The sequence below is a fragment of the Xanthomonas sp. NCPPB 1132 genome (assembly GCF_056629235.1).
The window spans coordinates 642,657-696,172 of sequence record NZ_CM152819.1 but is presented as its reverse complement, the minus strand read 5'-3'; the positions used below and the strand labels follow the sequence as shown (position 1 = coordinate 696,172).

The window sequence follows — 53,516 nt, the reverse complement described above, 5'->3', positions numbered from 1 at the left end:
GCGACTCGATGTAGCGCGTCATCACATGTTCGAGCACGCTCGCGGCATCGGGTTCGTACAGGTAGTCCCAGTCGTGGTGCGCGACCTGGCTCTCGGCCGCCGGCAGCGGCAGCAACTGGTCGAAGCTGGCCTTCTGCGTCATCGTGTTGACGAAGCGGTTGTAGACCAGATACACGCGATCCAGCTTGCCTTCGGTGAACGCGTCCAGCATCACCTTGATCACGCCGATCAACTGCTCCAGCTGCGGCAGGTCGCCGAGGTGGCTGACGCTGCCGACCATGTCCACCTTGATCCGGCGGAAGAACACCGAGGCCTTCTGGCCGATGGTGACCACGTCCACGCCCGCGCCCTGGTCCTGCCACTGGCGCACTTCGCCCAGCATCTTGCGGAACAGGTTGTTGTTCAGGCCGCCGGCCAGGCCGCGATCGGAGGAGATCACGATGTAGCCGACGCGCTTGACGTTCTCGCGCTGCACCAGGAACGGATGCGTGTAGTCGGTGCTGGCCTGCGCCAGATGCCCGATCACCTGCTTCATCGCCTGCGCGTACGGACGCGAGGTCTTCATCCGATCCTGCGCCTTGCGGATCTTGGAAGCCGAGACCATCTCGAGCGCGCGCGTCACCTTGCGGGTGTTCTGCACGCTCTTGATCTTGGATTTGATTTCGCGTCCGCCTGCCATGCTCTCGCTCGCTTTGCTCGCTTCGTGGGAATGGGGAATGGAGAATCGGGAATGGGCAAGCCCGGATCCCGCTCCTACGATTCCCTATTCTCTATTCCCGATTCCCGGCAACTGATTTACCAGCTACCCGTGGTCTTGAACTCGCCGATGCCCTTCTTGAACGCGGCTTCGATGTCGCCGTTCCAGTCGCCGGTGTCGTTGACCTTGGCCACCAGGTCGCCCTGGGTGTTGGCGAAGTGGGCGTGCAGGCCCTCTTCGAACGCCAGCAGCTTGTTGACCGGCACGTCGTCGAGGTAGCCCTCGTTGACCGCGTAGATCGACAGCGCCTGGTTGGCGATGGACATCGGCAGGTACTGCTTCTGCTTCATCAGCTCGGTGACGCGCTGGCCGCGCTCGAGCTGCTTGCGGGTGGATTCGTCCAGGTCCGAGGCGAACTGCGCGAACGCCGCCAGCTCACGGTACTGCGCCAGCGAGATACGGATGCCGCCGGAGAGCTTCTTGATGATCTTGGTCTGCGCGGCGCCGCCGACGCGCGAGACCGAGATGCCGGCGTTCACCGCCGGGCGGATGCCGGCGTTGAACAGGTCGGTTTCCAGGAAGATCTGGCCGTCGGTGATCGAGATGACGTTGGTCGGCACGAACGCGGAGACGTCGCCGGCCTGGGTCTCGATGATCGGCAGCGCGGTCAGCGAACCGGTCTTGCCCTTGACCTCGCCATTGGTGAACTGCTCAACGTATTCCTCGGACACGCGCGCGGCGCGCTCCAGCAGGCGGCTGTGCAGGTAGAACACGTCGCCCGGGTAGGCTTCGCGGCCCGGCGGGCGCTTCAGCAGCAGCGAGATCTGGCGGTAGGCAACGGCCTGCTTGGACAGATCGTCGTACACGATCAGCGCGTCTTCGCCGCGGTCCATGAAGTACTCGCCCATGGTGCAGCCGGCGTAGGCGCTGATGTACTGCATCGCCGCCGATTCGGAGGCGGTCGCGGCGACCACGATGGTGTGCGCCAGCGCGCCGTTCTCTTCCAGCTTGCGCACGATGTTGGCGACGGTCGAGGCCTTCTGCCCGATCGCCACGTACACGCACTTGATGCCGGTGCTCTTCTGGTTGATGACCGCGTCGATGGCCATGGCGGTCTTGCCGGTCTGGCGGTCGCCGATGATCAGTTCGCGCTGGCCGCGACCGATCGGAATCATCGCGTCGACCGACTTGTAGCCGGTCTGCACAGGCTGGTCGACCGACTTGCGCCACAGCACACCCGGCGCCACGCGCTCCACCGGCGCGGTCTGGCTGGTGCCCAGCGGGCCCTTGCCGTCGATCGGCTCGCCCAGCGCGTTGACCACGCGACCCAGCAGTTCCTTGCCGACCGGCACTTCGAGGATGCGGCCGGTGGTCTTGGCCACGTCGCCTTCGCGCAGGTTCTCGTAGTCGCCGAGCACCACGGCGCCGACCGAGTCGCGCTCCAGGTTCAGCGCCAGGGCGTAGGTGTCGTTCGGCAGTTCGATCATTTCGCCCTGCATCACGTCGGCCAGGCCGAAGATGCGCACGATGCCGTCGGACACGCTGGTGACCGTACCTTCGTTGCGCGACTCCGCGGCCAGCTTGACCTGCTCGATGCGGTTCTTGATCAGTTCGCTGATTTCGGAGGGGTTGAGCGTGGTTGCCATCTTGGTTTCCTTCGGATCGTCCATCGCGCAGCGGCGGATGGCGACGTGTGGTTAGCTTCTTTGAGAATCGGGAATGGGGAATCGGGAATCGCGGGTGGCGTCGCCGCCGGGCCGGGTTCTCTCCTCTCTATTCGCCATTCCCGTTTCTTAGTGGGCCAGTGCGGATTGCAGACGCGACAGCTTGCCTTTCAACGAACCGTCGATGACCACGTCGCCGGCGTCGATCACCGCGCCGCCGATCAGCGAAGCGTCCACCGCCGTTGTGATCTCGACCTCGCGGCCGAAGCGCTGCTTCAGCGCCACCTTCAGCGAGGCCACCTCGGCATCGCTCAGCGCCGTCGCGGAGGTCACGTTGGCCTGCACCACGCGCTCGGCCTCGGCGCGCAGCTGGTCGTACAGCCCGGCGATCTCCGGCAGCAGCGGCAGCCGCTGGCCTTCGGCCAGCAGGCTCAGGAAGCGCTGGTACTGCTCGTCGGCCGCGTCCGGCGCCAGCAGCGACACCGCCTGCTCCCGCTGCAGCAGCGGGTTGTGCAGCAGCGCGGCCACGCGCGGGTCGGCCGCGACCTGGGCGGAGAACGCCAGCGCCTGCGACCAGGGCGCGAGCTTGCCGGCGTCGCTGGCCGCGGCGAACGCGGCGCGAGCGTAGGGACGCGCCAGTGTGAGGGCCTGGCTCATCTCAGATCTCCGCCGCCAGCTCGTCGAGCAGCGCCTTGTGGGCGTTGGCGTCGATTTCGCGCTTGAGCAGCTTCTCGGCGCCGCTCACCGCCAGCAGCGACACCTGGCGACGCAGGTCTTCGCGCGCGCGGTTGGCCGCGGCGTCGATCTCGGCCTGGGCCAGTTCCTTCTGCCGGGTAGCTTCGACGATCGCCTCGTGCTTGGCCGCCTCGACGATCTGGTTGGCGCGCGCATGCGCCTGATCGATGATCTCGTTGGCCTTGATGCGGGCGTCCTTCAACGCTTCGTTGACCTTTTCCTGCGCCTGCGCCAGATCCTTCTGGCTGCGATCGGCGGCGGCCAGGCCTTCGGCGATCTTCTGTTGGCGCTCTTCGATGGCCTGCATCAGCGGCGGCCAGATCTTGGTCGCGACGATCCAGATCAGACCGGCGAACGCCAGCGCCTGGGCAAAGAGGGTGAGACCGATATTCATGGGGTACGCTCAGCCAATGGTGACGGGGTGGACGCGCCGCCAGCACGGCGACGCGTCCGAACCTTCATCCGTAGCGGCGGCCGCCGGTGGCGACCGCACGCCGGTACGACGGGATCAACCGCCCTGCGGCAGACGCGCGACGAACTCGCCGATCATCGGGTTGGCGAACGCGAACAGCAGGCCGACCGCGACGCTGATGATGAACGCGGCGTCGATCAGGCCGGCGGTGATGAACATGCGGACCTGCAGCACCGGGATCAGTTCCGGCTGGCGCGCGGCCGATTCCAGGAACTTGCCGGCCATGATGGCCAGACCGAGGCCGGCGCCCAGCGCGGCCAGGCCGATCATGATGCCGACGGCGAGGACGGTGGAGCTCTGGACTTGGGCGAGGTTGGTCAGGACGGCGAAGTACATGGTTTTCTCCAGGAACAAAGTTGCTTGAGGATGGTGAATCGAACGAAGGGTTGCTTAGAACGCGTGAAACAGAAACGTCAGTGGCTGTCTTCCGCCAGGCTCAGGTACACGATGGACAGCATCATGAAAATGAACGCCTGCAGCGGAATCACCAGCAGGTGGAACAGCATCCAGCCGAAGCCGAATGCGCCGCCGGCCAGCGCACCGAGGATGCCGGCACCGCCCAGCACCCAGATCAGCAGGAACACGATCTCGCCGCCGAACATGTTGCCGAACAGTCGCATCGCCAGCGACACCGGCTTGCTCAGCCATTCGACGATATTGAGGATCAGGTTGAACGGCAGCATCCACTTGCCGAACGGCGCGGTGAGGAATTCCTTGGTCATGCCGCCCACGCCCTTGGAGCGCAGCGAGAAGAACAGCATCAGGAAGAACACGCTGATCGACATGCCCAGGGTGGCATTGACGTCGGCGGTCGGCACCGGCTTCCAGTAGTGCACGCCGAGCCAGCCCAGCGGGATCGCGAGGAAGTCCGCCGGGATCATCTTGATGAGGTTCATCAACAGGATCCAGAAGAACAGGGTGATCGCGATCGGGGTCACCAGCTTGCTGGTGCCGTGGTAGGTGTCCTTGGCCTGGCGATCGACGAACTCCAGCATGATTTCCACGAACGCCTGCCACTTGCCGGGCACGCCGGCGGTGGCCTTGCGCGTGGCCAGCCAGAAGCCGAACACCATCAGCAGGCCCATCAGCAGCGACATCACCAGGGTGTCGACGTGCAATTGCCAGAACCCGCCTTCCTGCACCTGGAAGGTGAGGTTGTGCAGATGGTGCTGGATGTAGGAGGTAGGGGTTTCTGCCTCGCCCGCCATGAGTCCTGAGCCTTTTCTTGATTCGATCAACGCCTGGCCAGAGCCAGAACCTGGAACATCAGCCCGACGGCGATACCCGCCAACAGGGCCAGAGGAGGCAACCGCCACCAGGCAAAGCCCAGCGCCAGCACCGCGAACACCAACACCCACTTCAGCACCATGGCCACGATCAACCGCGCCAGCGCCGAGCCTGCCGCCTGCACGCCGCCATTGAGCGCGGTGCGTGCGGCCAGCCATCCCCCTGCCACGGTCGCCAGCCCGGTTGCGGCGGCGCCCATCGCATATTTCGGTCCCAGCAGCAGGAACAGCAGGGACACCACGGCCACCGCCACCAGCGGGTAAATCGCTGCGCGCAGCATCAGCCGCCGACCCGCATCAACGGAGTTCAGCACAGAAAATCCTGCAATTGGTGGTGGATTGAGGACGTCTTCGCGTCCGTCGAGCCGCGGAATTATAGCAATGGGACAATTTGCGAGACAACCGCCGGGAGTCCTGACAGCGTCCGGGCTCCGTCCGCCCGTAGACGATAGCACGGCGGCCGTCCGCCACCGGCGTCGAATGCGGCATTGCAGCACGTGTTTGCGGGGGAACTTTCTGTCCGCCGCGCTGTCCGATCGGACAGGGACTGCGCCCATCCTCGTCGGCCCACAGCGCAGCCCCACCGAGCCCCGGTCCTTCCGGGGCTTTTTTCATGGCGCGTTTTGGGACAGCCGTGGCGGCCCGGGCCACCATACTTTCACGAATGGTGGACGCAAATTTAAGGATAGTGACGGCACGCGCTGGCACTGCCATCGACGCCTCATCCGAAAAAAATCCCAAGACGACGGAGTTTGTCCCCCATGAAACACCTGCTTGCCCTGGCGCTGCCCTGCGCGCTCGCCGCCGCTTACGCCCTGCCCGCCCACGCCGAGGACGGCGACGACCGCTTCACCCTGCGCGTCGGCGCGATGAACGTCGACAACGACAACACCTTGCGCGGCAATGCCGTGATCAACGGCAATGCCATTTCCGGCTCGCAGGACTTCAACTTCGGCGGCAAGGAATGGGAGCCGCGCGTGGACGGCGTGTTCCGCCTCAGCACCCGCCAGCGCCTGATCTTCGACTACTTCAAGTTCGACAAGGATCGCCGCGAGGAACTGGGTCAGGACGTCAGCCTGGGCGGCGTGACCGTGCCGTCGGGCAGCTTCGTCAAGGGCGAACTGAAGTACCAGGTCGCCAGCCTGGTGTACGACTACTCGGTGATCGACAACCCGCAGTTCAGCATGGGCCTGCAGATCGGTGCCGAGTGGGCGAAGGTGCAGTCCAATGCCTACGCCGACCTGGGCCCGGTCTACACCGGCACCTTCCTGGACGAGAGCGAGGACGGCGCCGCGCCGGTGGTCGGCCTGCGCTTCACCGCGCACCCGACCGAGCACTGGCTGTTCAACATCCAGGGCCAGTACCTCAATACCAAGTGGGGCGATTTCGGCGACTACGACGGCGACCTGAGCCGCGCCAACGCCATCGTCGAGTACCGCTTCACCCGCAACTTCGGCATCTTCGCCGGCTACGACTGGTTCAAGCTGGACGTGGACCGCAAGCGCGACAACGCCAGCATCGGCCTGAAGCAGGAGTTCAAGGGCCCGGTCGCGGGCGTGACCTTCGCGTTCTGATCGACGCCCCACGCGCGCCGCAAGCGCGCGTTGCAACGAAAGGCCCGCCATGTGCGGGCCTTTTGCGTTCCTGCAGGCATGCAATGTCGCCGATCCTGCGGATTCAGGGCGGCTTGGTTGCCCCGGCCACCAGCAGGTGCCGGTGCGTGGTGCAGTAGCACTCGTCGTGCCAGCCGTAATGCGGGTCGGTGCAGATCGCGTGCTGCACCGATGCCGGCAGGGAGGCCACGTCGCTGCGCAAGTCGCGCTTCAGCGAGACGAACACGGAGCCTGGATGCGGCCAGTCGGTCCGCCGCGGCGGCTCGGCGATGCGGTTGCCGCCAGCCAGCTCGCGCTGCAGCAGCGCCTGCAGTTCGGGACACAGGGTGCCCTGCCCCACGTCGACCTCCATGCGTCGGCTCACCCCGGCGGCGACCGCACCGCACCTGGCGGCACGGTCGCATGCAGGGACGTCACTTCTTCTTCGGGATGTACAGGTCGGTGATGGTGCCGTCGTAGACCTCGGCGCTCATGCCGACCGACTCGCTCAGGGTCGGATGCGCGTGGATGGTGTGGCCGATGTCCTCGGCCTCGGCGCCCATCTCGATCGCCAGGCCGATCTCGGCCAGCAGGTCGCCGGCGTGCACGCCGACGATGGCGCCGCCGATGATGCGGTGCGTCTCCTCGTCGAAGATCAGCTTGGTGAAGCCCTCGGTGCGGCCGATGCCGATGGCGCGGCCGCTGGCCGCCCACGGGAACTTGGCCACGCCTACCTTCAGCCCCTTGGCCTTGGCCTCGGTCTCGGTGACGCCGACCCAGGCGATTTCCGGGTTGGTGTAGGCCACCGACGGAATCACCCGCGCCACCCACTCCTTCTTCTCGCCGGCGGCCACTTCCGCGGCCAGCTTGCCCTCGTGGGTGGCCTTGTGCGCCAGCATCGGGTTACCGACGATGTCGCCGATGGCGAAGATGTGCGGCACGTTGGTGCGCATCTGCCGGTCGACCGGAATGAAGCCGCGCTCGGTGACGTTGATGCCGGCCTTGTCGGCGCCGATCTTCTTGCCGTTGGGCGCGCGGCCCACCGCGACCAGCACGCGGTCGTAGGTGGTGGCGGCCAGCGCCGGGCTCTCGCCCGCGGTGGCGGCCTCGAAGGACACGGTGATGCCCTTCTTGTCGGCCTTGACCTCAGCCGCCTTGGTCTTGAGATGGACCTCCACGCCCTGCTTCTTCAAGCGGTCGGCCAGCGGCTTGACCAGGTCCTTGTCGGCGCCCGGCATCAGCTGGTCCATGAACTCGACCACGGTGACCTTGCTGCCCAGCGCGCTGTACACGGTGGCCATTTCCAGGCCGATGATGCCGCCACCGACCACCAGCAGGGTCTTGGGGATCTCCTGCAGTTCCAGCGCGTCGGTGGAGTCCATCACCCGCTTGTCGTCCCACGGGAAGTTCGGCAGCTTCACCGCCTGCGAGCCGGCGGCGACGATGCAGTGCTCGAAGCGCAGCAGTTGGGTCTTGCCGTCGGCGCCGACGATTTCCAGCTCGTTCGGCGACACGAACGACGCCACGCCGGTGACGGTGCGCACCTTGCGCTGCTTGGCCATGCTGGCCAGGCCGCCGGTGAGCTTGCCGACCACCTTCTCCTTGTACTCGCGCAGCTTGTCCAGGGTGATCTTGGGCTTGCCGAAGTCCACGCCGAAGTCGCCGGCATGGGCGACCTCGTCGATCACCGCGGCCGCGTGCAGCAGCGCCTTGGAGGGAATGCAGCCGACGTTGAGGCAGACGCCGCCGAGGCTGGCGTAGCGCTCGATCAGCACCGTATCCAGGCCCAGGTCGGCGGCACGGAACGCGGCGGTGTAGCCACCGGGGCCGGCGCCGAGCACCACCATCTTGCATTCGATGTCGGCGGGCTTGCCGCTGGCCAGCGCCGGCTTTGGTGCCGGCGGCTCGGCCGGTGCGCGGTGCGACGGCGCCACCGGCGGCTTGCTGGCCGGCACTTCGGCCGGGGCCGCGGCGGGCGCGCCGGCGGCGGCACCATCGGCGGTCTCCAGCAGCGCGATCACCGCGCCCTCGGACAGGGTGTCGCCGAGCTTGACCTTGAGCTCCTTGATCACGCCGGCGGCCGCGGACGGCACTTCCAGCGTGGCCTTGTCCGACTCCAGCGTCACCAGGCCCTGATCCTTCTTCACCGTATCGCCGACGGCGACCAGCACCTCGATGACCGGAACGTCGCTGTAGTCGCCGATATCCGGGACCTTGACCTCAATGACCGCCATGCAGCTTCTCCTGTGGCCCTTCGCCGCGGCGAGGGGCGTTTGCAGTTCGTCGGCGCGACCGCGCAAACACGCGGCGCGCGCAGGTGGGGGAAAACCGGCGCCGCGACGGACGCGGCGCCGTGACGACAGGGCTTACAGCAGCACGCGGCGCATGTCCGCCAGCACCTGGCTCAGGTAGGTGGTGAAGCGCGCGGCGGCGGCGCCGTCGATGACCCGGTGGTCGTAGCTCAACGACAGCGGCAGCATCAGCTTCGGCGCGAATTCCTTGCCGTTCCAGACCGGCTGGATCGACGACTTGGACACGCCCAGGATCGCCACTTCCGGCGCATTGACGATCGGGGTGAAGGCGGTGCCGCCGATGCCGCCGAGCGAACTGATCGAGAAGCAGCCGCCGCTCATGTCGGCCGGGCCGAGCTTGCCGTCGCGCGCCTTCTTGGCCAGCTCGCCGCTCTCGCGCGCCAGCTCGACCACGCCCTTCTTGTCCACGTCGCGGATCACCGGCACCACCAGCCCGTTCGGGGTGTCGGCGGCGAAGCCGATGTGGAAGTACTTCTTCAGGGTCAGGTTCTCGCCGCTGGCATCGAGCGAGGCGTTGAACTCGGGGAACTGCTTCAGCGCCGCGGCGCTGGCCTTGAGCAGGAAGGCGAGCATGGTCAGCTTGATGCCGGCCTTCTCGTTTTCCTTGTTCAGCGCCACGCGCAGGGCTTCCAGGTCGGTGATGTCGGCCTGCTCGAACTGGGTGACGTGCGGGATCATCGCCCAGTTGCGCGCCAGGTTGGCGCCGGAGATCTTCTTGATCCGCGACAGCGGCTTGACCTCGACCTCGCCGAACTTGGCGAAGTCCACCTTCGGCCACGGCAGCAGGTTCAGGCCATTGCCGCCGGCGGCCGGCGCAGCACCAGCGGCCACCGGCGCGGCGCCGGACAGCGCCGCCTTGACGTAGCGCTGCACGTCGTCCTTGGTGATGCGACCGCCCTGCTCCGAGCCGCTGACCTGGAACAGGTCCACGCCGAGTTCGCGGGCGAACACGCGCACCGCCGGGCTGGCGTAGGGCACCTTCTGCGGCAGCACGCTGTCGGCGTCGAACGCCACCGGCGGGCTGCTCTGGGTGGCGGACGGCGCGGCGGCCTTGGCCGGCGCCGTCGCCTGGACCTGGGCGATCTCGCGCTGGGCCAACTTGTCCGGCGCGGACGAGGTCGGCACCGGCTCCACGCCGCCGCCGGTCTCGGCGCTGGGCTGGACCGCGGACGCGGCCGGCGCGTCGGCATCGCTGCCGGCCACCTCGATCAGCGCCACCACCTTGCCTTCGGACAGGCTGTCGCCGACCTTGACCTTGAGTTCCTTGACCACGCCGGCCACCGACGAGGGCACTTCCATCGTCGCCTTGTCCGACTCCAGGGTGACCAGGCCCTGGTCCTTCTTGACCGTGTCGCCGACCGCGACCAGCACTTCGATCACCGGCACGTCGCTGTAGTCGCCGATGTCCGGCACCCGCGCCTCGACCACGCCGGCGGGTGCGGCCGCGGCCGGGGCCGGCTTGACCGCGTTCTGTGCGGGTGCGGCGGCCGGGGCGGCGGCCTGCTGGGCCGGCGCGGGCGTGGCCTTGGCGGCCGCAGGCGCGGCGGCTGCGGCACTGGCGCCACCCTCGGCCACTTCGATCAGCGCCACTACCTTGCCCTCGGACAGGCTGTCGCCGACCTTGACCTTGATCTCCTTGACCACGCCGGCGAACGGCGACGGCACTTCCATCGTCGCCTTGTCCGACTCCAGGGTGACCAGGCTCTGGTCCTTCTTCACCGTGTCGCCGACGGCCACCAGCACTTCGATTACCGGGACGTCGCTGTAGTCACCGATATCGGGGACAAGTGCTTCCTTGATTTCGGCCATGCGGGGAACTCCGGCAACTGATGAGGGGGAAACCCCTATTGTGGCGGCCCGCAGCCGCAGCGCCAACCTTTGCCGGGCAAAAACCCCGATCGCCGACGCGCGCGGGCGCTGCCGGCGGACAGTACGCCGGCGCATGTTGCGCACCCGCGGCGCCCGCCGCCGGTGCGCCGCCTTCACGGCGCCGCGGCTAGGCTCGCCGCAGATTTCCGGAGGGCGGGCATGCGGATCCTGGTGCTGTTGATGGCGTTGGCGATGCCGCTGGTCGCCTGGTTCGGGCAACGTGGCGCGTTCGGCCCCACAAATGGCGCCATTTCCGACCGCTACCCCACCCTGATCGTCGCCGCCGGCTATGCCTTCGCGATCTGGGGCGTGATCTTCCTGCTCGACCTGGCCTTCGGCCTGTGGCAATGCAGCGCGCGGCGCCGCCGCGGCAGCGCGCTGGCGCAGGTGCGGGCACCGGCGGCGCTGGGCTTCGCGCTGACCGCGGCGTGGATGCCGGTGTTCTCGCAACAGCACTTCCTGCTGGCGCTGGCAGTGATCTGGACCGCGCTGGCGGCGATGCTGCTGGCCGCGCTGCGGCTGTCGCGCGATCCGTCAGCCGAGCCCGGCCAGACCCTGTGGGCGTGGCTGCCGCTGTCGCTGCATGCCGGCTGGCTGTCGCTGGCGGCGTTCCTGAACACCGCGCAGGTGATCGTGGCCTATCGCTGGCTTTCGACCGAGCGGATGCTGCCGTGGAGCCTGGTGCTGTTCGCGCTGGCGGCGGCGCTGCTGCTGGGCATGAACCGGGCGATGCGCGGCAACCTTGCCTATGCGGCGGCGGCGCTGTGGGCGCTGGCGGCGGTCTATGTCAAACAGGCCGAGAGCACGCTGGCCGGTGCGCAGACCGCGGCGTGGGTAGCGCTGTCGCTGGCCGTCGTGCTGGCGCTGCAGACCCTGTGGCTGCGCAAGCGCACGCGGCGCTGATTGATCGGCGCAACGTCGACCTGTTGTCGCCTTATCGCCACGCAACGCGCTCTCGTAGGAGCGGCTTCAGCCGCGACAAAGTTATCGGGAGAGCCTCGTCGCGGCTGAAGCCGCTCCTACGCGTATGTGCCGCCTGCCGGATTAAAGGGCCTTTCAATCGCCGGCCGTTGGCGCGCGCAGCCATTGCTGCAGCGGAGCCCACGCCTGCAGCAGGCGTGGCCAGGCGAAGGCGGCATTGGCCGGACTGCTGGACGGCAACGACAACAGTACCAGCGGCGGATCGCGCGGCGGCAACTGCGGCTGCACGAAGCGCGCGAACGCCTGCGCCGCTGCCGCGCCATTGCAGGCGATGACGCGCAGTTGCGGCAACTGCGCGATGCGCTCGGGCAAGGCATTGGGCACTTCGCTGCCGCGCACGATCGCCGCATCCAGACTGCCGCGGCGGCGGCACTGGCCGATGACATCCCACAGGCCGACGCCGGCTTCGTGCAATGCCTGCATGCGCGCTTCGGCGTCCAGCGCCGCATCGAAGCCGCACAGCGCCGCCATCAGCGGCCAGAACCGGTTGCGCGGATGCGCGTAGTAGCGCGCCTGCTGCAACGATGCCGCACCGGGCATGGAGCCGAGCAGCAGCACCCGGCAATCGTCGCGTATCTGCGCGGGCAGACCCTGCAGCAACGGCTGCGTCGTCACGTCGTGCGCATCTGGATGAACAGCCAAAAGTCTTAAAACCTCGTTATTTCAAGCGCAGAGCGCATGTGGCTGAACGTCGTCTGCATTGGTCCGGCGAGGGTCGGCAACGATTCATCTTCTCATCGATACGGTGTGCGCGCCCACTCCCGTGGCCCCACAAGAACAAGATGAGGAGATATCCCATGCGGTCCATTCAGATCCTGAGCCTGGCTGTCGTGTCCGCCCTTGCGTTTGCGCCCGCCGCATTCGCACAGGATGCCGATACCGCGTCCGGCAAGCACTTCTCCGTCGTCGGCAGCGCGACCCTGCTCGACCCGCACTCCAAGCCGGCGGCCGGCCTCGACGTCGATGGCGGCCCGGCGCCGACCATCAGCGCCAGCTGGCTGATCGACGACAACTGGGCGGTTGAACTGTGGGGCGCTGCCGACAAGTTTAACCACCGCGTCAAGGCCGACGGCATCGGCAAGGTCGGCACCGTCGAGCAGCAGCCGATCGCGCTGAGCGGCCAGTACCACTTCGGCCAAGCGGACAACGTGTTCCGTCCGTTCGTCGGCGTCGGTTACTACGAGTCCAACTTCAGCAACGAGAAGCTCGCCGGCCTCAACGCCGACCAGCACGTCAGCCTGGACACCGCCAAGGGCGCCATCGGCACCGTCGGCGTGGACATGAACATCAACTCCACCTGGTTCGCCCGTGCCGATGCGCGCTACATGCGCTCGCGTCCGGAGCTGAAGGTCGCCGGCGAAGGCACCGGCGAAGACCTGAAGCTGGATCCGTGGCTGTTCAGCTTCGGCGTCGGCGCGCGCTTCTAAGCGTTCCTTCTCCAGCGCTTCATGCAAACGGGCCCGAAAGGGCCCGTTTGTTTTTGCGCGTGCGCTGGACTGGGAGCGCGACCAGCGCAGACAGCATTGCGCGTGCGCGCAGGCGCGGCGGCCTTCAGCGCGGCGAGCGGTCGAAACCGCGGTAGCGGTCGAAACGACGCAGGCGCCGCCGCAACAACCAGGCGTAGGCGCAGGCATAACCGAGCAGCAATGCGGCGGCGGCCAGCAGGCTGGCGTGGCTCATCCAGCCCTGGGTCGGCCAGGCCGCGCCATCGACGAGGCTGCGCCAGCCCTGCCACAGCCCGGCGCCGATGCGCACCGCCACCAACGCGGTCAGGCCCAGCACCAACCACAGGTTCGGCGTGTAGTGCAGGCCGTGCGGCAGCGGCTCGAAGCGGGTGACGCCGATGCCGAGCGCACCCAACAGCACGCCGCAGCCCCAGCCCGCCAGTGCGTACATGGCGGCGTCCGGCCACCAGTGCCCGGCGATCACGGCAAAGACGAGCAGCACGCCGCTGGACAGCAGCGCCGACCATAGCTGCACCGCGACCAGCCAGCCACGCGCCTGACGCCGCGCAGTACCGACACGAAAGCGCTGCAGCAGCGACAGCGGCAACAGCACCGCCGTCACCGCCAGCGCGATCACGATCGCCAGCGGAATGGCCAGCAGCAGCGGCATGCGTGCAGGTCGATCAGAACGCCGGCAGTACGGCGCCCTGGTACTTGCGCTGGATGAAGGCCTTCACTTCCGGGCTGGTCAGCGCCTTGGCCAGCTTCTGCACGCGCGGATCGTCCTTGTTGTCGGGACGTGCGACCAGGAAGTTCACGTACGGCGAATCCTTGCTCTCGATCGCCAGCGCGTCGCGGGTCGGATTGAGGCCGGCGTCGAGCGCGTAGTTGGTGTTGATCAGCGCCAGGTCGACCTGGTCCAGCACCCGCGGCAGCATCGCCGAATCCAGCTCGCGGAACTTCAGCTGTTTTGGATTGGCGACGATGTCGCGCTGGGTGGAGAGCGCATTGCTCGGATCCTTGAGCTTGATGACCCCGGCCTTGTCCAGCAGGATCAGCGCGCGGCTGTTGTTGCTGGGATCGTTGGGGATGACCACGTCGGCGCCCTGCGGCAGTGCGTCCAGCGACTTGTAGCGGCGCGAGTAGGCGCCGAACGGCTCGATGTGCACGCCGACCACGGTGACCAGGTTGCTCTTGCGGTCGCGGTTGTAGGCCTGCAGGTAGGGCTCGGTCTGGAAGTAGTTCACGTCGATCTGCTTCTGCACCACCTGGTCGTTGGGCTGCACGTAGTCGTTGAACACGCGCACGTCCAGGGTCAGCCCCTGCTGCTCCAGCATCGGCTTGACCACCTCCAGGATCTCGGCGTGCGGCACGGCGGTGGCGGCGACGCTGAGGTGGTCGCCGGCGGCGCCGGCATCGGGCTTGCCGCAGCCGCCGAGCACGAGCACGGCGCTGGCGAGCAGGAGGCGGAACGAGAATCGGGTCATGGCAGGTATCCGGGGAAACGGGGGGAGTGGAGGAGCGCGACCCGCGGCCGCGATGCGTGCACGCTAGCAGACGGCCGTGCAGGCGGGGCGATCCATGCGCGCAGGAGCGGCTTCAGCCGCGACCGCTCCACCGGTCGGGGGCGCGGCTGAAGCCGCTGCTACCGCGGTACGCAGGACATCAGCGCCGGCTGTAGTGCGCGACCAGGCGGTCGCCGAGCATCTGCAACGCCTGCACCAGCAGCAACAGGATCACCACCGTCACCAGGGCCACGTCGGCGTGCGAGCGCTGGTAGCCGTCGCGGTAGGCCAGGTCGCCGAGGCCGCCGGAGCCGATCGCGCCGCCCATCGCGGTGAAGCCGATCAGGGCGATGGTGGTCACCGTGGCGCCGGCGATCAGGCCCGGCCGCGCTTCCGGCAGCAGCACCCGCGTCACCAGTTGCCAGGTGGTCGCACCCATCGCCAGGCTGGCCTCGACCACGCCGCGGTCCACTTCGCGCAGCGCGGTCTCCACCAGCCGCGCGTAGAACGGCGCCGCGCCCACCACCAGCGGCAGAATCGCGCCGCGCACGCCCAGCGAGGTGCCCATCGCCCACAGCGTCAGCGGGATCATCGCGATCATCAGGATGATGAAGGGGACCGAACGCAGCACGTTGATGACCAGCGCCAGGCCGCCGTACAGCAGCGGCTTCTGGTGGGTCTGGCGCGGGCCGGTGAGGAACAGCAGCACGCCCAGCGGCAGGCCGATCAGCAGGGTCAGCGGCAGCGAGCCGCCGAGCATCAGCAGCGTATCGACGGTAGCGCGGCCGATCTCGCTCCATTTGCCGGCATCGAGATTGCGGAAGAAGCCGGTGGCGGCGGTGGCGAACGGACTCATCGGCGCAGTTCCTGCACATGCACGCCGGCCGCGACGAATTCGGCCTGCGCCGCATCCATGTCGCCGCCGACCAGGGCCACGGTCAGCTGGCCGTAGGGGGTGTCCTTGATCCGGTCGATGCGCCCGGACAGGATGTTGTAGTCCACCGCGGTGGCGCGGGCGATGCGCCCGAGCAGCGGCGCGTAGGTGTCGGCGCCGAGGAAGGTCAGCCGCAGGATGCGCCCGTCCACCGCGGCGAGGTCGCGGTACAACTCGCCCTCGTCGACGTGCTCGGCTTCGGAGACGAAGCGCTTGGTGGTCGGATGCTGCGGATGCAGGAACACCTCGGTGACCGGCCCGCTTTCGACCAGGTGCCCGGCATCGAGCACCGCCACGCGATCGCAGACGCGGCGGATCACTTCCATCTCGTGGGTGATCAGCACGATGGTCAGGCCCAGCTCGCGGTTGATCTGTGCCAGCAGCGCCAGCACCGAGGCGGTGGTCTGCGGGTCCAGCGCACTGGTAGCCTCGTCGCACAGCAGGATCCGCGGGCGCGTGGCCAGGGCGCGGGCGATGCCGACGCGCTGCTTCTGCCCGCCCGACAGCTGCGCCGGGTACTTGTCCGCATGCGCGGCCAGCCCGACCCGCTCCAACAGTTCGGCCACGCGCGCGTCGATCTCGGCGCGCGGCGTGCCGGCCAGTTCCAGCGGGAACGCGACGTTGCCGGCGACCGTGCGCGAGGACAGCAGGTTGAAGTGCTGGAAGATCATGCCCACGCGCTGGCGCAGCGTGCGCAGCCCGGCACGGTCCAGCGCGGTGACGTCCTCGCCGTCGATGATCAGGCGACCGCCGCTGGGTTCCTCGAGCCGGTTGATCAGCCGGATCAGGGTCGACTTGCCGGCGCCGGAATGGCCGATGATGCCGAACACCTCGCCGGCCTCGATGCGCAGGTCGAGCGGATGCAGCGCCACGACCGGCTGGCCGACGACGGAATAGGACTTGTGCAGGCGCTCGAACTGGATCAACGCGCGGGACCGGCAGCGACAGGGGGCGCAAAGCCTAGCAGGCCGAGATGGCGTGCGTTATTCCATTCGATTCTAACGTACGCGCACATCGCGGGGCCTAGGGCCGCGCCTGCGGCGGCGGATGCGCCACCGCGCGGACCCGCTCGCGATGCAGCAGGTACAGGCCGCTGGCGACGATGATCGCCCCGCCCACCCAGGTCCAGGCATCGGGCAGCTTGCGCCACAGCAGCCAGTCCCACGGAATCACCCACAGCAGGCCGCTGTACTCCAGCGGCGCGACCAGCGAGGCATCGCCACGGCGGAACGCCTGGGTCAGCGCCACCTGGCCCAGCGCCCCGGCCAGGCCCATGCCGGCGATCCAGCCGGTGTCGGCCGGGCGCAGCGGGGTCCACTCCGGCAACGCCAGCGCACCGGCGCCCAGCGCCATGATCAGCAGGAACCACACCACCAGCGACTGCGAGGTGTCGGTGCGCGCCAGCAGGCTGACCAGCACCGAGGCCACCGCATAGGCGATGGCCGCCAGCAGCACCATCAGCCCCGGCAGCGAGACGAACCCGTCCATGCCCGGGCGCAGCACCACCAGCACGCCGACCAGGCCGACGCCGATCGCCGCCCAGCGCCGCGGGCCCACGTATTCGCCGAGCAGCGGCACCGACAGCGCCGCCACCAGCAGCGGCGCGACGAAGTAGATGGTGTAGGCGGTGGACAGCGGCAGGCTGCGCAAGGCCCAGGCGAAGCAGCCGATCATGGCGATGCCGAGCACGCCGCGCAGCAGGTGCAAGCCCCAGCGCACCGGCCAGATCGCGCGCGGCCCGGCGCTGGCCAGCACCCACACCAGCACGAACGGCAGCGAGGCGCCGCCGCGCAGCGCTGCGACCTGCAGCGCCGGATAATGCGTGCTCAGCTGCTTCATCGACGCATCCATCAGCGAAAAGAACGCGACCGCGGCGATCATCCACGCAGCGGCGGCGGCATTGGAACGGGAGTTGGGCATCGGCGCATTATCGCCGCGATCGGCGACGTGCGTGGTGCGGGGGACATCGCGTCGGGACTGAAGTCCCTCCCACAATGGCTCCAGCCGGCGCACCGGCCGATGCCGCTTCTTGTGGGAGCGACTTCAGTCGCGACGCGCGGCGCCCACCAACGCACGACATTGCGCAACGCGCCGGAACCAACATCCATCCCACGCTGCACCTGCCAGCCCCTGCGACACCTGCGCTGCCACTTCCCACCTGCCGCGCCCCACTCCTCGCCCGCACGTCTTACGATAGGCATCTTTGCCGAGGACTTGCCCATGCCTTCCTTCGATATCGTGTCCGAAGTCGACAAGCACGAACTGACCAATGCCGTCGACCAGGCCAATCGCGAGCTGTCGACGCGCTTCGACTTCAAGGGCGTGGACGCCAAGTTCGCGCTCGACGACCAGGTCATCACGCAATCGGCGCCCAGCGATTTCCAGGTCAAGCAGATGACCGACATCCTGCGCGCGCGCCTGCTGGCGCGCGGCATCGACGTGCGCTGCCTGGAATTCGGCGACCTGGAGACCAACCTGGGCGGCGCGCGGCAGAAGATCACCGTCAAGCAGGGCATCGAGCAGAAGCTGGGCAAGAAGATCGTCGCCACGCTCAAGGAGGCCAAGCTCAAGGTGGAAGCGCAGATCAACGGCGACAAGCTACGGGTCAGCGGCAAGAAGCGCGACGACCTGCAGGACGCGATCGCGCTGCTGAAGAAGAGCGATTTCGAGCTGCCGCTGCAGTTCGACAATTTCCGCGACTGAGGCCGCCGCGCAAACGCCTCGCGCGCCCTCGCCTCGCCGGTGCGAGGGTGCAGGACGACCATCGCATGGCGATGGATCGCCTGCACTCGATCGCACGATGCCGTCGCCGTGGTGCGTGGCTGCACGTGGGCGCTCGAAGCCTAGCACCGCAGTTGCGGGCTAGGCGCCCTCGGTGACGCCCGCGGCCAGCATCCGCCGCCCTTGCGCCACGTCGGCCTCCAGGTCGTGCTCCCAGATCCAGTCGAAGCGCTGCGCCAGCGTCTGCGCCAGCCGCGTATCGTCGGCACCGGCCTGCGGATCGCGCAGCTCGTACAGCTCGCCGGCCTCGCGCGAGGTGCGCTGCACGCGGCAGGCGCGCGGCAGGCGCAGGCGCTCGTAGACCTGCAGCAGGGCCGGCAGATCGCCGCGCGTCAGGCCAGGCGTGGCCAACAACTGCGCCAGCAGATAGGCGTCCTCCAGCCCCTGCCCGGCGCCGGCGCCCTGGTGCGGCAGCATCGCGTGCGCGGCATCGCCGATCAGCGCCAGCCGCCCGTGCACGTAGCCAGGCAGCTCGGCCAGATCGTGCAGCGCCCAGTGCGTGGGCGTGTCGATGCACTCCAGCAGCGTACGCGCGGCCTCGCCCCAGTGCGCGAATGCCTCCAGCATCTCGCGGCGGCTGGCCTCGCGCACCCAGGCCTGGCCGGCACGCCATTGCGGCGCCGGCTCGCTGCGGTCGGAGACGAAGGCGACCACGTTGATCAGCCTGCCCTGCTTCACCGGGAAGGTGAGGATGTGCGCGTCCAGGCCCAGCAACATCTGCGGCACGTCGACCAGGTGCGCGTCCACGCCGCGGGCGGCGAAGGCGGCGCGCAGCCGCGCGGCGTCGATCAGGCCGCGATAGGCGCAGGTGCCGGTGAAACGCGGTTCCGCCGGCGCGTGGCCGAGCGCGCGCAGCACCTCGCCGCGCAAGGCGGACTTGATGCCGTCGGCGGCGATCAGCACATCGCCCTCGTACTGGCTGCCGTCGGCGAAGCGCACGCGCGCCACGTCGGCGTCCTGCTCCACGGCGACCGCGCGTTTGCCGAACCTGGCCAGCCCGAACGGCAGGCGGGTGGCCAACGCGTCGAGGAAGTCGGCGCGGTGCACCGACGACTGGCCGACGCCGGACGCCAGGGTCTGCCCCAGCAGCCGCGCGTCCTCGCCGCGGCGCCATTCGAACCAGACGTCCTGCCATGGAGCGGGGGTGCGGTCGGCGAGTTCGGCATAGGGCTCGCCCATGCCAAGGCCGGCCAGCGCGCGTACCGCGTTGGGGCCGAACGAGACGCCGGCGCCGATTTCACCGAAGGCCGGCGCCGATTCGAACAGTTGCACGTCGAGATGGCGGTGCCGGCACAGGCCCAGGGCCAGACCGACGCCGGCGATGCCGCCGCCGACGATGCCGATGCGCAGGGGGGATGCAGGATTCATCTGGAGTCTCCGGTGGGGAAGGTCAGTCGCGGCCGGCCAGCAGGATTTTCTCGGCCAGCAGCGCAGGCGCGCTGAAGCACACTTCGTGGCTGCCCGGCAGGCTGACCAGACGGTAGGCGCCCAGGCGCGCGCTCAGCCGCGGATGCCAGCCGTACTCGCCCGGCGGCAGTGCCACATCGTCGGTGGCATAGAGCCAGCTGCGCGGGATCTGCAGCTCCTGGAAGCGCTTGAGCGGTACCGCGTCGAAATGGCTGCGCGCCGGGGTCGGGCTCAACTGCGCGTACGCCTGCTGCGCCTGCGCCAGGTCGGCGTCGCCGATGAAGCCGTCGCGCCAGATCGGAAACGGCAGCATGATGCCGCCGTCGGCATCGACCGCGTTCTTCCACAGCGCCTGGTAGTGCGGCGGCAACAGGTCGAACAGCGCCTCGCCGTCGCGCAGCACGAAGGCGTTGTGGAAGATCAGCCGCTTGCAGCGCTCCGGCTCCTCCTCGGCCAGGCGTTGCACGATGCTGCCGCCCCAGCTGTGGCCGAGCACGACCAGGTCGCGCAGGTCGTGGCGGCGCACGTAGTCCACCACCGAGGCCAAGCAATCGGCGTGCGAGACGCGCTTGTCGGCGCCCACGCCATGTCCGGCGATGGTCGGGGCGTGCACCTGCACGCCGTGCGCGCGCAGATGCGCCGCGACGCCGTCCCAGGCGTGGCCGTCGTGCCAGGAACCGTGCAGCAAAAGATAGGTTTGCATGGGGTCGTCTCCGTGTGGCTCAGCGGAAGGTCCAGCCGAGGCCGAAAGTGAGATAGGTGAGGTCGCGGGTCCCGGCCTGCACGCCGCCGCTGGCGACCGAACCGCCCGGTGCGTGGGTGACGCTGCCGGTCAGCGACAGCTGCGGCGACAGCCGCCAGGTCGCGCCAAGCGCGTAGTGGCGGTACTGCGCCAACGGCGCCAGCACCGCGAGTTGCGCCTGGCTGTCGGGGATCAGCTGGCTGGCGCGCGAGTAACCAAGCCGCAGCGACCAAGCATCGTTGAGGCGGTAATCGGCGCCGAACCGGAACACGCGCTGGCTGTGCCAGCCGAAGCCGGGGCCGTCCGCGTCGCCGAGTGCGCCGCCCTGGTCGATGCGGTTGCCGTAGGCACGCTCGCCGGACCAGTCGATCCACAGCCAGTCGGCGGCCAGGGTCAGCCCCGCGTTGGGCTGCCAGGCCAGGCCGGCACCGGCCTGCTGCGGCAGATCCAGGCGGCCATCCGGCAGCAGTCCGCGGTAGCGCTGCAGGCGGCCGAAGCGGATGCGGCTGGACCAAGTGACGCCTGCATTCAACCCAGGCGCCAACTGGCCGTACCAGCCCAGCGCCACGCCATAGCCGTACGCGGCGTCGGCACCGGCCGACTGGAAGCCGATCCCCTCCAGACCGGCGATGTGCAGGCGCTGGTAGGCCAGCCTTGGAGAGACGCCCAGGTACTGGCGCTCGCCCACGCGCCACGCCAGGGTCGGCGCCAGCACCAACTGCTGCAGCTTGGACAGCGTGTCGTGGCTGCCGTACACCGGTGCACCGTAGTCGAGCGCCACGCCATGGCCGAACACCGACACGCCCAGGCTCAGGTCGTCGTTGAGTTGGCGGTTGTAGCCGGCGGTCGGCACCGGGATCAGCGCATCGTCCTTGTAGCGCGCCGTGCCGACCTGGCTGCGCACCGGCGCAGAGATCAGGGTGAGGTCGGCATCGACGCGGTCGCCGACCGCGCCCATGCCGGCCGGGTTGTTGGCCGACGCCGCCGCGTCCAGCGGCAGGGCGATCGACGTGCCGGCCAGCCCCTGGGTCTGCGCGCCGTAGCCGGGCAAGGCGACGCCATTGTTGGCGGCGGCACCGCCGGAAACCGCCGCCAAGGTCCACAGCAGCGTGGTCCAGCGTGGCGCGCCCTGTCGTTGCGCCCTGCGGCGCGTTGGATGTGCGAACTGCTGCATGATCGGGCCCTCCCTCCGAGCCGATGCGTGGATGCGGCCGCCGGCAGGCGGCGCGCAGGGATCCGTACCGCCACCGAAAGCGGCGGCGGCAGCGGGATGCCAGGAACTGAAGACGGCGTTGTCGCTGCGCCGCGGCCGCAACGTGGCCGTGGCGCGAACTCGGCTAGGCGGCCACGCGGCGCCGCGCCGGATTGGCCTGGTTGTCGACGCCGTCGACCAGCGGGGTCAGGTGGAAATCGAAGGCGATCTCGGCGAACGGGCCGTCCACGCCGTTGGCAGCGATGCTGGCCGGGTCGCTGTGCTCGACGATCGCCGGCACCAGGCCGTCGCGGGTGGCGTAGGCGAAGTCGTCGTCGACCAACGGGTCGCCGGCGATGTTGATCTGCGTGGTCAGCTTGCGATGGCCGTCGGCACCGATGAAGAAGTGGATGTGCGCCGGGCGCTGGCCATGCCGGCCGAGCGCGAACAGCAGGCGTTCGGTCGGGCTGCCTGGCGGCACACCGTAGCCCTTGGGCACGATGCTCTGGAAGCGATAGCGGCCCTGGGCATCGGCGATGATGGTGCGGCGCATGTTGAACGGCGCCTGCTTGCCGGTCGGATCGAAGTGCGAATAGAAGCCACGCGTGTCGCAGTGCCAGACCTCGACGCTGGCGCCGGGCAGCGGGCGGCCGTCGGCGCCGTACACGGTGCCGTGCATGACCAGGGTGTGGCCGTTTTCGTCGCTGCCGTCGTCGAGCCGGGCGACGCCGTGCGCCACCGGCGCGCCGGCCACGTACAGCGGCCCTTCGATGGTACGCGGGGTCGGGTTGTCGATGCCCAGTTCGGCGTCGATGGCATCCAGGCGCAGGTCCAGGAAGTGGTCCAGGCCCAGCCCCGGCGAGATCAGCCCGGCCTGCCCGGCCGCGCCGAGGTCGTTGAGCCAGGCGATCGCCGCCCAGTATTCATCCGGCGTGATCTCCAACTCGTCGATGCTGCGGAACAGATCCGAGAGCACGCGGTGCACGATCTGCTTCACCCGCGGCGCGCCGCCCGGCATGTCCAGCCCGCTGACCTGGCGCAGGAACGCCTGCACATCGGGGGTGGCGAAGATCTTGACGCTCATGGTGATGCCCTTCCTTTCTCGTGGTGGCGATGGCGGCCGAGACACGTCCCCTCCCGAGGGAGCGTCCGCAGCGGAACTAGCGATCGTCCTCGTGCAGCGACGAGGGGTGGCGGCACAGCGGGGTGACCGCGATGCGCATGTAGGGGAACAGCGGCAGCGACAGCAGCAGCGCGTGCAGTTCGGCGTTGTCGGCCACGTCGAAGATGCTGACGTTGGCGTACTGCCCGACCACCCGCCAGATGTGCCGCCAACGGCCATCGCGCTGCAGCTCCTGGAAACGCGCTTTTTCATCGCGCTTGAGCTGCTCGGCGCGCTCGGGCGGCATGTCGGCGGGCAGGTTCACCTCCATGGTCACATGGAACAGCATGGTCAGCCCTCCACGGTGGCGCTGACCGCCACCACGCTTCCGCCGCGATCGCGGCGGAAGGCCTGCACCTGCGCCTCGTCCAGCGCGATGCCCAGGCCGGGGCCGGTGGGCAGTTGCAGATGGAAATCGGCGTAGCGCAGCGGCTCGGTCAGCAGGTGCTCGGTGAGCAGCAGCGGCCCGAACAGTTCGGTGCCCCACTGCAGTTGCGGGAAGGTGGCGAACACCTGCGCCGAGGCGATGGTGCCGATCGGCCCTTCCAGCATGGTGCCGCCGTACAGGCCGATGCCGGCCGCCTCGGCGATGGCAGCGACCTTCTGCGCGGCGATCGGCCCGCCGGACGGCTCGATCTTCACTGCGAACACGTCGGCCGCCGGCGCCCGCGCGGCCAGGAACGCGCTCTCCGGCCCGGCCAGGATCTCGTCGGCCATCAACGCCAGCGGGAAGCGCTGCATCAGCCGCTGCATCGCCTCGCGCGAGGCCACCGGCTGCTCGACCAGCTCGCAGCCGGCATCGGCCAGTGCCGGCAGCGCGCGCACCGCCTCGGCCTCGCTCCAGGCCATGTTGACGTCGACCCGCACCGCGGCACGCGCACCCAGCGCACGCTTGATCGCGGCCACGTGGGCGATGTCCTCGGCCGGTGGCCGCGCGCCGATCTTCAGCTTGAACACCTGGTGCCGGCGCAGGTCCAGCAGTTGCTCGGCCTCGGCGATGTCGCGCGCGGTGTCGCCGGAGGCCAGGGTCCAGGCCACCGGCAGGCGCTCGCGCAGGCGCCCGCCCAGCAACTCGGACAGCGGCAGCCCGACGCGCTTGCCCTGCGCGTCCAGCAGCGCGGTCTCCACGGCGCACTTGGCGAAGTGATTGCCCTTGACCTGCTTGCCGATGCGCTGCATCAGCGCCTGCACGCCGGTGGCGTCGGCGCCGGCCAGCAGCGGCGCCAGGTAGCGGTCGATCGCCAGCTTCATGCCTTCCGGACTTTCCGCGCCGTAAGCCAGGCCGCCGATAGTGGTGCCTTCGCCCAGGCCGACCACGCCATCGGAGCAGTGCAGGCGCACCAGCATCAGGGTCTGCCCCTGCATGGTCGCCACCGACAGGCGGTGCGGGCGGATGGTCGGCAGGTCGAGCAGCAGGGTCTCGACGCGTTCGACGGTGGGGGCGGTACGGCGGGTGGGAGTCGGCAACGGGTCCATGCGGTCCACACTGCGCCGGCCGCGTGGTCACGTCCAAGACTCTCTCCGTCAATCATATCTAAACTCTTGTTTTTGAAAGGGTTTGTGTTTGGGTGAGAAATCGCGGGCAGGGCACAAATCGGGGCACAACTCCGATGGCACTTCCCCACTATCTCACCCGTTCGGCCTCCGGGCGCTTTGTCTTCCGTATGCGTATTCCCGCCGACCTGCGCGGCACATGCGGGCGTGACTTCATCAAGCATGGACTTGGCGCTGACCTGCTGGCGGCGCGGCTGGCCGCGCTTCGTCTGTCCTCCCGCTATGCTGCGGCTTTCGACACCATCAGGGGGCGGGGCATGGCGAAAGACGAAGTGGGGGAACTGCTGGAGCGCCTGAAAGACGGCAAGTTCATGGAGTTGACGCTAGAGCGCACGCACCGCGCTGACGGCTCGATTGTTGAGCGCTGGCAGATGGACAATGACGATGACGTGCGGCTTTACCAGCAGGCCACCGCGAAACGCCATGCCATCATTGCCGCCGACGCCTTGCCTGCGCCGATTCCTGCGCCGATTCCTGCGCCGCCGCGCGTTGCCGAAGTCATTGCGCTGGGCATGGCGCGCACGGCGTGGCTAAAGTCCATCGAAGCCATCACCCTCCCCAAGACGTTGACCATCAAGCGCGCGGCCGTGTCCGCGCTTGTGCGCTACCTCGGCCACTTCAAGACGCTCGACACCATCACCCGCGCGGATCTTGCGCGCCTGTATCAGCACCTGCGTGACGGCGGCGCGTCAACGCCCACGCTCACCAACAAACAAAGTTACTTGTCTGGGTTCTTCGCATGGGCGCAGGCGTCGGGCCACTATCCAACAGGGGACAACCCCGCCGCTGGACATATTCGATACGGGGTCAAGGAAAAGCGGCAGCGCAGGAAACTGGGATTTAAGGCGTTCACCCTTGAACAGGTGCAGACCCTTTTTCACCCCGACACCTTCGCGCGCTTGTCGCCGGGGACTCGCTGGGCCGCGTTACTGGGCTTGTATGCCGGTGCGCGCGCCAGTGAGGTCGGGCAACTGCTGTTGACCGATGTGGAGACAGTGGACGGGGTGCCGTCCCTTCTTATCACCGACGAGGGCGAGCACCAGAAACTAAAAACCGAAGCCTCTAAACGGCTGGTGCCGTTGCACCCGGACTTGTTGGGGCTGGGCTTCCTTGACCATGTGGAAGGTTTACGGGCGCGCGGCGATGTGCGGCTTTTCCCGCAGGCGCTGGCAACGGCGAAAAACGGCGCCGGCAATTGGATTTCCAAAGCGTTTGGCTACTACTTACGCAAGCGCTCCGGTGACTGGAAGCGGGCCAAGCGCGGTTTTCACAGCCTGCGCAAGACGGTCATTCAGGAGTTGCAGGGGGCAGGTGTCCCGTCGGAAATGCGGGCGCAACTGGTGGGCCATGAACTCGACGACGAACACCATGCAACTTACAGCAGGCCGTTCACCATCGCCGAAAAACTCAACGGCGCAGGCACGTCGCCGGGGTTGGCCGTGCTGGCTTACGGGCTGGACTTGGACGCGCTGCGCCCGCTGCTGACCGCTTCAGTGAGTAGGCGACGGGCGAAGACGCCGGGGCGCAAGCCTTCCGTGGCTGCGGCTACGCGTAAGCGCTCGCCGACTTCCGGCGGCAAGTAGAGGTCCAGTCGCTCGCGGCGTTCTCGGTATCTGTGGAGTTTCTGGGCGGTGGGCATTGGCTGACACTAGCGCGCCTTCCGGAGACGGCAAGGGTCCACTTGCCAAGTCCCGGAAACCTGCTTGCATGGAGGTATACCAACTTTCAGCCAGCACGCCGCCATGTTTTTTAGTCGCAAGAAAACCGTCAGCTCTTCCCCATTGTTGGACGGTGTAAAACCGTCCAACAATGGGGGGAGGAGTGGCAGGCTGGAGCGAGAGCGGAAGCCGAAAGGCCACGCCGGGGGCGCAGCCCCCACGGCCCGGAGCGAGAGCGCAGGGCCGGCGCAGCGTGCGTTAGCACGCGAGCAGGAGCACGGCGGGAGCCGTGCGCCCCGTGCGCCCGAGGCCCGTCCGTCGGCCGTGGCCGAGGGATGGGCGAGCAAGCACGGCGCGGCGCTGGGCGAGCGGACGCAGCAGGCACGGTTTGCCGCCATGGGCAGCGGCAAGCCGTGGACGCTGCACGCCGACGAGCAGACGCGGGCGATACTGGCCGACTGCCCGGAGCGGCGCGTAAGCGCGGCCACGGCTGCCAAGTATCGCCGGGCCTACGACAACCTGCGGGCCACCGGCCAGACAGCGTTGGACGCGGCCAGCACGCGCGCGCACTGGGACTTCCTGCGAACAGCCACGCGGTTCTGCATGGAAGCCGATGTGCGGTCGTGGCGTGCGGCGTCCGAGCGTGCGCGCAAGCGCGGCGACCTGGACAGCGCACAGCGCCGCACCGAGCGCGCGTTCCGGCTGGCGTCGGTCATGGACGAAGAGTTCATGCAGCGCCAGCGCCGGACCTGGACGCACAAGGCGGCCGAGATGAAGGCGGCCGGGCAGCGTCTGGTTTCAAAATCCAAGCGCAGCACGTCCGCGCCTGTCGCGGAGGTGGCGGCGGTCCTGCTGCTGTCCAAGCAGGAGCGAGTGCAAGCCCGGCACGCGGAGCGGCTGATTGTGCTGGCGCTAACGGGCGCGCGCCCGGAGGAGTTGAAGGCCGGGGTTCGGCTGACCACGGCCACCACGCCGAAGGGACGCCCTATGCTGCGTATCACGTTGACCGGCGCAAAATTCGACGAGACGCGCGGGCATGAAGCCCGGCAGTTGAGTTTCCCGGCGTCCTCGGGCGTGGAAGCGAAACTAGCAGCCAAGGTCGCCGCGCACGGTGGCTGTTGGACACTTGAGACCACCGACGCCGACCACCGCAGCTTGAACCGTGTGCTGAAGACGGCCGGGGTGTCCTGTTACTCGTTCCGACACCAGCAGGGTAGCGAGCTGAAAGCGGCGGTGGCTAGCGGGACCATCACCGACACCGAAGCGGCGGCGGCCATGGGCCACCGCTCGACGGCCAGCCTTGCCTACTACGGTTCGCGCAGCCGCGCCCACGGCGGTCGGAAGATGCGTGCCGTTGCCACCGAACAGGCGCAAATCCGCACGGTACCGGTGACGTTTACCGCCAAGGCAGCGGCCCGCGCTGCGCGGGCCGCCCGTGCCGGGATTGGGGCTGCGCCCCCGGCCGCCGCGCCGGCAACGCCGGCGCCGAGGGCGGCAACACCGTCTCAGAAGTCTCCGGCAAAGAAGGGGCGGCCCAGAATCTAAGGTTTAGAACTGAAGGCCAAGTGCCGCCGCTCGCTCTTGCTGTTCATCAGCCTGCTTAAAAAACGCTTCTTCAGCCCGGCGGATGAGGGCGATATCCAAATCATGGAATGGATAGAGGTGGCCGCGTTTCTCGACTTCTTTCAGCACCTCGCCAAGCGCTACGACGAGAGTCGTTTTAATGCCAGGCTGATTCGCGTATTCCTCGAAGCCGGCAGCCAGAGCGATAGCCGCAGTGGCTATCTTATGCGGCGGCTTCCCATACTTCCCATCGAATACATCTGGCTGGTGAGCCCAGCAGAGCGCGACTAGCCGGGTCGTTAGGGCTTGAGGGTCGCCCTCCAATATGCCGCTTGCAGTGACTTGGTCGAGCACTCCCCGAACTGCGGCTCCTGCCTGTGCCATCCTGACGGTGCGCGTTACACCACTGAAAAGTCCCATTTTTCTCTATCCCCCTGTCCTAAGCCTTGGCATGGTGCCAACTCTGGTTGAGTGCGACAAGCGCCCTTCTGCTTTAGACTCACACGAGGCACATTCAAGGGCACATTTCCATTTGTGCTTTGCCCTGCGGTTCAATGGGTTGGAGCTATCTCAAGTTCATCCCACTCTCTCAGTCTCGCTCCATACCTTTTTGGTATGTTCTTGGCGCAATCCGCATGGTTGCTGGCTTTACTGCAGCGCAACATACCTCCAACGAGCACGAATTCCGATGGACCTGCGCCAACTCCGCTACTTCGTCGCCGTCGCCCGCGAGCGCAACTTCACCCGCGCCGCCGAGCTGCTGCACATCGCGCAGCCGCCATTGAGCCGACAGATCCAGCAGTTGGAGGAGCAGTTGGGCACACGCCTGATCGTGCGCAGCAGCCGCCCGCTGCGGCTGACCGACGCCGGCAAGCTGTTCTACGAAGAAGCGCTGCAGGTACTGGGCCGGGTCGAGCAGATGCAGGATGCCGCGCGCCGGCTCGGCCGCAGCGAGCAGCGCGTGTTCGCCATCGGCTTCGTCGCGTCCGCGCTGTACGGCGGCCTGCCCATGCTGGTGCGGCGGCTGCGCCAGCAGCGACCGGAGTTGGACATCCGCCTGCTGGAACTGATGTCCGGCGAGCAGATCGAAGCGTTGAAGACCGGCCGCATCGACCTGGGCGTGGGCCGCATCCGTCACGACGACGAGATGGTGGAGCGGTTCGTGCTACGCGAGGAACGCCTGGTGGTCGCGCTGCCGATGGAGCATCCGCTGGCCGCATCCGACGCCCCACTGGCGCCGGACGCGCTGAACGCGCAGCGGCTGATCGTCTACCCCAACCAGCCGCGGCCGAGCTTCGCCGACCAGGTGCTGTCGCTGCTGCGCGACCGCGGCATCCGCCCGCTGGCGGTGCAGGAAGTGCGCGAACTGCAGACCGCGTTGGGCCTGGTCGCTGCCGAGATGGGCCTGTGCGTCATCCCGGCCTCGGTGCGGGTGCTGCGCCGCGACCTGCACTACCGCCTGCTCGACGACGCGCACGCGACCTCGCCGATCATCCTCAGCCACCGCCGCAACGACGGCTCCGATCTGCTGCCGCTGATCAAGCAGCTGATTCGCCAGATGTACGCGGAAACGCCGACGTGGCTGGACACCGCCTACAATCGTCTGCATCTCCCCTAGGCCACTTCCGCGACCGATGCACGACGAGACTCCTGGCGACGCGCCCGACTACCTGGGCGACACCCGCCGCTGGCTGGAACGGGCGGTGATCGGCCTGAACCTGTGCCCCTTCGCCAAGGCGGTGCACGTCAAACAGCAGATCCGCTACGTGCTCAGCGATGCGAGCACGCCCGAGGCGCTGCTCGAACAACTGGCCGAGGAACTGGTGCTGCTGCGCGACACCCCGGCCGAGCAGATCGACACCACGCTGATCGTGCATCCGGACGTGCTGCAGGACTTCCTCGACTACAACGACTTCCTCGACAACGCCGACGCCGCGGTCGAGGCGCTGGACCTGCAGGGCATCCTGCAGGTGGCCAGTTTCCATCCGCAGTACCAGTTCGCCGGCACCGCGCCGGACGACATCGGCAACTACACCAACCGCGCGCCCTACCCCACCCTGCACCTGCTGCGCGAGGACAGCGTGGAACGCGCAGTAGCAGCGTTCCCGGACGCGGACGTGATCGTCGAGCGCAATCTGCAGACCCTGGAGAAGCTGGGGCTGGAGGGCTGGAAGCGGGCGGTAGAGGGGCGGGATTCGTAATTGGGGATTGGGGATTGGCAAAGGCGGGGCCCGGCCGTTGCCAATCCGCTTTACGCCGCGCATCCGGTGTAGGAGCGGCTTCAGCCGCGACCGGGCGTCACCGGTAACGCCCGGTCGCGGCTGAAGCCGCTCCTACGCGAACTGCGTACGTCGCTCCAGACGCCACGCGCTTTTACAAATCCCCAATCCCTAATCCCGGCCCTCGAACAACACCGCCACGTCCGCCGCCTCAAGCACCCGCCACTGTCCTGAGGGCAGATCACCCAGAGCGAATCCGCCGATGCGGCTGCGGTGCAGTGCCGCCACGTGGTTGCCAACGGCGGCGAACATGCGCCGTACCTGGTGGTAGCGGCCTTCATGCAGAGCGACACGCACCTGCCGCGGCCCCAGCGTCTCCAGTTCCACCGGCAGCAACGGCGTGGTCTCGCCGTCGAGCATCAGCGTGCCGCTGGCGAACTGCGCCGCTTCGTCGCCGCGCAGGTCCTCGGCCAGGGTGGCCTCGTAGACCTTGGCCAGGCGCGCCTTCGGCGAGACGATGCGATGCAGCAGCGCGCCGTCGTCGGTCATCAGCAGCAGGCCGCTGGTGTCGCGATCCAGCCGCCCGACCGTGGACAGCAGCGGCGAGCGCAGGCGGAAGCGCGGCGGCAGCAGGTCGTAGACGATGCGCCCCGGGTCCTTGGTCGAGCAGGTGTAGCCGACCGGCTTGTGCAGCGCCAGGATCAGCCCGGGCGGCGGATCCAGCGCTTCTCCGTCGACCCGGATCGCCACGTGCGGCACCTGGTCGTCGGCGTACAGCACCTCGCCCTCGGCGTCGGTGATGCGGCCTTCGCGGAACATCAGCGCCACCTGCTTGCGGCTGCCGTAGCCCAGGTTGGCCAGGTGCTTGACCAGTTTCATCGGCGCGCTCCGGCGCGGCTGCGCACTGCGTGGATCAGCTTGAAGCCGTCGCGGGTGGCGAGTACCTCGGTTTCGCCGAAACTGGCGTCGAGCACCGCCTCGTAGGGCAGATGCCGGTTGGCGACCAGGAACAGCCGCCCGCCGGGCGCCAGCGCCTGCGCCGCCACCGCGATGAAGCGCCGGCCGATGTCCGGCCGCTCCATCCGTCCCGGCGCATGGAACGGCGGGTTGCTGACGATGACGTCGTACTGCCCGGGCAATCCGGTGGTCACGTCGTGCCAGTGGAAGCCCAACGCCACCCCGGCCGGCGTCTGCGCCAGATTGGCGCGCGCCAGCGCCAGCGCGCGCGCGTCGGCCTCGAACAGATCCAGCGCGGTCAGTTGCGGGCAGCGCGCCAGCAGTTCGGCCGACAGGTAGCCGTAGCCGGCGCCGAGATCGGCGGCGCGGCCGCGCAGGTCGGCGGGCAGGTGCTCGGCCAGCAGCGCCGACGCCGGGTCGATGCGGTCCCAGGCGAACACGCCCGGGCGGCTGCGGAAGCGCCCGTCCAGGATCGGCCGCACCGCGTCCAGCTTGGCCCAGCGCTGCTGCAGCGCGGCGTCGTGGCCACCCTGCAGCGGCGCGGTCCAGTACACCCTGCAGTGGTGCTTGGTCAGCTTGCCGCCGAGGCCGGCCAGTTGCTGCAAGTCGTCCTCGCCGGAGCGCGCGCCCTCGTTGTTGGCCTGGCAGGCCACCACGATGCCGCCCGGCGCCGCCAGCGCCACCGCGCGCGCCAGCAGCGCCCGCGCTTCCTCGCGCTGGCGCGGCGGCAACACCAGCACCAGCGCGTAGCCGCCGGCATCGGCGTCGCCATCCTGCTCGGCGCGTACCGTCCAGCCGCCTTGCTGCAGCGCGCTGGCGAAGGGTCGGTAGTCCTGTTCGCAGACCAGGTGCGACGGCTGCGCGTGCTGGCGCAGCGCCCAGCCTTCGCGGGCGCGCAGGAACAGCACCTTGCCGGCAGGCCAGCGCAGCAGGCCCTGGGCAAAGGGCAGGAACAGGGTCTCGAGGGGGGCGTCTTGCGCAGCCGGCATCGGGCGTGGTCGTCGGAACAGGGACGCGCATTCTACCGGCAGCCGGCGGCGGGCCCGGTTTTGCGCGAATCCAACGCATCATTGATGTTTCGGCAACATCGCCGCGCCTAGGCTGCAAGGCACCCAATGACTGGAGAGGCAGCATGCGCGCAGTGTTCATCGGCGGCGTCGTCGACAACAGCGAAGTGGATCTGGATGGCAGCCAGCCGCCGTTGCACTACCCGGAGAACACCGGCACCGGGCGCCCGCGCTACCGCCTGCACCAACGTGGCGCACGCGACGACGGCAGCGTGGTCTACGCCGTCTACGCCGCGCCGGAACTGGGCGACAGCGAAGTGCAGCGCGTGTTCGACGAACGCGGCTACGCCCGCCGTTTCGGCGTGGAGCCGGCGCCGGTGGAGCACTGACGCCAGACGGTTGGCGTCGTCCTTCCGAATTTGAGTCGTCCTTCCGAACTTGAGGTGTAGGAGCGGCTTCAGCCGCGACGGGCGTTCCCGAGAATGCCCGTCGCGGCTGAAGCCGCTCTTACGATTGCGCGATGTTTCACGGTTCAAGCGTGTGCCACGCCATGCGCGATATCCCGCGCCGTGTGCCGCATTGCATCTGCCATGGCGATTGCAGAGGCAACTTCACCTCATCATGAGGCCCTCCACGTCGCGGCTGAAGCCGCTCCTACGCCCATGGGGCGGGCAGGCACGCCCGCCGTTCGCCGCTTACTTGCCCGGCTTCGGGGTCACCCGCCACACGATGTTGCCGACATCGTCGGCGACCAGCAGCGCACCGGGCTTGTCCACCGCCACGCCGACCGGACGGCCCTGCGCGCGGCCTTCGGCGTCGAGGAAGCCGGTCAGCACGTCCAGCGGCTTGCCGCTGGGCTTGCCGTTGACGAAGGGGACGTAGATCACCTTGTAGCCGGACGGCGGGTTGCGGTTCCAGGAGCCATGCTGGCCGATGAAGGCGCCGCCGCGGTAGGTCGGCGGCAGCAGCGCGCCCTCGTAGAAGGCCAGGCCGAGCGAAGCGGTGTGCGGGCCCAGCGCATAGTCGGGCTTGATCGCGCTGGCCACCATCTCTGCGTTCTGCGGCTGCACCCGCTCGTCCACATGCTGCCCGTAGTAGCTGTACGGCCAGCCATAGAAGCCGCCCTCGCGCACCGAGGTCAGGTAATCGGGCACCAGGTCGCTGCCGAGTTCATCGCGTTCGTTGACCACGGTCCACAGCGTGTCGGTGCCGGGCTGCCAGGCCAGGCCCACCGGATTGCGCAGGCCGCTGGCGAACACGCGGGTGGCGCCGCTGGCCGCGTCCACTTCCAGGATCGCGGCGCGGTTGAGCTCCTGGTCCATGCCGTTCTCGGCGACATTGCTGTTGGAGCCGACGCCCACATACAGCTTCTTGCCGTCGCGGCTGGCCAGCAGGCTCTTGGTCCAGTGATGATTGATACCGCCAGGCAGGTTGGCGACGAAGCTGGGCGCGGCGGTGATCTGGGTGTCGCCGTCCTTGTACGGGAAGCTGACCAGGGCATCTGCATTGGCCACATACAGGCGGTCGCCGACCAGGGCCATGCCGAACGGCGAATACAGGCCCTTGAGGAACTGCGTGCGCACCTCGGCGACGCCGTCGCCGTCGGCATCGCGCAGCAGGGTGATGCGGTTGGCGCTGGGCACGGAGGCGCCGGCCTTGGACATCATCGCGCCCTGGATCTTGTCGCGCAGGCCGCTGCTCTCCTTTTCCGGGGCAGGCGGCTCGGCGGTTTCGGCGACCAGCACGTCGCCATTGGGCAGCACGTACAGCCAGCGCGGATGGTCAAGGTCGCGGGCGAACGCCTGCACTGCCAGGTCGGCGGCCGGCACCGGCGCGGCGCCATCGGCCCAACGCTTGACCTCGGCGACCTTCACCGTGGGGATCATGCGCTTGACCGGATCGGGCAACACCGGATCCGGTCCCATGCCGTCCTCGATGGCGTGCTTGGCGGTGTCGCCGCAGGCGGCGAGCAGGGCGGCACTCAGTGCACACAACACCCAACGGGCACGAATCGGCGAAGACATGGCCATGCGTCTTGGATATCCGGGAACACGGGGGAACGCCGATGATGCCCAGCCACGCCGCGCGAAAAGTGAAAGATGCGTCAAGAGGCGGCGTCGCGCGGATCGACATCCCAGGGCCGTGGGGGAAGCTGGCGTACGCTGCGGATCTGGTCCAGCCACAGATAGCGATGCTTGGCCGGGTCGTCGAGGTCGTCGATGCGCACCTGCGCATTGCTGCCCTCGTTGCCCTCGGCGTCGCGGAACTGCTGGATGCTGGGGCGCACCGACACGGTGCCGAAGCACACGCTGCCATCGTGCAATTCGATGCGCACATGCGCCTGCCCGGGCAGTTGCAGGATCAACGCTTCCAGCGTCTGGATCTGCGCCTGATCGGTATGGATACGCTCGGCAAACTGGGTCATCGGCGGACTCCGTGTGGGGACCGCTGCAGCCTAGCGCCGCCGGCGTGAGCCAGCGGGCAAGAGCGCCGGGACATCCGCTCGGTTGCCGCACATGTCGCGCTGGCTCGCGCGGGCGCGGCATGTCCGTCGATCGAGGACGCTCCCTAGCGCTGTCGCGCGAAGCGCACCGCGGACACCAGCTGCGCCACGCTGTAGGGCTTGGCCAGGTGTTCCTGGAAGCCGGCCTGCAGCGCGCGCTGGCGATCGTCGGCGCGCGCCAGCGCGGTCACCGCCACCGCGGGCAGGTCGTCCGCACCCAGGCCCATGTTCTCGCGCACGGTGCGGATCAGGCCGTAGCCGTCCATGCCCGGCATGCCGATGTCGGTGACCATCACGTCGATCGCGGCATGGCCGCCGCCGTCGAGCACCTCCAGCGCCTCGCTGGCCGAGCCCACCGCGACCACCTCGGCACCCTGCTCCTCGAGCAGGCGCCGCAGGTAGTCGAGCATGTCCGGCTGGTCCTCCACCGCCAGCAGGCGCACGCCCTTGAGCGAATACGCCTCGACCACCTGCTCGGCCATCGCGAACGCGCGCACTTCGCGTAGCGGGCGCGAGCCCGGCGCGTCGCGGTGCAGCGGCAGGCGCACGGTGAACACCGAGCCGCAGCCGCGGCCTTCGCTGGCCGCGCTGATCTGGCCGCCGTGCATCTCCACCAGTTGCTGCACGATCGCCAGGCCCAGGCCGAGGCCGCCGTGCAGGCGCGTGGTGGTGCTGTCGGCCTGGCGGAAGCGGCCGAACAGATGCGGCAGGAATTCCGGCGGGATGCCGTCGCCGGAATCGCGCACCGCCACGCTGACGTGCTCACCATCGTCCTCGAGGTCGATCGCCAGGGCGATGCGCCCGTGCGCGGGCGTGAACTTGATCGCGTTGGACAGCAGGTTCCAGAACACCTGCTGCAGGCGCGTGGCGTCGCCCAGCACCATGCACGGCTGCGACGGTGCCTGCAGGGTTAGCGCCTGGTCCTTGCCTTCGGCCACCGGCTCCTGCGCACGCATCGCCTCGCGCACCTGCTCGGCCAGATCCAGTGCCTCCACTTCCAGCTGCACCTTGCCCAGCAGCATGCTGCTGAGATCGAGCATGTCCGAGATCAGCCGCTGCTGCGCGCGCGCGCTGCTGGCGATCACCGACAGGCCCTTGCTGCTCGGATCGCCTGGCGGCAGCCGCTGCAGCAGCAGATCGCTCCAGCCGAGGATGGTGGTCAGCGGCGTGCGCAGTTCGTGCGACAGCGTCGCCAGGAATTCGTCCTTCAGGCGCGCCATGCTCTCGGCGGCGTTGCGCGCGCTGCGCTCGGATTCCAGCAACTGCTCGCGCGCCAGTTCGATATCGCGGCGTTCGGTGACGTCCGGGCTGCTGCCGGCCAGGCCGATGAACTGGCCCTTGGCGGCATACCGCGGCACCGCGGTCATTTCCAGCCAGCGCCACTCGCCATCGTGGCGGCGCGCGCGCACCAGTGCGCGCAGGTTGCGCTGGTCGTGCAGCGCATTGCGCAGCTCGTAGGCGAACACGCCGGCGTCTTCCGGATGCAGCACGTCGCCCCAGCCCGGGCGCGCCGCCTCGGCACCCGGATCGATGCCGAAGAAGTCGGCATAGGCGGTGTTGGTGAAGCGCAGTTCGCCCTGGGCGTCCAGCACCCACACCGGCATCGGCAGGCCCTCGGCCAGTGCGCTGAAGCGCGCCTCGCTCTCGGCCAGGTCGCGCTCCATCCGCTTGCGTTCGGTGATGTCGAGGAATTGCACGGCGACCTGGCGCAGTTCCGGCGCGCCGACGCGGAACGAATCCACCGCCCACCAGCGGTCCAGCGCAGTCGCGAAGTTCTCGAACTTGTCCGGACGGCCTGTCAACGCGACTGCGCCGTAGCGCTGGAACCAGTGCTCTTCGTGGGTCGGCGAGATGTCGCGCATGCGCCGCCCGACCACATCGCGCAGGCCGGTCTCGCGCTCGAAGGCCGGATTGACCTGCAGGAACACGTAATCGACCGCGCGCTCGCCCTCGAACAGCATCTGGATGACGCAGAAGCCGGAATCGATCTTGTCGAAGATCTCGCGATACTGCAGGTCCGTCGCCTGCACGAAAGAAGACGCGGTGGAGTCTGGACTGGCATGCATGACGGAGTAGCTCTGGAAGCGGCCTACGGCAACGGATGAAGACAGTGCCCGGCATCCGCGGCGCAACAACGACGCGCTAGGAACGGCGAGGCGGAACGCCCATCTTGTTAAGCCACTCCGCCGACGTCAAGCCGCCGCACCGACCGGCCGTCGCCCAACGGTCACCAATAGAAGGCGATCACCAGCACGATGCCCAGCAGCGACAGACCGATGCCGGCCAGCACCATCCACTGGGTCAGGCGCGCATTGCGCAAGGCCTGCTCTTCCAGCCAGCGCTCGGCCTCTTCGCGCCACGGCGGCGGCGATGCCTCCAGCAATTGCTGCACACGCGCCGGCCCCAACTGCCTGCATTGTCGGCGGAAATCTTCTGGGACGACAGTTCGCTCGGGGGCGCTGACGACGGACATGCCAAGGTTCCTGAATTGCTCAGCCGAGCGTGAAACGCGGTGCGTCGCTGGCCAGTTCGTGCTCTACCGCCATCCGTGCCAGGCGCGTGTAGTTGGCGCGCGGGCCGGCGCCACGGCCGACGACCAGGCCCAGGTATTCCAGGCCGGTCCACACCCGCGCCTTCCACTCCACCCCGTCCTCGGCCAGCACCAGGGTCAGCGTGTAGCGGAAGCTCTGCCCCTGCGGGCTGCGGTAGTGGTAGCTGGGCGGGAATTGCACGGCCACGTCCTGCGCCTCGCCGAGCGAGACCAGGTAGCGCCGCAGCAGATGCCGCACGTCGTCGCCCGGATTCAGGCGCAACTGGCGTGCCGCCTCGTCCAGGTTGGCCTGATGCTCGACGAACGCGGCCGCACCGCTGGCCGGGCTGTGACCGTGCCGCTTGGCCCAGTCGATGAACTGCAGGCGCACATCGCTGCCGGTGTGGGCCTGGTGGAACAGCGGCATCTTCATGCGATCCCCGTCGTGCTCGATTGGCTGCCATGCTCGCGCGCGCACCGTGAAGCAGGCGGCGAGGCGATGTGAGCCGTCCGTCATGCCCGGGCGGATGAATCCGCGGTCAACGGTCGCCGCCGCGCGCCTCGCCGCGATTGCGGGCGCGCCGGCACAGGCACACACTGCGCGTAAGCCTCCTGGAGATCCGCCATGAAGATCCGCTATGCCTGGACGGCGCTGGCTGTTGCCTGCCTGTGGGCGGGCGGCGCCTCCGCCGAGATCCGCAACGTCACCGACCCGCAGGCCCCGCGCAGCCTGGCCAGCGATGGCCCGGTGCAGGTGAGCTGGGCCGACCCGGCCACCTTCAGCGAACTGCGGCAGAGCCGCAACCGCTGGGAAGCCGAACGCGGCGACTGGGTACAGGACCTGGCCGCCTACCTGCAGAAGCAGGCGGCCAAGCAACTGCAGCCCGGGCAGCGCCTGGACATCAAGCTGACCGACATCAAGCGCGCCGGCGACTTCGAGCCTTGGCACGGCCCCAACTGGAACGACGTGCGGGTGATGCGCGACCTGTACCCGCCGCGGATCAGCTTCGACTTCACCCTGTACGGCGCCGACGGCCAGGTGCTGGCGCAGGGCCAGCCGAAACTGATGGACCCGAGCTACCTGTACAACAGCTCGGTCGGCCTGAGCACCGATCCGCTGCGCTACGAAAAGCGCATGCTCGACGAGTGGCTGCGCCGGCAGTTGCGCAAGGACAGCACGGTCGCCGAGCGCTGAGGCCCCGCGCGCGGCGCCGGCATCGCGCCGGCGCCGTCAGCCATTGGCCTACGCGTCGAGATAGACGCGCGGCGCGCGCTTGAGACCGCACAGCAAGCGGTAGGCGCTGGAACTGCAGCGCCCGGCCAGCGCGTCGATGCGCGGCTGCTCGCCCCACAACCGCACCTCGCTGCCGAGGCCGGCCTGCGGGTGGTCGGTCAGGTCCAAGGTCAGCATGTCCATCGACACGCGTCCGATCAGTTCGCCGGGCACGCCGTCGATCAGCACCGGCGTGCCGTTGGGCGCGAACTGCGGATAGCCGTCGGCATAGCCGATCGCCACCACCCCGACCCTGGTCGGCCGCGTCGCGACGAAGCGCGCGCCGTAGCCGACCGGCTCGCCCGGTGCGATGTCGCGCACGGAGATGATCCTGGACTGCAGGGTCATCACCGGGCGCAGTTCGCCGGGCAGCGTGGCCGCGGCGGCGAACGGGTCGGCGCCGTACAGCATCAGCCCCGGCCGTCCCCAGTCGTTGCGCAGCTCCGGCCAGCCGAGCAGCGCCGGCGAGTTGCACAGGCTGGTCTCGCCGGCCAGGCCGGCGGTGGCCTGGCGGAACACCTCCACCTGCTCGCGCGTGCGCGCGCTGTCCAGTTCGTCGGCACGGGCGAAGTGGCTCATCAGCACCAGCCGCTCGACCTGCGGCAAGGCACTCAGCCGCGCATGCGCAGCGCGGAACTCGTCCGGCGCCAGGCCCAGCCGGTGCATGCCGCTGTCCAGCTTCAGCCACAGACACAGCGGCTGCGGCGCGGCAAAGGCGGCGATCGCCTCCACCTGCCAGGGCGAGGCCACCGCGCACCACAGCCGATGTTCGGCGACCAGCGGCAGTTCGTCGGCGTCGAAGATGCCTTCCAGCAACAGGATCGGCGCGGCGATGCCGGCCTGGCGCAGTTCCAGCGCCTCCTCGATGCAGGCCACCGCAAAGCCGTCTGCCTCGCCGTCCAGCGCGCGCGCGCAGGCCACCGCGCCGTGCCCGTAGGCATCGGCCTTGACCACCGCCAGCGCCTTGCCGCCGCTCAGTTGGCGGGCCAGGCGGTAGTTGTGGCGCAGCGCGCCGAGATCGATCACTGCACGGGCTGGGCGCACGCGACGGCCTCGGCAACGGACGCGGCGGAACCGCGGGAATAACGGAAGATGTCCAGCCCCTCGCCGCTGATCTGCGGCTGCCGCGAGACCATCAGGTCGGCCAGGTAGCGACCGGAGCCGCAGGCCATGGTCCAGCCCAGCGTGCCGTGGCCGGTGTTGAGGAACAGGTTGCGGTAGCCGGTGGCGCCGACCACTGGCGTGCCGTCCGGGGTGGCCGGGCGCAGCCCGGTCCAGAACTCGGCGGCGGCCAGGTCGCCGCCGCGCGGGTACAGGTCGTTGACCACCTTTTCCAGGGTGGCGCGGCGGCGCGCCGGCCGCGACAGGTCGAAGCCGGCCAGTTCGGCCATGCCGCCGACGCGGATGCGTTCGTCGAAGCGGGTGATCGCCACCTTGTAGCTCTCGTCGAGGATGGTGGAGGTGGGCGCCAGCGCGGCGTCGCGGATCGGCAGGGTCAGCGAATAACCCTTCAGCGGGTACACCGGCAGGCGGATGCCCAGCGGCGCCAGCAGGCCGGGCGAGTAGCTGCCCAGCGCGACCACGTAGCGGTCGGCGCGCTCGACCCGGCCGCCGATGCGCACGCCGTCGATGCGGTCGCCATCGGCCTGCAGCGCCTCGATGCTCTCGCCCTGGCGGAACTGCACGCCGGCCGCGGCGGCCATCGCCGCCAGGCGCTGGGTGAACAGGCGGCAGTCGCCGGTCTGGTCGTTGGGCAGGCGCAGCGCGCCCACCAGGCTGGCCGGCGCACTGGCCAGGGCCGGCTCCACCCGGGCGATGCCGGCGCGGTCGAGCAGTTCATAGGGCACGCCGTACTCGCGCAGCACCTCGATGTCCTTGGCCGCGCCGTCCAGTTGCTGTTGGGTACGGAACAGCTGGGTGGTGCCGAGCTGGCGGCCTTCGTAGGCGATGCCGGTCTCGGCGCGCAACTGATCCAGGCAGTCGCGGCTGTACTCGGACAGGCGCACCATGCGCGCCTTGTTGATCGCATAGCGCTCGGCGGTGCAGTTGCGCAGCATCTGCGCCAGCCACAGGTACTGCTGCAGGTCGGCGGTGGGCGTGATCGCCAGCGGCGCATGGCGCTGGAACAGCCACTTCAGCGCCTTCAGCGGCACCCCCGGCGCGGCCCATGGCGATGCATAGCCGGGCGAGACCTGCCCGGCATTGGCGTAGCTGGTCTCCAGCCCCGCCGCCGGCTGGCGGTCGACCACCGTCACCTCGCAGCCGCTGCGGGCCAGATACCACGCCGTGGTCGTGCCGATCACACCGCTGCCGAGAACCAGAACCCGCATGCGCCTACTCCGCTTGGATCAATTCCCTGGCTGGATGGCACCAGGGCAGAAGTTCGGTGCAGTATAGGCAGCACAACCCAGGATTTTCCCCTGACTTCTGCCGACCAGGCAGGCCAAACCCCTGAGACCTGCCCGCATGGCCGCACGTCCCCGCGAACTGGACAAGATCGACCGCAAGATCCTGCGCATCCTGCAGCAGGAAGGGCGCATTTCCTTCACCGAACTGGGCGAGCGGGTCGGCCTGTCGACCACGCCCTGCACCGAGCGGGTGCGCCGGCTGGAACGCGACGGCGCCATCACCGGCTACTACGCGCGGCTGGACCCGCACTATCTCAAGGCCAGCCTGCTGGTGTTCGTGGAGATCAGCCTGGCCTACAAGTCCGGCGACATCTTCGAAGAATTCCGCCGCGCCGCCTTGAAGCTGCCCAACGTGCTCGAGTGCCACCTGGTCTCGGGCGACTTCGACTACCTGCTCAAGGCCCGCATCAGCGAGATGGCGTCCTACCGCAAGCTGCTGGGCAGCACCTTGCTGACCCTGCCGCACGTGCGCGAGTCCAAGAGCTACATCGTCATGGAAGAAGTGAAGGAAACGCTCAGCCTGCCGATCGCCGACTGAGCGTTCCGCGCGGATGCATGCGGGTCAGGAGACCAGCAGCTTCTCCAGGTCGTCGCGCGAGGAATTGGCGTGGTTCTTGGCCAGTTCGGCCACCACCCGCTTCTGGACCTCTTTATGCAGCAGCGGCCGCAACTGCCCCAGCGTGTGCGGGTCGGCGACCAGCATCAGGTGCTCGACCTGCCCGCGCAGCGCATCCTGGTACAGCCGCTCGGCGATCTGACGGACGAACCCGGCCTCATCCATGGTCATCGGCCGGTCGCCGTCCTCCACGCCCTCGATGGGCGTCGGGTTCAGCACTTCGGTCTGCTCCAGCAGCGCGGTCTCGCCGGCCAAGTTGACCCGGAACAGGCGCGCAGTGGTGCGGTCGGCGACGACGATCAGGGTGTTGTCGGGAAGCTTGCTCATCGGTTCTCCTGCGGAAACATGGCGCCGCGGCAGTCGCGGCCGGTCCGCCAGTCTAGGAACCGATTTGTGAGGATGGCGGCCACGCGGCGTTCGCCATGCGTTCGCCGCCCTGGCGCAAGCGCCTCAGTCCTGGATGCGGACTCCGTCGCCGCTGGGCACGGTGGTGTAGTAACGGCCGGTGCGCGTATCCAGCGCGCGATTGGGCCCGACCTGCATCGCGCCGGGGATCAGTTGGCCGCGGCGGTCGTAGAGGCGCACCGGGCGGCGTGCGGACGGGTCGGCGACTGCGGCCGGCACCGCCTGGCTGGGCGCGCGCTTGCGCTTGGCCTGCCCCTGCGGCCGGTCGTCCAGGTTGGAGGGGACCGGCGTCGCCTTGGGAGCGGAGGCCGATGCCGGCGGACGCTCGTCGAGGCGGCTGGCCACCGAGGGCGCCGGCGCCGGTGCGGACCGCAAGGTGTTGGCGTCGCGATCGCTGGCCGGTGCGCCGGGGACTGGCTGAAGCTGCTGCGCGGCGGCAAGCGCCGGCACGAGCAGGGCGATGGCAACGCAGGGCAGCAAGCGGTTCACGGTGGCTCCATCGAAGGGCCGGCAAGGGGATTCCACGCTAGCGCACCGCCGACGCCACGTCGACGCCATGCGGTGCGCTTGATCCGCCCCGTACAGCCCTCATGTTGTTTTTCCCCACTTCCGCCACGGGCCACGCCATGCGCCGATTCGACCTCACGCCTCCCACCGCTGCCGAGCGCGAGCAGCTGATCGGCGGACTGAACGCGGAGGAACGCCGGGTGCTGCTGCAGCACGGCACCGAGGCGCCGTTCTGCGGCGTGTTCCTGGACAACAAGCTGGAGGGCGTCTACACCTGCCGGCTGTGCGGGCTGCCGCTGTTCCGCTCAAGCGCCAAGTTCGATTCCGGCACCGGCTGGCCGAGCTTCTTCGCGCCCTACCACCCCGACCACGTGCGCGAGATACGCGACACCAGCTACGGCATGATCCGCACCGAGATCGTCTGCGCCCGCTGCGACAGCCATCTCGGCCACGTGTTCCCGGACGGCCCGCCGCCGAGCGGCGAGCGCCACTGCCTGAATTCGGTCTCGCTGCAATTCACCGAACAGGGCCAGGCGCTGCCCAACCCGCTGCACCGCGGCGGCGGCGAGACCGAACCGGCCTGATTCCCGGCGCAGCCGCGCCGCCACAGGGAGACCACCGGTATGCGTCGCTCGTTGCTTCCCCTCTTGCTGCTGCCGCTCGCCCTGGGCGCCTGCCAGCGCAGCACCACCCCGCCGCCGACGCAGGCCGCGCCCGTCGCCGCCGCGCCGTCGCCCGCCAGCGCACCTGGCCTGCAGGCCGATGCCCTGCCCATGCAGTGGCGCTGCGGCGAGGAACTGGTGCAGGCAGCCGCCGATCCGGCGCGCGAGCGCCTGGCGCTGCAGGTGCGCGGCACCCGCCTGGACATGCAGCGCACCGATGCCGGTGCCGCCACCGGCGCGCGTTACACCGATGCGTTGGGCAATGTCTTTCTGCAGGCGCAGCCGGACCAGGCGACGCTGACCCTTGCAGGCCTGGGCGAGACGCTCAAATGCGTCCGGCATGACAGCGGCATGACCGGCTGAGCGGGCGGGCGCCGCGGGGCCGCCAAAAACCCGGCACGGTTCACACCTTCAGAACGGCGGCGCCGGGCCGACATCTAGAGCGTCCCCGTTCCGGCCCGCAGGCTGCTCCGCCATGCTCATCATCGTTGGCTTCATCGTCGTCATCATCAGCGTGGTCGGCGGCTACGTGCTGTCGCACGGCAAACTTGGCGCACTGTGGCAGCCGTACGAGCTGATGATCATCGGTGGCGCAGCGCTGGGCGCGTTCCTGGTCAGCACCCCGGGCAAGATCGTCAAGGCCACCATCGGCGGCGTGCTGGGCGTGTTCAAGGGCCCGCAGTACAAGGCCGACGACTACCGCAGCACCCTGACCCTGATCTACGAACTGCTGAACAAGGCGCGCCGCGACGGCTTCATGGCCCTGGAAGACCACGTCGAGCGACCGGCCGACAGCGCGATCTTCGGCAATTACCCGAAGGTGCTGGCCGACCATCACCTGCTCGACTTCATCACCGACTGCCTGCGCCTGATGATCGGCAGCAACATCGAGCCGCACGAACTGGAACCGCTGCTGGAACTGGAACTGGAGAAGCACCACCACGAAGCGATGGCGCCGGCGCATGCGCTGAGCAAGGTGTCCGACGGCCTGCCCGGCTTCGGCATCGTCGCCGCGGTGCTGGGCATCGTCATCACCATGGGCTCGATCGGCGGCCCGATCGAGGAGATCGGCCACCACGTCGGCGCGGCGCTGGTCGGCACCTTCCTCGGCATCCTGCTGGCCTACGGCTTCGTCGCGCCGCTGTCGGCGGCGATGGAAGCGCGCGCCGAGCAGGACAGCCGCATCTTCGAATCGGTGAAGACCGCGCTGCTGGCCTGCCTGCGCGGCTACAACCCGAAGATCGCCCTCGAATTCGCGCGCAAGACCCTGCCGACCGACGTGCGGCCGAGCTTCGCCGACTTCGAATCGCATCTGAAGACGATCAAGTAACGCGGTCATGGCCGAGACCAAATCCACCGTCGTCATCCGCCGGGTCAAGAAGGTCCAGGGCGGCGGCCACCACGGCGGCGCGTGGAAGGTGGCCTATGCCGACTTCGTGACCGCGATGATGGCGTTCTTCCTGGTGCTGTGGCTGGTGGCGGCGACCACCAAGGAACAGCGCGCGGCGATCGCCGAATACTTCCGCAATCCCAGTCCGCTGGCCGGCAAGAGCCCGGCGCCGAGCCCCGGCATGGCCGGCCCCGGTGGCGCCAGCACCTCGATGATCAAGCTCGGCGGCGCCGGCGAGATGCAGCGCGGCAACAACAAGGATCCGTTCGGCAGCAAGAGCCTGAAGGGCGACGACAGCAAGACCACGCAGCGCGAGAAGGAAAAGCAACGCCTGGAAACGCTGATGCAGGAACTGAAGGAAGCCATCGACAAGAGCCAGGCGCTGGAACCGTTCAAGGACCAGTTGCTGCTGGACCTGACCCCGGACGGCCTGCGCATCCAGATCGTGGACAAGGAGAACCGGCCGATGTTCGACCTCGGCAGCGCGGTGCTCAAGCCCTATACCCGCGGCATCCTCCACGAGCTGTCCGGCTTCATCAATCAGGTGCCCAACCACATCAGCATCACCGGCCACACCGACGTCACCCAGTACAGCAGCAAGAACGGCTACAGCAACTGGGAACTGAGCGCGGACCGCGCCAATGCCGCGCGCCGCGAGCTGGTCGCCGGCGGCATGGGCGAGGACAAGGTCTCGCGCGTGGTCGGGCTGTCCTCCTCGGTGCTGTTCGACAAGCAGGTGCCGAACAATCCGATCAACCGCCGCATCAGCATCGTGGTGATGACCAAGGATGCCGAGGACGCCGCCACCGCCGATGGCGACCACAGCGTCGCCCTGGGCACGGTGCAGCCCGACGCCGACACCAAGGTACCGGACCTGAGCGCGGCGGCGACCGAAGCGGCCGCAGCGCCGGCCGCCGGCAAGGGCGCGCCCGCGGCGACGCCTGCCGCCGCGAACGGCGCTGCGCCGACTGCCCCGGCCGCCACCTCCGGCAAGGCCTCGGTACAGATCGTCGAACCGCGCACCACTTCGCCGGAGGCGGCCGCCGCCGCCGCGCGCGATGCCTTGCGCAGCATCAACGGCGGGGCACCGGTGACGGCTGCCGCCGGCGCAGGCGCAGGCGGAACCGAGGCGACCAGCGCACGCTGATCGCGGCAGTGCTCGCTGTGCCGCCGGCGGCCAGGCAGACAGGCGCCGGCGGGACCGCACACGGCCCGGCGCTTACAATGGCCGCCACTTCGCCAACGAGACCGCCGTGTCCAAGCAATCCAAAGCCAAGCGCGACAAGCGCAAGAAGCAGCAGTCGCCGCGCCCCTTCGCCCGCCTGGGCCGCGAGCAGCCCATCGCCAACCACGCCGTGCTGCAGAACGAGAGCGGCCGCGTGCTGGCCGCGATCGGCCTGCAGGGTCGCCAGTGGTTGCTGTCGGTCGGCGGCCAGACCATGGGCAATGCCGACAATCCGGTGCCGATGCTGGCGATGCTCAAGCACCTGGCCAACCTGCAGGAGCAGGAAGGCAACACCATCACCCTGGACTACTCGGTGCAGCTGCAGCAGATGATCGACGCGCTGGCGGCCGAAGCCGGCCAGACCCCGACCGAGTACCTGGACGCGCTGGTTGCCGAGTTCGCCGCGGGCGACGGCGCGGAAGAGGGTGCGGACGAGGACGGGGCCGACACGGACGCCGCGGCGGAGACGGACGATGCCGCTCCGGCCGAGGCCGACGGCAGCGCCACCGCGGACCCCGCGGCCGATGCCGACGGCACGCACAAGCCGGCCTGACCTGGCGCGTGGCGGTCTACATCGACGATGCGGTGCATCCCTGGCGCGGCCAGCGCTGGGGCCACCTGCTCGCCGACACGCTGGACGAACTGCACGCCATGGCGGCGCGGCTGGGCATCCCCCGCCGCGCCTTCCAGAACAAACTCAGCGGCGCGCACTACGACGTGCCCGCCGCCCTGCGCGACGAAGCGATCCGCCTGGGCGCGGTACCGGTCTCGCGACACAGCGATCGCGAACTGCTGAAAGCATTGATCCGCCATGCGCGTGCGCAGGCGCGGGGCGAGGCGCAGTGAGCGGTGGCGGCACGTTCGCCGCCACGCGTTTCGTAGGAGCGGCTTCAGCCGCGACAGGCGTCCCCGGGAACGCCTGTCGCGGCTGAAGCCGCTCCTACGGCACACCCTCCGTGTCGGCGGACGTCTGCCTAGAACGGATCGCTGCCCGGGCGCAGGTCGATGCCCAGGATCGCGGCCAGGCGCTGCATGTCCTGGTCGTCGCGGCTGAGCGCCATCCAGCCGGCGCGGATCTCGCTGCCGGCGTCCCAGCACCAGATGCTGTAGCCGTGCTCGCGCAGGCGGTCGTAGGCCACCGCCAGCAGCGAGGCGCTGTCGTGGTCCTCGAGGAAATCGGCGTCGTCGATGTCGCCGCCCCAGTCGATGCGCAGGTTCCAGCGCGCGGCCAGTTCGTCGATCGCGCCGATCAGCGCCTCGCGGTCGTGGCTGTCGACGTAGAAGCCCGCCCGCCAGTCGATCGCGTCCTTCAGCGTCCACAGCCAGTCCGCGTCCTCACGCTCGGCCTCGCCGGCGGCCTCGCGGTAGGCGTCGAACTGGCGCAGCGCGCTTTCCTCGTCGCCGGGATTGATCAGCAGCAGCAGGTTCCAGATCAGGCCCTGCTGGGTGTCCGGATCGTCGTCGTCGTCGAACAGGTCGTCGGGATCGTCGTAGTCGGCGCTGTTGTCGGGCATGGCGGCGCATCGGGCATCACGGAGGAGCGCCAGTGTGCCGCGCCCGGCGCGGCGACGGAAGCGCGGAACTCGGCAACGGCGCCGCGGGCGTTTATCCTTCGCAGCCCGGAAGACGGCGCTGTCCGCCGTCACGCGAAGCCATCACGATGTCCGACACGCCCCCCGACCGCCTGGCGGTCAGCCCGCAGAGCCCGTTCCACGATGCCGAGACGCTGTCGCGCGGCGTCGGCATCCGCTTCAACGGCGTGGAGCGCGACAACGTCGAGGAGTACTCGATCAGCGAAGGCTGGATCCGCGTGCAGGTCGGCAAGGCGCGCGACCGCCGCGGCAACCCGATGACCATGAAGGTCAAGGGCACGGTCGAGGCGTTCTGGCTCGACGCCAAGTAAACGCGGTAAGCGCGAGCGCCGGCAGGCACAACGCCCGCCGGCACGTTGCGACGCGCGGCCGCACGCGGCGCGACCCTTGGGCCGCGCTCAGGGCTTGAGCCGGTAGCCGCTGCGGAAGATCGCCCAGACCACGCCCAGGCACAGCGCCAGGAACGCCAGGGTCATACCCAGGCTGGTCGCGATGTGCACGTCGGCCTTGCCGTAAAACGCCCAGCGGAAGCCGCTGATCAGGTACACCACCGGGTTGAACAAGCTGATTTTCTGCCACAGCGGCGGCAGCATGTTGATCGAGTAGAAACTGCCGCCGAGGAAGGTCAGCGGCGTGATCACCATCAGTGGAATCACCTGCAGCTTCTCGAAGCCGTCGGCCCACACGCCGATGATGAAACCGAACAGGCTGAAGGTCAGCGCGGTCAGCACCAGGAAACCGAACATCCACAGCGGATGCGCGATTTCGTACGGCACGAAGCTGCGTGCGGTGAGCAGGATCAGCAGGCCCAGCAGCACCGACTTGCTCGCCGCCGCGCCGACGTAGCCGATGACCACCTCCCACCACGCCACCGGCGCCGACAGCACCTCGTAGATGGTGCCGGCCCAGCGCGGCATGTAGATGCCGAAGGAGGCGTTGGAAATGCTTTCGCTGAGCAGCGACAGCATCACCAGCCCGGGGATGATGTAGGCGCCATAGCGGATGCCGTCGATGTCGCCCATGCGCGAGCCGATCGCCGCGCCGAACACCACGAAGTACAGCGACGTCGACAGCACCGGCGAAGCGATGGACTGGGTCAGCGTGCGGAAGGTGCGCGCCATCTCGAAGCGGTAGATCGCGGCGATCGCGTGCAGGTTCATGCGCGCACCTCCGCCGCGGCGGACGCCGGCCGCACCAGGTTGACGAAGATCTCCTCCAGCGAGCTCTCGCTGGACTGCAGGTCCTTGATCTCCACGCCTTGCGCCTCCAGTTGCCGCAGCAGCGCGCCGATGCCGGTCTGCTCGGCCTGCGCGTCGTAGGTGTAGGTCAGCGTCGCGCCGTCGGCGGACAGCTCCAGCGGCTGCGTCGCCAGCGCCGCCGGTACCCTCGTCAACGGCGCCTGCAGGGTCAGCGCCAGTTGCTTCTTGCCGAGCTTGCGCATCAGCGTGCGCTTGTCCTCCACCAGCACCAGTTCGCCGCGATTGACCACGCCGACGCGGTCGGCCATGTCCTCGGCCTCCTCAATGTAGTGGGTGGTCAGGATGATGGTGGTGCCCTGCTCGCGCAGGCGCCGCACCATCTGCCACATGTCGTGGCGCAGCTCCACGTCGACGCCGGCGGTGGGTTCGTCCAGGAACAGGATGGATGGCTCGTGGGCCAGCGCCTTGGCGATCAGCACGCGCCGCTTCATGCCGCCGGACAGGGTGGAGATGCGGCTGTCGCGCTTGTCCCACAGCGACAGTTCGCGCAGCACCCGCTCCAGGTGCGCATCGTCGCGCGGCTTGCCGAACAGGCCGCGGCTGAAGCGCACCGTCGCCCACACCGTCTCGAACGCATCGGTGGCAAGTTCCTGCGGCACCAGGCCGATCTTGCTGCGCGCGGCGCGGTAGTCGCGCACGATGTCGTGGCCATCGGCCAGCACCCGGCCGCTGCTGGGGGTGACCAGGCCACAGATGATGCTGATCAGCGTGGTCTTGCCGGCGCCGTTGGGGCCGAGCAGGGCGAAGATCTCGCCGCGGCGAATCTCCAGATCGATGCCCTTGAGCGCCTGGAAGCCCCCGGCGTAGGTCTTGGTGAGCTGTTGCACGGAAATGATCGGCGACACGGGAACTCCCTGGGCGCGCGGTGGCTGCGGAAACGGCCTCCAGGGTAGAAGCCCGATCGTGATGGATAAATCCCGATCCGGCGGAAGCACTCTCCCGGATGCGGGACAGTGCGCCAGCCAGGGGCCCGCAAACGCCAGGCGACGCCGTCGTGGCGCCGTGGCCTAGCGCTCGCCAGTCTTGAGCCGGCTGGCAGGCGCCCGCGCCGCGCGTGGCCACGGCCACACACGCCAGCCGAAGTTGACCCCGGCCGCCGCCAGCAGGATCAGCATTGCCCCGAGCACCTGCGTCCACGCCAGCGATTGCCCGAAGGCGATGCGATCGACCGCGATCGCCACCACCGGGTAGATGAACGACAGCGCCCCGATCATCGCGGTGGGCAGCTTCTGGATGGCGCCGTAAAGCAGCACGTACATCACCCCGGTGTTGACCACGCCGAGCACGACCAGATCCAGCCATTGGCCGGGACGGCTGGGCAAGGCATCGAAGTGCACGAACGGCGCCAGCAACACGATGCCGATGCCCAGTTGCAGCAGCGCGAGCAGGTGCGGCGGCGTGCCTTTCAGGTGCTTGGTGACGATCGACGACACCGCGTACAGAAACGCCGCGCCCAGCGCCAGGGCGACGCCCTGCAGGTACTCGCCCGGCACTGCGAGCACCGCCGGGGCGATGCGCACCACGCCCACCAGCCCGACGAAGGCCACCGCCAGCCACGCCACGGTCGAGGCGCTGATGCGCTCGCGGAACACGAGCGCGCCCAGCCCGACCAGCATGAACGGCTGCGTGTTGTAGACAGCAGTGGCCATCGAGATCGACGCGCGGCCGTAAGCGGCAAACAGCAGCAGCCAGTTCGCCACAATCGCCACCCCGCCGAGCAGCACCAGCGCCAGCATCCGCGGCGAAAACGCCTTGCGCCGCAACAGGCCCAGTGCCGCGCAGACGATGAGCAACGTGGCGGCGCCGAACAGGCAGCGGAAGAACACCACGTTGAACGGCGACTGCCCCGACGACACCACCAGCCAGCCGATCGTGCCGGACATGAGCATGACCACGACCATCTCGGCCGCCCCCCGGCGAATTTCGTTGGAAGCCATCCCGATTCCTTGCAATGCTGCGAATGGTCGTCATTGTAGGAACCACCAATGCTCGAAGACATGTCTAAAATTAGGCATAATTCAGCAATTTCCTTTTAAACAAAGGTCAAAATGCAAAATCGCCTTTCCACCCCAACTGCTACCACGCTCGATGCGATCGACCGCGCCATCCTGGCCGCCCTGGCTCAGGACGCGCGCATGGCGACCAGCGAACTGGCCCGGCAGATCGGCCTGTCGGCGCCCGCCACCGCCGACCGCGTGCGCCGGCTGCAGCAGCAGGGCGTGATCGCCGGATTCACGGTCGAACTCGACCCGCGTGCGCTCGGCTACACCTTGCAGGCGATCGTGCGGGTCAAACCGCTGCCGGGGCAGCTGCACCTGGTGGAGGAACTGCTGCAGCGCATCCCGGAGTTCGTCGAATGCGACAAGGTGACCGGCGAAGACTGCTTCATCTGCCGGCTGTACCTGCGCACCATCGCGCACCTGGACAGCATCCTGGCGAAAGTCACCGATCGCGCCGAAACCAATACCGCGATCGTGAAATCGACCCCGGTGCCGCGACGGCTGCCGCCGCTGGCCGAAGAGACCTAGCCCGGCGCGCTAGCCGGGCGCAAGCAACGACACCGCGAAAAATCTGCAACGGCGCGACGACCCGCTTTCACGAATCCCCATTCCCGACTCCCCATTCCCGGCCGTCGATCAACTCTTGCGCCGCGCCTCCAGCAGATCCAGGTTGCGGATCAGCCGGCGCGCGATCTCGTCGGAGATCTTGCGCTGGCGGGTCAGCTTGAACAGTTCCTGGCGTTCGGCCTGCAGGCCGGCATGGCGCAGTTGGCGCAGCACCGCATCCAGCCGCCGCGCCTCCTCCGGGTCGCTCTCCATCGCCTCGCCGTGGTCGAGATGGCGCTGGTACAGCGCGCTGACCCGGTTGGCCGCCTCGTTGTACAGATCGGCGTGCTCGCTGTCCTGCACCAGCCGCTGGCGCAGCTTCTCCACCGCCGCCAGCGCCGCACGCGAGGACTCGCGCCGGGCCAGGTCTTCTTCCAGACGGTCGGTCGGTTCCTCAGGCAGCTCCAGCCCGCGCAGCAGCCGCGGCAACCCGATGCTGGCGACCAGCAGCGAGGTGACGATCACCGCGCTGGCCAGGAAGATCGCCAGGTCGCGTGCCGGGAACGCGGCGCCGCTAGGCAGGACCAGCGGCAGGGTCAGCACGCCGGCCAGGGTGATCGCACCGCGTACGCCGGCCAGCGAGGTCGCCACCACGATCCGCCACGGCGGACTCTGCCGGTCCTCGCCACGGCGGCGTGCCTTGAGCAGGGTCCAGCGCAGCGACAGCCACACCCACAGGAAGCGCAGCAGCAGCAGGCCGACGTAGATCGCCAGCGCGTAGGCAGGCAACCACCACGGGTCCAGGTGTCCGGCCTCGTCCATGTTGTGCATGGCGCCCTGCACGATGCCCGGCAACTGTTCGCCGAGCAGCACGAACATGATGCCGTTGAGGGTGAACTGCACCATGTCCCACACCGCCGAACGCTGCACGCGCATGCTGCCCGGGGCGCGGCCGCTCAGTTCCACGTAGCTCATGGCGATGCCGGCGGCGACCGCGGCGAGGATGCCCGAGGCGTTGATCGCCTCGGCCAGCAGGTAGGCGGCGAACGGCAGCAACAGGTTGACCAGGATCGCCGCGCCCGGCTCCTCGCCGACCTGGCGCCACACCCAGCGCTGCGCCAGGCTGGTGCCGACCACCACCGCGATACCGGCGGCCACCCCGACCAGCGCCACCCACAGGAAGGTCAGCGAGGCGTCGGCCAGCGAGAACGTGCCGGTGATCGCCGCGGCCACCGCGAACTGGAAGCAGACCAGGCCGGAGGCGTCGTTGAGCAGCGACTCGCCTTCCAGGATGTGCATCAGCCGCTTTGGGATCGGCGCGCGTGCGGCGATCGAGGACACCGCGATCGGATCGGTGGGCGACACCACCGCGGCCAGCGCGAACGCCACCGCCAGCGGCATGGTCGGGATCATCCAGTGGATCAGGAAGCCGGCGCCGATGACGGTGAACACCACCAGGCCCAGCGCCAGCTCCAGGATCACGCCCTTGTCGCGGAACAGGCCCTGCTTGGGGATGCGCCAGCCGTCCAGGAACAGCAGCGGCGGCAGGAACAGCAGGAAGAACAGCTCCGGCTCCAGCGCATAGCCCTTCTTGAACACGCCGGCGATGATCGCGCCCAGGCCGATCTGCACCAGCGGCAACGGCAGCGAGAACGGCAGGACACGCACGAGGTAGCCACTGGCCACCACCGCCAGCAACATCGCCAAGACCACTTCGATCGAATGCATGCTCGTCCGGACGGCGGCGCCACGCCGGCGGCGCCGCCCATGAATGGGGGAGCCTGCAAGCAAAGCGCACCGCGGCGGCGATGTCCAGTGGGGCGGGCGGCGCGGTGTCCGGCCGTGCTGCCGGGTCGGCAGGCGGCGCCGCGGACACAATCGCACCGACGCGGGGCTTCGCCCTGATCGAGCCACTGCCGCCCGTCTCAAGATGCCGGTCCGTCCAGGCTCCGACGGCGGCCATGCCGGTGCGGTCGCGCCGGTCCCGGCATGCGTGCCGCCGTCCCACCACGCCGCCCTCAGCGTGAGGCGGACACGTACTCCACGAAGATATGTCCGTTCACCCGCGCCACCGGGTCGTAGCCGGTGCACCAGTAGGAATAGCCCACGTGCGGCCGGTCCGGACCATTGCCCTGCGCACCTGCGGGCACGTCGTCCATGTCGACCATCAGCGTCCAGTGCCGCGCCCGCGCGCCCTGCCCCGTGGTGACCTCGTAGCGCCACTCCACCGGCGTGGAGGGACCGGTGTCGCCGATGGCGGTCCTGGTCACCGAAAACTGGCTGAGCGACAACGTCAGGCCGGTCGCCGTCGACAACCGTGCGATGGCGCGCGCCTTCGCCGTACCCTCCTTGTTGCGCATCCGTGCTGCACTCTGGGTCAGCGGCGGGGCGTCCTGCAGATCTTCATCGTGGGCCGATAGCTGATAATTGTTGCGACTGCCGCGCAGTGCGACCATTGTCCTTTCTCCTGGTTGGGCTGCACCGCGCCCATCGCGGTACAACCGCAGCATCGGCGGACGCTCACGCCACGGCCATCGGACCAGGACTGATTCCACGGGCGATGCATGCCTCTGCGTCGCCACGCGCGAACGACCGGGCGCCGCGGGACGCATCGTGACCCCACACGCCCCCAGGCGGGCGTCCAGGCGTGTCCCGAGGAGGCTACTATCCGGCGGCAGAGCCGGTGGCCGACACCGGCGCCTTTTCGCCGGAGACCGCATGCTCACCATCCAGGAACTCAACCGCTTCATCGACGAACACGCGGCCGAAGGCAGCATCCCGCGGATCTGGGAGCTGATCGGCGAGCACTTCGTGCAGGCCCAGGCCGGCCTGCCGGCCGAACACGCGATGGAGCGGCGCGAGCTGT

Annotated in this window: 60 protein-coding genes (2 of these 60 cut by a window edge); 21 read left to right on the top strand and 39 right to left on the bottom strand. The window is 68.7% G+C overall.

Features of this window, described 5'->3' with window-relative positions:
• The 7 genes from atpG to AC1G9L_RS03080 form a co-directional block, all read right to left on the bottom strand.
• A protein-coding gene (atpG, locus tag AC1G9L_RS03110) for a F0F1 ATP synthase subunit gamma (RefSeq protein WP_019800261.1) crosses the window boundary here: on the bottom strand, window positions 1-679 show its 5' portion. 185 nt of this gene lie to the left of the window's left edge; only the first 679 of its 864 coding nucleotides appear in the window; it begins with the start codon at window positions 677-679; its stop codon lies beyond the left edge, outside the window.
• A gap of 116 nt (window positions 680-795) precedes the next feature.
• The gene (gene atpA, locus AC1G9L_RS03105) at window positions 796-2,343 is read right to left on the bottom strand and encodes a F0F1 ATP synthase subunit alpha (protein ID WP_010340678.1); all 1,548 of its coding nucleotides are present in this window, start codon (window positions 2,341-2,343) and stop codon (window positions 796-798) included.
• 147 nt (window positions 2,344-2,490) lie between these two features.
• Window positions 2,491-3,018, bottom strand: coding sequence for a F0F1 ATP synthase subunit delta (locus AC1G9L_RS03100; protein WP_010340679.1), 528 nt, complete (start codon window positions 3,016-3,018; stop codon window positions 2,491-2,493).
• Window position 3,019: 1 nt separating this feature from the next.
• Window positions 3,020-3,490: a F0F1 ATP synthase subunit B gene (locus AC1G9L_RS03095; protein ID WP_010340680.1), complete on the bottom strand. Its 471-nt coding sequence runs from the start codon at window positions 3,488-3,490 to the stop codon at window positions 3,020-3,022.
• A gap of 114 nt (window positions 3,491-3,604) precedes the next feature.
• Window positions 3,605-3,904, bottom strand: a complete 300-nt coding sequence (gene atpE / locus AC1G9L_RS03090; protein ID WP_010340497.1) for a F0F1 ATP synthase subunit C — start codon at window positions 3,902-3,904, stop codon at window positions 3,605-3,607.
• A gap of 77 nt (window positions 3,905-3,981) precedes the next feature.
• The gene (gene atpB / locus AC1G9L_RS03085; protein WP_019800462.1) at window positions 3,982-4,776 is read right to left on the bottom strand and encodes a F0F1 ATP synthase subunit A; all 795 of its coding nucleotides are present in this window, start codon (window positions 4,774-4,776) and stop codon (window positions 3,982-3,984) included.
• Window positions 4,777-4,802: 26 nt separating this feature from the next.
• The gene (locus tag AC1G9L_RS03080) at window positions 4,803-5,168 is read right to left on the bottom strand and encodes an ATP synthase subunit I (protein ID WP_026143249.1); all 366 of its coding nucleotides are present in this window, start codon (window positions 5,166-5,168) and stop codon (window positions 4,803-4,805) included.
• Window positions 5,169-5,615: 447 nt separating this feature from the next.
• Between AC1G9L_RS03080 and AC1G9L_RS03075 the strand changes: the two genes are divergently transcribed.
• Entirely contained in the window at window positions 5,616-6,428 is an 813-nt protein-coding gene (locus tag AC1G9L_RS03075) for a hypothetical protein (RefSeq protein WP_019800463.1), read from the top strand.
• Between the two features lie 103 nt (window positions 6,429-6,531).
• Here the strand turns inward: AC1G9L_RS03075 and AC1G9L_RS03070 are convergent, their stop codons facing one another.
• From AC1G9L_RS03070 to aceF, 3 genes are all read right to left on the bottom strand, one after another.
• Complete coding sequence (locus AC1G9L_RS03070) at window positions 6,532-6,819, bottom strand: hypothetical protein (protein WP_010340501.1); 288 nt, start codon at window positions 6,817-6,819, stop codon at window positions 6,532-6,534.
• 61 nt (window positions 6,820-6,880) lie between these two features.
• Window positions 6,881-8,680 (bottom strand): dihydrolipoyl dehydrogenase, encoded by a 1,800-nt coding sequence (lpdA, locus tag AC1G9L_RS03065; RefSeq protein ID WP_481070253.1) that lies wholly within the window; start codon window positions 8,678-8,680, stop codon window positions 6,881-6,883.
• A 132-nt stretch (window positions 8,681-8,812) separates the two neighbouring features.
• On the bottom strand, window positions 8,813-10,567 hold the full coding sequence (gene aceF / locus AC1G9L_RS03060) for a dihydrolipoyllysine-residue acetyltransferase (protein WP_371182998.1): 1,755 nt from the start codon (window positions 10,565-10,567) through the stop codon (window positions 8,813-8,815).
• A 219-nt stretch (window positions 10,568-10,786) separates the two neighbouring features.
• Here aceF and AC1G9L_RS03055 point away from each other — a divergent pair, with 219 nt between their 5' ends.
• Entirely contained in the window at window positions 10,787-11,530 is a 744-nt protein-coding gene (locus AC1G9L_RS03055; RefSeq protein WP_019799375.1) for a hypothetical protein, read from the top strand.
• A 153-nt stretch (window positions 11,531-11,683) separates the two neighbouring features.
• Here the strand turns inward: AC1G9L_RS03055 and AC1G9L_RS03050 are convergent, their stop codons facing one another.
• Window positions 11,684-12,223, bottom strand: a complete 540-nt coding sequence (locus tag AC1G9L_RS03050; protein WP_019799376.1) for a DNA-deoxyinosine glycosylase — start codon at window positions 12,221-12,223, stop codon at window positions 11,684-11,686.
• Between the two features lie 182 nt (window positions 12,224-12,405).
• Between AC1G9L_RS03050 and AC1G9L_RS03045 the strand changes: the two genes are divergently transcribed.
• Window positions 12,406-13,035: an OmpW/AlkL family protein gene (locus AC1G9L_RS03045; RefSeq protein ID WP_010343282.1), complete on the top strand. Its 630-nt coding sequence runs from the start codon at window positions 12,406-12,408 to the stop codon at window positions 13,033-13,035.
• 124 nt (window positions 13,036-13,159) lie between these two features.
• On the opposite strand, the gene AC1G9L_RS03040 is transcribed toward AC1G9L_RS03045, so the two are convergent.
• The 5 genes from AC1G9L_RS03040 to AC1G9L_RS03020 form a co-directional block, all read right to left on the bottom strand.
• Window positions 13,160-13,723: a hypothetical protein gene (locus AC1G9L_RS03040; protein WP_010343281.1), complete on the bottom strand. Its 564-nt coding sequence runs from the start codon at window positions 13,721-13,723 to the stop codon at window positions 13,160-13,162.
• 13 nt (window positions 13,724-13,736) lie between these two features.
• Entirely contained in the window at window positions 13,737-14,540 is an 804-nt protein-coding gene (locus tag AC1G9L_RS03035) for a MetQ/NlpA family ABC transporter substrate-binding protein (RefSeq protein ID WP_019799377.1), read from the bottom strand.
• A 178-nt stretch (window positions 14,541-14,718) separates the two neighbouring features.
• Window positions 14,719-15,414: a methionine ABC transporter permease gene (locus AC1G9L_RS03030; RefSeq protein ID WP_010343279.1), complete on the bottom strand. Its 696-nt coding sequence runs from the start codon at window positions 15,412-15,414 to the stop codon at window positions 14,719-14,721.
• Window positions 15,411-16,418, bottom strand: a complete 1,008-nt coding sequence (locus AC1G9L_RS03025) for an ATP-binding cassette domain-containing protein (protein ID WP_019799378.1) — start codon at window positions 16,416-16,418, stop codon at window positions 15,411-15,413. The genes AC1G9L_RS03030 and AC1G9L_RS03025 overlap by 4 nt, the downstream gene beginning before the upstream one ends.
• A 97-nt stretch (window positions 16,419-16,515) precedes the next feature.
• Window positions 16,516-17,412: a DMT family transporter gene (locus AC1G9L_RS03020; RefSeq protein ID WP_152238516.1), complete on the bottom strand. Its 897-nt coding sequence runs from the start codon at window positions 17,410-17,412 to the stop codon at window positions 16,516-16,518.
• 300 nt (window positions 17,413-17,712) lie between these two features.
• On the opposite strand from AC1G9L_RS03020, the gene AC1G9L_RS03015 reads away from it, so the two are divergent.
• Window positions 17,713-18,195 (top strand): YajQ family cyclic di-GMP-binding protein, encoded by a 483-nt coding sequence (locus AC1G9L_RS03015; RefSeq protein WP_010343276.1) that lies wholly within the window; start codon window positions 17,713-17,715, stop codon window positions 18,193-18,195.
• 159 nt (window positions 18,196-18,354) lie between these two features.
• Here the strand turns inward: AC1G9L_RS03015 and salA are convergent, their stop codons facing one another.
• The 6 genes from salA to AC1G9L_RS02985 all read right to left on the bottom strand — a co-directional run bounded on the left by salA (window position 18,355) and on the right by AC1G9L_RS02985 (window position 24,252).
• On the bottom strand, window positions 18,355-19,641 hold the full coding sequence (gene salA / locus AC1G9L_RS03010; RefSeq protein ID WP_481070252.1) for a salicylate 1-monooxygenase: 1,287 nt from the start codon (window positions 19,639-19,641) through the stop codon (window positions 18,355-18,357).
• A 22-nt stretch (window positions 19,642-19,663) separates the two neighbouring features.
• Window positions 19,664-20,383: an alpha/beta fold hydrolase gene (locus AC1G9L_RS03005; RefSeq protein WP_019799442.1), complete on the bottom strand. Its 720-nt coding sequence runs from the start codon at window positions 20,381-20,383 to the stop codon at window positions 19,664-19,666.
• A gap of 19 nt (window positions 20,384-20,402) precedes the next feature.
• Window positions 20,403-21,596: an outer membrane protein transport protein gene (locus AC1G9L_RS03000; protein WP_019799443.1), complete on the bottom strand. Its 1,194-nt coding sequence runs from the start codon at window positions 21,594-21,596 to the stop codon at window positions 20,403-20,405.
• Between the two features lie 163 nt (window positions 21,597-21,759).
• Window positions 21,760-22,698, bottom strand: coding sequence for a catechol 1,2-dioxygenase (gene catA, locus AC1G9L_RS02995; protein ID WP_019799444.1), 939 nt, complete (start codon window positions 22,696-22,698; stop codon window positions 21,760-21,762).
• Between the two features lie 76 nt (window positions 22,699-22,774).
• Window positions 22,775-23,065 (bottom strand): muconolactone Delta-isomerase, encoded by a 291-nt coding sequence (gene catC, locus AC1G9L_RS02990; protein WP_481070251.1) that lies wholly within the window; start codon window positions 23,063-23,065, stop codon window positions 22,775-22,777.
• A gap of 2 nt (window positions 23,066-23,067) precedes the next feature.
• Window positions 23,068-24,252, bottom strand: coding sequence for a muconate/chloromuconate family cycloisomerase (locus tag AC1G9L_RS02985; RefSeq protein ID WP_481070250.1), 1,185 nt, complete (start codon window positions 24,250-24,252; stop codon window positions 23,068-23,070).
• 134 nt (window positions 24,253-24,386) lie between these two features.
• Between AC1G9L_RS02985 and AC1G9L_RS02980 the strand changes: the two genes are divergently transcribed.
• The 5 genes from AC1G9L_RS02980 to AC1G9L_RS02960 all read left to right on the top strand — a co-directional run bounded on the left by AC1G9L_RS02980 (window position 24,387) and on the right by AC1G9L_RS02960 (window position 29,752).
• A complete protein-coding gene (locus tag AC1G9L_RS02980) occupies window positions 24,387-25,913 on the top strand; it encodes a DUF6538 domain-containing protein (protein WP_019799975.1) in 1,527 nt (508 codons plus the stop codon).
• 399 nt (window positions 25,914-26,312) lie between these two features.
• The gene (locus AC1G9L_RS02975; RefSeq protein WP_481070249.1) at window positions 26,313-27,533 is read left to right on the top strand and encodes a hypothetical protein; all 1,221 of its coding nucleotides are present in this window, start codon (window positions 26,313-26,315) and stop codon (window positions 27,531-27,533) included.
• A gap of 36 nt (window positions 27,534-27,569) precedes the next feature.
• Window positions 27,570-27,842 (top strand): hypothetical protein, encoded by a 273-nt coding sequence (locus tag AC1G9L_RS02970; protein WP_019800728.1) that lies wholly within the window; start codon window positions 27,570-27,572, stop codon window positions 27,840-27,842.
• Between the two features lie 397 nt (window positions 27,843-28,239).
• Window positions 28,240-29,169 carry a LysR substrate-binding domain-containing protein gene (locus AC1G9L_RS02965; RefSeq protein ID WP_019800729.1) on the top strand — a complete coding sequence of 310 codons (930 nt, stop codon included), beginning with the start codon at window positions 28,240-28,242 and terminating at the stop codon, window positions 29,167-29,169.
• Between the two features lie 16 nt (window positions 29,170-29,185).
• Window positions 29,186-29,752: a DUF1415 family protein gene (locus AC1G9L_RS02960; RefSeq protein ID WP_019800730.1), complete on the top strand. Its 567-nt coding sequence runs from the start codon at window positions 29,186-29,188 to the stop codon at window positions 29,750-29,752.
• Between the two features lie 189 nt (window positions 29,753-29,941).
• Here AC1G9L_RS02960 and AC1G9L_RS02955 read toward each other — a convergent pair whose 3' ends face one another.
• Together AC1G9L_RS02955 and AC1G9L_RS02950 are read right to left on the bottom strand one after the other, a co-directional pair.
• Window positions 29,942-30,649 carry a pseudouridine synthase gene (locus AC1G9L_RS02955; protein WP_019802048.1) on the bottom strand — a complete coding sequence of 236 codons (708 nt, stop codon included), beginning with the start codon at window positions 30,647-30,649 and terminating at the stop codon, window positions 29,942-29,944.
• Window positions 30,646-31,716, bottom strand: a complete 1,071-nt coding sequence (locus AC1G9L_RS02950; RefSeq protein ID WP_481070248.1) for a class I SAM-dependent methyltransferase — start codon at window positions 31,714-31,716, stop codon at window positions 30,646-30,648. The genes AC1G9L_RS02955 and AC1G9L_RS02950 overlap by 4 nt, the downstream gene beginning before the upstream one ends.
• 143 nt (window positions 31,717-31,859) lie before the next feature.
• Between AC1G9L_RS02950 and AC1G9L_RS02945 the strand changes: the two genes are divergently transcribed.
• The gene (locus AC1G9L_RS02945; protein ID WP_371182978.1) at window positions 31,860-32,123 is read left to right on the top strand and encodes a hypothetical protein; all 264 of its coding nucleotides are present in this window, start codon (window positions 31,860-31,862) and stop codon (window positions 32,121-32,123) included.
• A 306-nt stretch (window positions 32,124-32,429) separates the two neighbouring features.
• Here AC1G9L_RS02945 and AC1G9L_RS02940 read toward each other — a convergent pair whose 3' ends face one another.
• From AC1G9L_RS02940 to AC1G9L_RS02920, 5 genes are all read right to left on the bottom strand, one after another.
• Window positions 32,430-33,764 (bottom strand): PQQ-dependent sugar dehydrogenase, encoded by a 1,335-nt coding sequence (locus tag AC1G9L_RS02940; RefSeq protein ID WP_420008044.1) that lies wholly within the window; start codon window positions 33,762-33,764, stop codon window positions 32,430-32,432.
• 74 nt (window positions 33,765-33,838) lie between these two features.
• On the bottom strand, window positions 33,839-34,159 hold the full coding sequence (locus AC1G9L_RS02935; protein WP_019799798.1) for a DUF3247 family protein: 321 nt from the start codon (window positions 34,157-34,159) through the stop codon (window positions 33,839-33,841).
• Between the two features lie 143 nt (window positions 34,160-34,302).
• Window positions 34,303-36,303, bottom strand: a complete 2,001-nt coding sequence (locus AC1G9L_RS02930; protein ID WP_481070247.1) for a PAS domain-containing hybrid sensor histidine kinase/response regulator — start codon at window positions 36,301-36,303, stop codon at window positions 34,303-34,305.
• 161 nt (window positions 36,304-36,464) lie between these two features.
• Window positions 36,465-36,710, bottom strand: coding sequence for a hypothetical protein (locus tag AC1G9L_RS02925; protein ID WP_371182973.1), 246 nt, complete (start codon window positions 36,708-36,710; stop codon window positions 36,465-36,467).
• Between the two features lie 19 nt (window positions 36,711-36,729).
• A complete protein-coding gene (locus AC1G9L_RS02920; protein WP_019799795.1) occupies window positions 36,730-37,200 on the bottom strand; it encodes a hypothetical protein in 471 nt (156 codons plus the stop codon).
• A 192-nt stretch (window positions 37,201-37,392) separates the two neighbouring features.
• Between AC1G9L_RS02920 and AC1G9L_RS02915 the strand changes: the two genes are divergently transcribed.
• Window positions 37,393-37,962, top strand: a complete 570-nt coding sequence (locus tag AC1G9L_RS02915) for a DUF3016 domain-containing protein (protein ID WP_010343260.1) — start codon at window positions 37,393-37,395, stop codon at window positions 37,960-37,962.
• A gap of 48 nt (window positions 37,963-38,010) precedes the next feature.
• On the opposite strand, the gene alr is transcribed toward AC1G9L_RS02915, so the two are convergent.
• Window positions 38,011-39,084 carry an alanine racemase gene (gene alr, locus AC1G9L_RS02910; protein ID WP_481070246.1) on the bottom strand — a complete coding sequence of 358 codons (1,074 nt, stop codon included), beginning with the start codon at window positions 39,082-39,084 and terminating at the stop codon, window positions 38,011-38,013.
• On the bottom strand, window positions 39,063-40,370 hold the full coding sequence (locus AC1G9L_RS02905; RefSeq protein WP_481070245.1) for a D-amino acid dehydrogenase: 1,308 nt from the start codon (window positions 40,368-40,370) through the stop codon (window positions 39,063-39,065). Before AC1G9L_RS02905 ends, alr begins: the two co-directional genes overlap by 22 nt.
• Window positions 40,371-40,506: 136 nt before the next feature.
• On the opposite strand from AC1G9L_RS02905, the gene AC1G9L_RS02900 reads away from it, so the two are divergent.
• A complete protein-coding gene (locus AC1G9L_RS02900; protein WP_010343257.1) occupies window positions 40,507-40,986 on the top strand; it encodes a winged helix-turn-helix transcriptional regulator in 480 nt (159 codons plus the stop codon).
• 24 nt (window positions 40,987-41,010) lie between these two features.
• On the opposite strand, the gene AC1G9L_RS02895 is transcribed toward AC1G9L_RS02900, so the two are convergent.
• Complete coding sequence (locus AC1G9L_RS02895; RefSeq protein ID WP_010343256.1) at window positions 41,011-41,391, bottom strand: baeRF12 domain-containing protein; 381 nt, start codon at window positions 41,389-41,391, stop codon at window positions 41,011-41,013.
• A gap of 123 nt (window positions 41,392-41,514) precedes the next feature.
• A complete protein-coding gene (locus tag AC1G9L_RS02890) occupies window positions 41,515-41,958 on the bottom strand; it encodes a hypothetical protein (RefSeq protein WP_481070244.1) in 444 nt (147 codons plus the stop codon).
• A gap of 137 nt (window positions 41,959-42,095) precedes the next feature.
• Here AC1G9L_RS02890 and msrB point away from each other — a divergent pair, with 137 nt between their 5' ends.
• From msrB to AC1G9L_RS02860, 6 genes are all read left to right on the top strand, one after another.
• A complete protein-coding gene (msrB, locus tag AC1G9L_RS02885; protein WP_481070243.1) occupies window positions 42,096-42,560 on the top strand; it encodes a peptide-methionine (R)-S-oxide reductase MsrB in 465 nt (154 codons plus the stop codon).
• Between the two features lie 39 nt (window positions 42,561-42,599).
• Window positions 42,600-43,001 carry a hypothetical protein gene (locus tag AC1G9L_RS02880; RefSeq protein WP_481070242.1) on the top strand — a complete coding sequence of 134 codons (402 nt, stop codon included), beginning with the start codon at window positions 42,600-42,602 and terminating at the stop codon, window positions 42,999-43,001.
• A 112-nt stretch (window positions 43,002-43,113) separates the two neighbouring features.
• Entirely contained in the window at window positions 43,114-43,968 is an 855-nt protein-coding gene (gene motA, locus AC1G9L_RS02875) for a flagellar motor stator protein MotA (protein ID WP_010340275.1), read from the top strand.
• 7 nt (window positions 43,969-43,975) lie between these two features.
• Window positions 43,976-45,175: a flagellar motor protein MotB gene (motB, locus tag AC1G9L_RS02870; protein ID WP_481070241.1), complete on the top strand. Its 1,200-nt coding sequence runs from the start codon at window positions 43,976-43,978 to the stop codon at window positions 45,173-45,175.
• A gap of 106 nt (window positions 45,176-45,281) precedes the next feature.
• Window positions 45,282-45,806 (top strand): hypothetical protein, encoded by a 525-nt coding sequence (locus AC1G9L_RS02865; protein ID WP_019802375.1) that lies wholly within the window; start codon window positions 45,282-45,284, stop codon window positions 45,804-45,806.
• An 8-nt stretch (window positions 45,807-45,814) separates the two neighbouring features.
• Window positions 45,815-46,099, top strand: a complete 285-nt coding sequence (locus AC1G9L_RS02860; RefSeq protein ID WP_481070240.1) for a DUF4031 domain-containing protein — start codon at window positions 45,815-45,817, stop codon at window positions 46,097-46,099.
• A gap of 128 nt (window positions 46,100-46,227) precedes the next feature.
• Here the strand turns inward: AC1G9L_RS02860 and AC1G9L_RS02855 are convergent, their stop codons facing one another.
• A complete protein-coding gene (locus AC1G9L_RS02855) occupies window positions 46,228-46,767 on the bottom strand; it encodes a DUF6630 family protein (RefSeq protein ID WP_010343634.1) in 540 nt (179 codons plus the stop codon).
• Window positions 46,768-46,913: 146 nt separating this feature from the next.
• Between AC1G9L_RS02855 and AC1G9L_RS02850 the strand changes: the two genes are divergently transcribed.
• Window positions 46,914-47,156 (top strand): DUF3297 family protein, encoded by a 243-nt coding sequence (locus AC1G9L_RS02850; RefSeq protein ID WP_010343635.1) that lies wholly within the window; start codon window positions 46,914-46,916, stop codon window positions 47,154-47,156.
• A gap of 87 nt (window positions 47,157-47,243) precedes the next feature.
• On the opposite strand, the gene AC1G9L_RS02845 is transcribed toward AC1G9L_RS02850, so the two are convergent.
• The 3 genes from AC1G9L_RS02845 to AC1G9L_RS02835 form a co-directional block, all read right to left on the bottom strand.
• Window positions 47,244-48,005 carry an ABC transporter permease gene (locus tag AC1G9L_RS02845; RefSeq protein WP_019801505.1) on the bottom strand — a complete coding sequence of 254 codons (762 nt, stop codon included), beginning with the start codon at window positions 48,003-48,005 and terminating at the stop codon, window positions 47,244-47,246.
• Window positions 48,002-48,949 carry an ATP-binding cassette domain-containing protein gene (locus AC1G9L_RS02840; protein WP_019801504.1) on the bottom strand — a complete coding sequence of 316 codons (948 nt, stop codon included), beginning with the start codon at window positions 48,947-48,949 and terminating at the stop codon, window positions 48,002-48,004. The genes AC1G9L_RS02845 and AC1G9L_RS02840 overlap by 4 nt, the downstream gene beginning before the upstream one ends.
• Before the next feature lie 162 nt (window positions 48,950-49,111).
• Window positions 49,112-49,987 (bottom strand): DMT family transporter, encoded by an 876-nt coding sequence (locus tag AC1G9L_RS02835; protein ID WP_481070239.1) that lies wholly within the window; start codon window positions 49,985-49,987, stop codon window positions 49,112-49,114.
• A gap of 165 nt (window positions 49,988-50,152) precedes the next feature.
• Between AC1G9L_RS02835 and AC1G9L_RS02830 the strand changes: the two genes are divergently transcribed.
• Window positions 50,153-50,632, top strand: coding sequence for an AsnC family transcriptional regulator (locus tag AC1G9L_RS02830; RefSeq protein ID WP_019801502.1), 480 nt, complete (start codon window positions 50,153-50,155; stop codon window positions 50,630-50,632).
• 108 nt (window positions 50,633-50,740) lie between these two features.
• Here AC1G9L_RS02830 and AC1G9L_RS02825 read toward each other — a convergent pair whose 3' ends face one another.
• Together AC1G9L_RS02825 and AC1G9L_RS02820 are read right to left on the bottom strand one after the other, a co-directional pair.
• Complete coding sequence (locus tag AC1G9L_RS02825; protein ID WP_019801501.1) at window positions 50,741-52,378, bottom strand: Na+/H+ antiporter; 1,638 nt, start codon at window positions 52,376-52,378, stop codon at window positions 50,741-50,743.
• 290 nt (window positions 52,379-52,668) lie between these two features.
• Window positions 52,669-53,106, bottom strand: a complete 438-nt coding sequence (locus AC1G9L_RS02820) for a hypothetical protein (protein WP_019800541.1) — start codon at window positions 53,104-53,106, stop codon at window positions 52,669-52,671.
• Between the two features lie 262 nt (window positions 53,107-53,368).
• Here AC1G9L_RS02820 and AC1G9L_RS02815 point away from each other — a divergent pair, with 262 nt between their 5' ends.
• Window positions 53,369-53,516 carry the 5' portion of a class I SAM-dependent methyltransferase gene (locus tag AC1G9L_RS02815; protein ID WP_019800540.1) on the top strand. Its footprint extends 521 nt past the window's final position, so the window shows 148 of its 669 coding nt (coding positions 1-148); it begins with the start codon at window positions 53,369-53,371; its stop codon lies beyond the right edge, outside the window.

What these genes read in the sequence shown, in the direction of transcription:
- atpA (WP_010340678.1), bottom strand. Translation starts at nt 2,343, where the DNA reads ATGGCAACCACGCTCAACCCCTCCGAAATCAGCGAACTGATCAAGAAC.
- AC1G9L_RS03100 (WP_010340679.1), bottom strand. Translation starts at nt 3,018, where the DNA reads ATGAGCCAGGCCCTCACACTGGCGCGTCCCTACGCTCGCGCCGCGTTC.
- AC1G9L_RS03095 (WP_010340680.1), bottom strand. Translation starts at nt 3,490, where the DNA reads ATGAATATCGGTCTCACCCTCTTTGCCCAGGCGCTGGCGTTCGCCGGT.
- atpE (WP_010340497.1), bottom strand. Translation starts at nt 3,904, where the DNA reads ATGTACTTCGCCGTCCTGACCAACCTCGCCCAAGTCCAGAGCTCCACC.
- atpB (WP_019800462.1), bottom strand. Translation starts at nt 4,776, where the DNA reads ATGGCGGGCGAGGCAGAAACCCCTACCTCCTACATCCAGCACCATCTG.
- AC1G9L_RS03075 (WP_019800463.1), top strand. Translation starts at nt 5,616, where the DNA reads ATGAAACACCTGCTTGCCCTGGCGCTGCCCTGCGCGCTCGCCGCCGCT.
- AC1G9L_RS03070 (WP_010340501.1), bottom strand. Translation starts at nt 6,819, where the DNA reads ATGGAGGTCGACGTGGGGCAGGGCACCCTGTGTCCCGAACTGCAGGCG.
- lpdA (WP_481070253.1), bottom strand. Translation starts at nt 8,680, where the DNA reads ATGGCGGTCATTGAGGTCAAGGTCCCGGATATCGGCGACTACAGCGAC.
- aceF (WP_371182998.1), bottom strand. Translation starts at nt 10,567, where the DNA reads ATGGCCGAAATCAAGGAAGCACTTGTCCCCGATATCGGTGACTACAGC.
- AC1G9L_RS03055 (WP_019799375.1), top strand. Translation starts at nt 10,787, where the DNA reads ATGCGGATCCTGGTGCTGTTGATGGCGTTGGCGATGCCGCTGGTCGCC.
- AC1G9L_RS03045 (WP_010343282.1), top strand. Translation starts at nt 12,406, where the DNA reads ATGCGGTCCATTCAGATCCTGAGCCTGGCTGTCGTGTCCGCCCTTGCG.
- AC1G9L_RS03040 (WP_010343281.1), bottom strand. Translation starts at nt 13,723, where the DNA reads ATGCCGCTGCTGCTGGCCATTCCGCTGGCGATCGTGATCGCGCTGGCG.
- AC1G9L_RS03035 (WP_019799377.1), bottom strand. Translation starts at nt 14,540, where the DNA reads ATGACCCGATTCTCGTTCCGCCTCCTGCTCGCCAGCGCCGTGCTCGTG.
- AC1G9L_RS03030 (WP_010343279.1), bottom strand. Translation starts at nt 15,414, where the DNA reads ATGAGTCCGTTCGCCACCGCCGCCACCGGCTTCTTCCGCAATCTCGAT.
- AC1G9L_RS03020 (WP_152238516.1), bottom strand. Translation starts at nt 17,412, where the DNA reads ATGCCCAACTCCCGTTCCAATGCCGCCGCCGCTGCGTGGATGATCGCC.
- AC1G9L_RS03015 (WP_010343276.1), top strand. Translation starts at nt 17,713, where the DNA reads ATGCCTTCCTTCGATATCGTGTCCGAAGTCGACAAGCACGAACTGACC.
- salA (WP_481070252.1), bottom strand. Translation starts at nt 19,641, where the DNA reads ATGAATCCTGCATCCCCCCTGCGCATCGGCATCGTCGGCGGCGGCATC.
- AC1G9L_RS03005 (WP_019799442.1), bottom strand. Translation starts at nt 20,383, where the DNA reads ATGCAAACCTATCTTTTGCTGCACGGTTCCTGGCACGACGGCCACGCC.
- AC1G9L_RS03000 (WP_019799443.1), bottom strand. Translation starts at nt 21,596, where the DNA reads ATGCAGCAGTTCGCACATCCAACGCGCCGCAGGGCGCAACGACAGGGC.
- catA (WP_019799444.1), bottom strand. Translation starts at nt 22,698, where the DNA reads ATGAGCGTCAAGATCTTCGCCACCCCCGATGTGCAGGCGTTCCTGCGC.
- catC (WP_481070251.1), bottom strand. Translation starts at nt 23,065, where the DNA reads ATGCTGTTCCATGTGACCATGGAGGTGAACCTGCCCGCCGACATGCCG.
- AC1G9L_RS02985 (WP_481070250.1), bottom strand. Translation starts at nt 24,252, where the DNA reads ATGGACCCGTTGCCGACTCCCACCCGCCGTACCGCCCCCACCGTCGAA.
- AC1G9L_RS02980 (WP_019799975.1), top strand. Translation starts at nt 24,387, where the DNA reads ATGGCACTTCCCCACTATCTCACCCGTTCGGCCTCCGGGCGCTTTGTC.
- AC1G9L_RS02965 (WP_019800729.1), top strand. Translation starts at nt 28,240, where the DNA reads ATGGACCTGCGCCAACTCCGCTACTTCGTCGCCGTCGCCCGCGAGCGC.
- AC1G9L_RS02960 (WP_019800730.1), top strand. Translation starts at nt 29,186, where the DNA reads ATGCACGACGAGACTCCTGGCGACGCGCCCGACTACCTGGGCGACACC.
- AC1G9L_RS02955 (WP_019802048.1), bottom strand. Translation starts at nt 30,649, where the DNA reads ATGAAACTGGTCAAGCACCTGGCCAACCTGGGCTACGGCAGCCGCAAG.
- AC1G9L_RS02950 (WP_481070248.1), bottom strand. Translation starts at nt 31,716, where the DNA reads ATGCCGGCTGCGCAAGACGCCCCCCTCGAGACCCTGTTCCTGCCCTTT.
- AC1G9L_RS02945 (WP_371182978.1), top strand. Translation starts at nt 31,860, where the DNA reads ATGCGCGCAGTGTTCATCGGCGGCGTCGTCGACAACAGCGAAGTGGAT.
- AC1G9L_RS02940 (WP_420008044.1), bottom strand. Translation starts at nt 33,764, where the DNA reads ATGGCCATGTCTTCGCCGATTCGTGCCCGTTGGGTGTTGTGTGCACTG.
- AC1G9L_RS02935 (WP_019799798.1), bottom strand. Translation starts at nt 34,159, where the DNA reads ATGACCCAGTTTGCCGAGCGTATCCATACCGATCAGGCGCAGATCCAG.
- AC1G9L_RS02930 (WP_481070247.1), bottom strand. Translation starts at nt 36,303, where the DNA reads ATGCATGCCAGTCCAGACTCCACCGCGTCTTCTTTCGTGCAGGCGACG.
- AC1G9L_RS02925 (WP_371182973.1), bottom strand. Translation starts at nt 36,710, where the DNA reads ATGTCCGTCGTCAGCGCCCCCGAGCGAACTGTCGTCCCAGAAGATTTC.
- AC1G9L_RS02920 (WP_019799795.1), bottom strand. Translation starts at nt 37,200, where the DNA reads ATGAAGATGCCGCTGTTCCACCAGGCCCACACCGGCAGCGATGTGCGC.
- AC1G9L_RS02915 (WP_010343260.1), top strand. Translation starts at nt 37,393, where the DNA reads ATGAAGATCCGCTATGCCTGGACGGCGCTGGCTGTTGCCTGCCTGTGG.
- AC1G9L_RS02905 (WP_481070245.1), bottom strand. Translation starts at nt 40,370, where the DNA reads ATGCGGGTTCTGGTTCTCGGCAGCGGTGTGATCGGCACGACCACGGCG.
- AC1G9L_RS02900 (WP_010343257.1), top strand. Translation starts at nt 40,507, where the DNA reads ATGGCCGCACGTCCCCGCGAACTGGACAAGATCGACCGCAAGATCCTG.
- AC1G9L_RS02895 (WP_010343256.1), bottom strand. Translation starts at nt 41,391, where the DNA reads ATGAGCAAGCTTCCCGACAACACCCTGATCGTCGTCGCCGACCGCACC.
- msrB (WP_481070243.1), top strand. Translation starts at nt 42,096, where the DNA reads ATGCGCCGATTCGACCTCACGCCTCCCACCGCTGCCGAGCGCGAGCAG.
- AC1G9L_RS02880 (WP_481070242.1), top strand. Translation starts at nt 42,600, where the DNA reads ATGCGTCGCTCGTTGCTTCCCCTCTTGCTGCTGCCGCTCGCCCTGGGC.
- motA (WP_010340275.1), top strand. Translation starts at nt 43,114, where the DNA reads ATGCTCATCATCGTTGGCTTCATCGTCGTCATCATCAGCGTGGTCGGC.
- motB (WP_481070241.1), top strand. Translation starts at nt 43,976, where the DNA reads ATGGCCGAGACCAAATCCACCGTCGTCATCCGCCGGGTCAAGAAGGTC.
- AC1G9L_RS02855 (WP_010343634.1), bottom strand. Translation starts at nt 46,767, where the DNA reads ATGCCCGACAACAGCGCCGACTACGACGATCCCGACGACCTGTTCGAC.
- AC1G9L_RS02850 (WP_010343635.1), top strand. Translation starts at nt 46,914, where the DNA reads ATGTCCGACACGCCCCCCGACCGCCTGGCGGTCAGCCCGCAGAGCCCG.
- AC1G9L_RS02845 (WP_019801505.1), bottom strand. Translation starts at nt 48,005, where the DNA reads ATGAACCTGCACGCGATCGCCGCGATCTACCGCTTCGAGATGGCGCGC.
- AC1G9L_RS02835 (WP_481070239.1), bottom strand. Translation starts at nt 49,987, where the DNA reads ATGTCCGGCACGATCGGCTGGCTGGTGGTGTCGTCGGGGCAGTCGCCG.
- AC1G9L_RS02830 (WP_019801502.1), top strand. Translation starts at nt 50,153, where the DNA reads ATGCAAAATCGCCTTTCCACCCCAACTGCTACCACGCTCGATGCGATC.
- AC1G9L_RS02825 (WP_019801501.1), bottom strand. Translation starts at nt 52,378, where the DNA reads ATGCATTCGATCGAAGTGGTCTTGGCGATGTTGCTGGCGGTGGTGGCC.
- AC1G9L_RS02820 (WP_019800541.1), bottom strand. Translation starts at nt 53,106, where the DNA reads ATGGTCGCACTGCGCGGCAGTCGCAACAATTATCAGCTATCGGCCCAC.